52 protein-coding genes and 3 tRNA genes (1 of these 55 cut by a window edge) are annotated in these 57,671 nt (G+C 48.8%); 35 read left to right on the top strand and 20 right to left on the bottom strand.

The annotated features are described in order from the left end of the window. The 3 genes in view from nuoC to HNR75_RS05510 are tightly spaced (at most 49 nt apart) and all read right to left on the bottom strand, a layout consistent with a single transcriptional unit that may run on beyond the window. Window positions 1–1,717 carry the 5' portion of an NADH-quinone oxidoreductase subunit C/D gene (gene nuoC / locus HNR75_RS05520; RefSeq protein WP_188026138.1) on the bottom strand. 53 nt of this gene lie to the left of the window's left edge, so the window shows 1,717 of its 1,770 coding nt (coding positions 1–1,717); its start codon is at window positions 1,715–1,717; the stop codon falls past the left edge of the window. Between the two features lie 49 nt (window positions 1,718–1,766). Beyond that, entirely contained in the window at window positions 1,767–2,438 is a 672-nt protein-coding gene (locus tag HNR75_RS05515; protein WP_188026005.1) for a NuoB/complex I 20 kDa subunit family protein, read from the bottom strand. 14 nt (window positions 2,439–2,452) lie between these two features. Further along, the gene (locus HNR75_RS05510) at window positions 2,453–2,860 is read right to left on the bottom strand and encodes an NADH-quinone oxidoreductase subunit A (protein WP_188026004.1); all 408 of its coding nucleotides are present in this window, start codon (window positions 2,858–2,860) and stop codon (window positions 2,453–2,455) included. 829 nt (window positions 2,861–3,689) lie between these two features. Here HNR75_RS05510 and mglB point away from each other — a divergent pair. The 3 genes from mglB (at window position 3,690) to mglC (ending at window position 7,294) form a co-directional block, all read left to right on the top strand. Then, window positions 3,690–4,679, top strand: a complete 990-nt coding sequence (gene mglB / locus HNR75_RS05505) for a galactose/glucose ABC transporter substrate-binding protein MglB (protein ID WP_188026003.1) — start codon at window positions 3,690–3,692, stop codon at window positions 4,677–4,679. 76 nt (window positions 4,680–4,755) lie between these two features. Further along, window positions 4,756–6,276, top strand: a complete 1,521-nt coding sequence (gene mglA, locus HNR75_RS05500; protein ID WP_188026002.1) for a galactose/methyl galactoside ABC transporter ATP-binding protein MglA — start codon at window positions 4,756–4,758, stop codon at window positions 6,274–6,276. 16 nt (window positions 6,277–6,292) lie between these two features. Then, window positions 6,293–7,294 (top strand): galactose/methyl galactoside ABC transporter permease MglC, encoded by a 1,002-nt coding sequence (mglC, locus tag HNR75_RS05495; protein ID WP_188026001.1) that lies wholly within the window; start codon window positions 6,293–6,295, stop codon window positions 7,292–7,294. 151 nt (window positions 7,295–7,445) lie between these two features. Here mglC and HNR75_RS05490 read toward each other — a convergent pair whose 3' ends face one another. Further along, complete coding sequence (locus HNR75_RS05490) at window positions 7,446–8,459, bottom strand: substrate-binding domain-containing protein (RefSeq protein WP_188026000.1); 1,014 nt, start codon at window positions 8,457–8,459, stop codon at window positions 7,446–7,448. A gap of 236 nt (window positions 8,460–8,695) precedes the next feature. Between HNR75_RS05490 and galE the strand changes: the two genes are divergently transcribed. The 5 genes from galE (at window position 8,696) to rlmD (ending at window position 14,360) form a co-directional block, all read left to right on the top strand. Continuing rightward, window positions 8,696–9,709 carry a UDP-glucose 4-epimerase GalE gene (galE, locus tag HNR75_RS05485; RefSeq protein WP_188025999.1) on the top strand — a complete coding sequence of 338 codons (1,014 nt, stop codon included), beginning with the start codon at window positions 8,696–8,698 and terminating at the stop codon, window positions 9,707–9,709. 3 nt (window positions 9,710–9,712) lie between these two features. Then, a complete protein-coding gene (locus tag HNR75_RS05480; protein ID WP_188025998.1) occupies window positions 9,713–10,750 on the top strand; it encodes a UDP-glucose--hexose-1-phosphate uridylyltransferase in 1,038 nt (345 codons plus the stop codon). A gap of 12 nt (window positions 10,751–10,762) precedes the next feature. Continuing rightward, window positions 10,763–11,917: a galactokinase gene (galK, locus tag HNR75_RS05475; protein WP_188025997.1), complete on the top strand. Its 1,155-nt coding sequence runs from the start codon at window positions 10,763–10,765 to the stop codon at window positions 11,915–11,917. A gap of 12 nt (window positions 11,918–11,929) precedes the next feature. Next, complete coding sequence (locus HNR75_RS05470; RefSeq protein WP_188025996.1) at window positions 11,930–12,910, top strand: galactose-1-epimerase; 981 nt, start codon at window positions 11,930–11,932, stop codon at window positions 12,908–12,910. 106 nt (window positions 12,911–13,016) lie between these two features. Further along, window positions 13,017–14,360 carry a 23S rRNA (uracil(1939)-C(5))-methyltransferase RlmD gene (rlmD, locus tag HNR75_RS05465; protein WP_188025995.1) on the top strand — a complete coding sequence of 448 codons (1,344 nt, stop codon included), beginning with the start codon at window positions 13,017–13,019 and terminating at the stop codon, window positions 14,358–14,360. 168 nt (window positions 14,361–14,528) lie between these two features. Here the strand turns inward: rlmD and HNR75_RS05460 are convergent. From HNR75_RS05460 to pilM, 11 genes are all read right to left on the bottom strand, one after another. Beyond that, window positions 14,529–14,613, bottom strand: a tRNA-Leu gene (locus tag HNR75_RS05460). Between the two features lie 45 nt (window positions 14,614–14,658). After that, window positions 14,659–14,743: transfer RNA gene (locus tag HNR75_RS05455), tRNA-Leu, on the bottom strand. A gap of 40 nt (window positions 14,744–14,783) precedes the next feature. After that, window positions 14,784–14,868 (bottom strand) — tRNA-Leu (locus tag HNR75_RS05450). 99 nt (window positions 14,869–14,967) lie between these two features. Beyond that, window positions 14,968–16,416 carry a glycogen synthase GlgA gene (gene glgA / locus HNR75_RS05445; RefSeq protein ID WP_188025994.1) on the bottom strand — a complete coding sequence of 483 codons (1,449 nt, stop codon included), beginning with the start codon at window positions 16,414–16,416 and terminating at the stop codon, window positions 14,968–14,970. Between the two features lie 3 nt (window positions 16,417–16,419). Continuing rightward, window positions 16,420–17,634, bottom strand: coding sequence for a glucose-1-phosphate adenylyltransferase (gene glgC, locus HNR75_RS05440; RefSeq protein WP_188025993.1), 1,215 nt, complete (start codon window positions 17,632–17,634; stop codon window positions 16,420–16,422). 354 nt (window positions 17,635–17,988) lie between these two features. Then, on the bottom strand, window positions 17,989–19,032 hold the full coding sequence (gene rsmC, locus HNR75_RS05435) for a 16S rRNA (guanine(1207)-N(2))-methyltransferase RsmC (protein WP_188025992.1): 1,044 nt from the start codon (window positions 19,030–19,032) through the stop codon (window positions 17,989–17,991). Between the two features lie 97 nt (window positions 19,033–19,129). Then, a complete protein-coding gene (locus HNR75_RS05430) occupies window positions 19,130–21,250 on the bottom strand; it encodes a type IV pilus secretin PilQ (RefSeq protein ID WP_188025991.1) in 2,121 nt (706 codons plus the stop codon). A gap of 3 nt (window positions 21,251–21,253) precedes the next feature. Next, complete coding sequence (locus HNR75_RS05425; RefSeq protein WP_188025990.1) at window positions 21,254–21,799, bottom strand: pilus assembly protein PilP; 546 nt, start codon at window positions 21,797–21,799, stop codon at window positions 21,254–21,256. Next, window positions 21,796–22,419, bottom strand: coding sequence for a type IV pilus inner membrane component PilO (locus tag HNR75_RS05420; RefSeq protein ID WP_188025989.1), 624 nt, complete (start codon window positions 22,417–22,419; stop codon window positions 21,796–21,798). Before HNR75_RS05420 ends, HNR75_RS05425 begins: the two co-directional genes overlap by 4 nt. Window positions 22,420–22,436: 17 nt before the next feature. Next, window positions 22,437–23,009 carry a PilN domain-containing protein gene (locus tag HNR75_RS05415; protein ID WP_188025988.1) on the bottom strand — a complete coding sequence of 191 codons (573 nt, stop codon included), beginning with the start codon at window positions 23,007–23,009 and terminating at the stop codon, window positions 22,437–22,439. Continuing rightward, on the bottom strand, window positions 22,997–24,067 hold the full coding sequence (gene pilM, locus HNR75_RS05410; RefSeq protein ID WP_188025987.1) for a type IV pilus assembly protein PilM: 1,071 nt from the start codon (window positions 24,065–24,067) through the stop codon (window positions 22,997–22,999). The genes HNR75_RS05415 and pilM overlap by 13 nt, the downstream gene beginning before the upstream one ends. Before the next feature lie 175 nt (window positions 24,068–24,242). On the opposite strand from pilM, the gene HNR75_RS05405 reads away from it, so the two are divergent. Both HNR75_RS05405 and hfq read left to right on the top strand, forming a co-directional pair. Continuing rightward, the gene (locus tag HNR75_RS05405; protein ID WP_188025986.1) at window positions 24,243–26,792 is read left to right on the top strand and encodes a penicillin-binding protein 1A; all 2,550 of its coding nucleotides are present in this window, start codon (window positions 24,243–24,245) and stop codon (window positions 26,790–26,792) included. 181 nt (window positions 26,793–26,973) lie between these two features. Further along, window positions 26,974–27,327 (top strand): RNA chaperone Hfq, encoded by a 354-nt coding sequence (gene hfq / locus HNR75_RS05400; protein WP_188025985.1) that lies wholly within the window; start codon window positions 26,974–26,976, stop codon window positions 27,325–27,327. Window positions 27,328–27,394: 67 nt separating this feature from the next. On the opposite strand, the gene HNR75_RS05395 is transcribed toward hfq, so the two are convergent. After that, window positions 27,395–28,024: an HAD family hydrolase gene (locus tag HNR75_RS05395; RefSeq protein WP_188025984.1), complete on the bottom strand. Its 630-nt coding sequence runs from the start codon at window positions 28,022–28,024 to the stop codon at window positions 27,395–27,397. Window positions 28,025–28,044: 20 nt separating this feature from the next. Beyond that, a complete protein-coding gene (gene dapA, locus HNR75_RS05390; protein ID WP_188025983.1) occupies window positions 28,045–28,917 on the bottom strand; it encodes a 4-hydroxy-tetrahydrodipicolinate synthase in 873 nt (290 codons plus the stop codon). Window positions 28,918–29,440: 523 nt separating this feature from the next. Between dapA and aroK the strand changes: the two genes are divergently transcribed. From aroK to HNR75_RS05345, 9 genes are all read left to right on the top strand, one after another. Beyond that, window positions 29,441–29,959 (top strand): shikimate kinase AroK, encoded by a 519-nt coding sequence (aroK, locus tag HNR75_RS05385; protein WP_188025982.1) that lies wholly within the window; start codon window positions 29,441–29,443, stop codon window positions 29,957–29,959. Window positions 29,960–29,985: 26 nt separating this feature from the next. Beyond that, window positions 29,986–31,062 (top strand): 3-dehydroquinate synthase, encoded by a 1,077-nt coding sequence (aroB, locus tag HNR75_RS05380; protein ID WP_188025981.1) that lies wholly within the window; start codon window positions 29,986–29,988, stop codon window positions 31,060–31,062. A gap of 2 nt (window positions 31,063–31,064) precedes the next feature. Further along, window positions 31,065–32,612, top strand: coding sequence for an SPOR domain-containing protein (locus HNR75_RS05375; protein WP_343043251.1), 1,548 nt, complete (start codon window positions 31,065–31,067; stop codon window positions 32,610–32,612). Between the two features lie 96 nt (window positions 32,613–32,708). Continuing rightward, window positions 32,709–33,548 (top strand): Dam family site-specific DNA-(adenine-N6)-methyltransferase, encoded by an 840-nt coding sequence (locus tag HNR75_RS05370; RefSeq protein WP_188025979.1) that lies wholly within the window; start codon window positions 32,709–32,711, stop codon window positions 33,546–33,548. Between the two features lie 18 nt (window positions 33,549–33,566). Next, window positions 33,567–34,241 carry a ribulose-phosphate 3-epimerase gene (gene rpe, locus HNR75_RS05365; RefSeq protein ID WP_188025978.1) on the top strand — a complete coding sequence of 225 codons (675 nt, stop codon included), beginning with the start codon at window positions 33,567–33,569 and terminating at the stop codon, window positions 34,239–34,241. Then, complete coding sequence (locus HNR75_RS05360; protein WP_188025977.1) at window positions 34,234–34,926, top strand: phosphoglycolate phosphatase; 693 nt, start codon at window positions 34,234–34,236, stop codon at window positions 34,924–34,926. The genes rpe and HNR75_RS05360 overlap by 8 nt, the downstream gene beginning before the upstream one ends. 1 nt (window position 34,927) lies before the next feature. Next, window positions 34,928–35,932, top strand: coding sequence for a tryptophan--tRNA ligase (gene trpS / locus HNR75_RS05355; protein ID WP_188025976.1), 1,005 nt, complete (start codon window positions 34,928–34,930; stop codon window positions 35,930–35,932). A gap of 65 nt (window positions 35,933–35,997) precedes the next feature. Continuing rightward, window positions 35,998–36,222, top strand: coding sequence for a hypothetical protein (locus tag HNR75_RS05350; RefSeq protein WP_188025975.1), 225 nt, complete (start codon window positions 35,998–36,000; stop codon window positions 36,220–36,222). A 97-nt stretch (window positions 36,223–36,319) separates the two neighbouring features. Then, on the top strand, window positions 36,320–36,820 hold the full coding sequence (locus tag HNR75_RS05345; RefSeq protein ID WP_188025974.1) for a hypothetical protein: 501 nt from the start codon (window positions 36,320–36,322) through the stop codon (window positions 36,818–36,820). Between the two features lie 62 nt (window positions 36,821–36,882). Here HNR75_RS05345 and HNR75_RS05340 read toward each other — a convergent pair whose 3' ends face one another. Continuing rightward, a complete protein-coding gene (locus HNR75_RS05340; protein ID WP_188025973.1) occupies window positions 36,883–37,281 on the bottom strand; it encodes a cytochrome b562 in 399 nt (132 codons plus the stop codon). A 180-nt stretch (window positions 37,282–37,461) separates the two neighbouring features. Between HNR75_RS05340 and oxyR the strand changes: the two genes are divergently transcribed. From oxyR to radA, 13 genes are all read left to right on the top strand, one after another. Beyond that, window positions 37,462–38,352: a DNA-binding transcriptional regulator OxyR gene (gene oxyR, locus HNR75_RS05335; RefSeq protein ID WP_188025972.1), complete on the top strand. Its 891-nt coding sequence runs from the start codon at window positions 37,462–37,464 to the stop codon at window positions 38,350–38,352. A gap of 113 nt (window positions 38,353–38,465) precedes the next feature. Then, on the top strand, window positions 38,466–40,895 hold the full coding sequence (rnr, locus tag HNR75_RS05330) for a ribonuclease R (RefSeq protein WP_188025971.1): 2,430 nt from the start codon (window positions 38,466–38,468) through the stop codon (window positions 40,893–40,895). Then, window positions 40,892–41,629, top strand: coding sequence for a 23S rRNA (guanosine(2251)-2'-O)-methyltransferase RlmB (rlmB, locus tag HNR75_RS05325; RefSeq protein WP_188025970.1), 738 nt, complete (start codon window positions 40,892–40,894; stop codon window positions 41,627–41,629). The genes rnr and rlmB overlap by 4 nt, the downstream gene beginning before the upstream one ends. Window positions 41,630–41,950: 321 nt before the next feature. After that, window positions 41,951–42,553, top strand: a complete 603-nt coding sequence (locus HNR75_RS05320; RefSeq protein ID WP_188025969.1) for a YitT family protein — start codon at window positions 41,951–41,953, stop codon at window positions 42,551–42,553. A gap of 140 nt (window positions 42,554–42,693) precedes the next feature. Next, window positions 42,694–44,280 (top strand): peptide chain release factor 3, encoded by a 1,587-nt coding sequence (gene prfC, locus HNR75_RS05315; RefSeq protein WP_188025968.1) that lies wholly within the window; start codon window positions 42,694–42,696, stop codon window positions 44,278–44,280. A 202-nt stretch (window positions 44,281–44,482) separates the two neighbouring features. Beyond that, window positions 44,483–45,292 carry an outer membrane beta-barrel protein gene (locus HNR75_RS05310; RefSeq protein WP_188025967.1) on the top strand — a complete coding sequence of 270 codons (810 nt, stop codon included), beginning with the start codon at window positions 44,483–44,485 and terminating at the stop codon, window positions 45,290–45,292. Between the two features lie 57 nt (window positions 45,293–45,349). Further along, window positions 45,350–46,120, top strand: a complete 771-nt coding sequence (locus HNR75_RS05305; RefSeq protein ID WP_188025966.1) for a TatD family hydrolase — start codon at window positions 45,350–45,352, stop codon at window positions 46,118–46,120. Between the two features lie 171 nt (window positions 46,121–46,291). Beyond that, complete coding sequence (deoC, locus tag HNR75_RS05300; RefSeq protein WP_188025965.1) at window positions 46,292–47,062, top strand: deoxyribose-phosphate aldolase; 771 nt, start codon at window positions 46,292–46,294, stop codon at window positions 47,060–47,062. Between the two features lie 24 nt (window positions 47,063–47,086). Then, complete coding sequence (gene deoA, locus HNR75_RS05295; RefSeq protein WP_188025964.1) at window positions 47,087–48,418, top strand: thymidine phosphorylase; 1,332 nt, start codon at window positions 47,087–47,089, stop codon at window positions 48,416–48,418. Between the two features lie 7 nt (window positions 48,419–48,425). Further along, window positions 48,426–49,652, top strand: a complete 1,227-nt coding sequence (locus HNR75_RS05290; protein WP_188025963.1) for a phosphopentomutase — start codon at window positions 48,426–48,428, stop codon at window positions 49,650–49,652. A 14-nt stretch (window positions 49,653–49,666) separates the two neighbouring features. Next, the gene (deoD, locus tag HNR75_RS05285; protein WP_188025962.1) at window positions 49,667–50,377 is read left to right on the top strand and encodes a purine-nucleoside phosphorylase; all 711 of its coding nucleotides are present in this window, start codon (window positions 49,667–49,669) and stop codon (window positions 50,375–50,377) included. A gap of 86 nt (window positions 50,378–50,463) precedes the next feature. Continuing rightward, window positions 50,464–51,462 carry a phosphoserine phosphatase SerB gene (gene serB, locus HNR75_RS05280; protein ID WP_188025961.1) on the top strand — a complete coding sequence of 333 codons (999 nt, stop codon included), beginning with the start codon at window positions 50,464–50,466 and terminating at the stop codon, window positions 51,460–51,462. A gap of 33 nt (window positions 51,463–51,495) precedes the next feature. Next, window positions 51,496–52,863: a DNA repair protein RadA gene (radA, locus tag HNR75_RS05275; RefSeq protein WP_188025960.1), complete on the top strand. Its 1,368-nt coding sequence runs from the start codon at window positions 51,496–51,498 to the stop codon at window positions 52,861–52,863. Window positions 52,864–52,923: 60 nt separating this feature from the next. On the opposite strand, the gene rsd is transcribed toward radA, so the two are convergent. Next, window positions 52,924–53,412 carry a sigma D regulator gene (gene rsd / locus HNR75_RS05270; protein WP_188025959.1) on the bottom strand — a complete coding sequence of 163 codons (489 nt, stop codon included), beginning with the start codon at window positions 53,410–53,412 and terminating at the stop codon, window positions 52,924–52,926. Between the two features lie 218 nt (window positions 53,413–53,630). Between rsd and hemE the strand changes: the two genes are divergently transcribed. Then, window positions 53,631–54,698, top strand: coding sequence for a uroporphyrinogen decarboxylase (gene hemE / locus HNR75_RS05265; protein ID WP_188025958.1), 1,068 nt, complete (start codon window positions 53,631–53,633; stop codon window positions 54,696–54,698). A gap of 61 nt (window positions 54,699–54,759) precedes the next feature. Here the strand turns inward: hemE and HNR75_RS05260 are convergent, their stop codons facing one another. After that, window positions 54,760–56,337 carry a peptidoglycan DD-metalloendopeptidase family protein gene (locus HNR75_RS05260; RefSeq protein ID WP_188025957.1) on the bottom strand — a complete coding sequence of 526 codons (1,578 nt, stop codon included), beginning with the start codon at window positions 56,335–56,337 and terminating at the stop codon, window positions 54,760–54,762. A gap of 269 nt (window positions 56,338–56,606) precedes the next feature. Here HNR75_RS05260 and HNR75_RS05255 point away from each other — a divergent pair, with 269 nt between their 5' ends. Next, the gene (locus tag HNR75_RS05255; RefSeq protein ID WP_188025956.1) at window positions 56,607–57,185 is read left to right on the top strand and encodes a DUF416 family protein; all 579 of its coding nucleotides are present in this window, start codon (window positions 56,607–56,609) and stop codon (window positions 57,183–57,185) included. Between the two features lie 194 nt (window positions 57,186–57,379). Then, the gene (locus HNR75_RS05250; protein WP_015879633.1) at window positions 57,380–57,655 is read left to right on the top strand and encodes an HU family DNA-binding protein; all 276 of its coding nucleotides are present in this window, start codon (window positions 57,380–57,382) and stop codon (window positions 57,653–57,655) included. Window positions 57,656–57,671 lie beyond the last annotated feature (16 nt).

Raw genomic sequence — 57,671 nt, 5'->3', positions numbered from 1 at the left:
GATCGGAGACCAGGTGACCGTGGATCACGGACGGGATCTGCTGCAGGTGGGCAAAGCTGGGTGTTCTGATACGCGTGCGGTAGCTCATGGTGCTGCCATCGCTGGTCAGGTAATAACTGTTGGCGCCCTTGGTCGCTTCAATCATCTGGAAGGATTCTTGTGCCGGCATGATTGGCCCCCAGGAAACCTGCAGGAAGTGATTGATCAGGGTTTCAATGTGCTGCAGGGTGCGCTCTTTGGGTGGCGGTGTAGTCAGCGGATGATCCGCCTTGAACGGACCTGCCGGCATGTTGTGCATACATTGCTCGATGATGCGCATGCTCTGGCGGATCTCTTCCACCCGCACCATGGCCCGATCGTAGGCGTCGCCGTTCTGACCGACCGGGACATCGAAATCAAACATTTCGTAACCGGAGTAAGGGCGCCATTTACGCAGGTCAAAGTTCAGTCCTGTTGCACGTAAGCCGGCGCCGGTCACCCCCCAGTTCAGCGCCTGCTGGGTGTTATAGGCGGAAATACCGACGGTGCGGCCCATCAGCACACTGTTTTTCAGTGCCGCTTTGACATATTCATTCAGACGTTCCGGCAGCCAGTCGAGCAGATTCTCTTTCACCAGACGTTGCCAGCCCTGCGGCAGATCATGGGCTACACCGCCAATCCGGAACCAGGAAGGATGCATACGCGCACCAGTCACAGCCTCAATGATGTTGTAGATTTTCTGCCGGTCGGTGAAGGCATAGAACACCGGCGTCATGGCGCCGACGTCCTGGATGTAAGTACCGAGGAACAGCAGATGGCTGTTGATGCGGAACAGTTCAGACATCATGATACGGATATATTTCACGCGATCCGGTACTTCAATGCCGGCCAGTTTTTCCACCGACAGCACATACGGCAGGTTATTCATCACCCCGCCCAGATATTCCACCCGATCGGTATAAGGGATATAGCTGTGCCAGGACTGACGTTCGCCCATCTTCTCGGCGCCACGGTGGTGGTAACCGATATCGGGTACACAATCGAGGATCTCTTCACCATCCAGTTGCAGCACAATCCGGAACGCACCGTGAGCAGATGGATGGTTCGGCCCCAGGTTCAGAAACATGTAGTCTTCACTGCTGGTACCGCGTTTCATGCCCCATTCTTCCGGTTTGAACAGCAACTGTTCCTGCGCCTCATCCTGGCGCATTTCATCCAGCATGAAGGGCTCAAACTCGGTCGCGCGGGCAGGGTAATCTTTACGTAACGGATGACCTTTCCAGTTGCGCGGCATCAGAATGCGGGTCAGATGCGGATGTCCATCGAAATGGATCCCAAACATGTCCCAGACTTCTCTTTCATACCAGTTGGCGTTCTGAAACTCGCCGGTGAGGGAAGGCATCCGCAGATCCGATTCGGTGAGCGGTACTTTCAGGATCACATCACTGTTCCGGTCGATCGACAGCAAGTGATAGAACATAGTGAATTCGGAAGCCGGTAATCCCTGACGATGTGTCCGCAGCCGTTCGTCGATGGCATGCAGGTCATACAGCATCACAAATGGTTTGGGCGCATGCCGCAGATAGCGGATCACGTTCAGTAAGACATCCCGCCGGATCCACACAACCGGGATCCCCATCCGGGTACTCTGTACATGCAGAATATCGTGCAGAAAGCGGTGCAATAACTCCTGCACTACCGGCGTATCCTGCAGATCACGGGTATGCCACAGTTGCATCTCAGAATTGACCGGAAATTGTTGTGTCAGCTGGCTCATGATGTCGCCCTTACAACTTGTCAGGAGTTGGCAGATTGGTGACTGCAATACGCTGGTCACGGGACAGCTCTTTCTCGCAAGGCATCTGTGCCCGGTAAACCCCCTGATCGCCAACCACCCATGACAGCGGACGACGCTCTTCTCCAATCGATTTTTGCAGCAGCAGCAAGGCCTGCAGGAAGGCTTCCGGCCGTGGCGGACAGCCCGGAATATACACATCCACCGGCAGGAATTTATCCACGCCCTGGACGACCGAATAGATATCGTACATGCCGCCGGAGTTGGCGCAGGCACCCATACTGATCACCCATTTGGGCTCCAGTAACTGTTCATAAAGACGCTGGATAACCGGCGCCATTTTGATGAAAGGGGTACCGGCGATGACCATAAAATCCGCCTGACGGGGCGATGCCCGGATAACTTCTGCCCCGAACCGTGCCACATCATGGACAGCGGTAAACGCGGTCGTCATTTCCACATAACAACAGGAGATCCCGAAGTTATAAGGCCAGAGCGAATTCTTTCGTCCCCAGTTCACCGTCGAGTTCAGGACGTTTTCCAGTTTGCCGAGCAGAATGCCGCGGCCAACCTCCTGCAACGGATCATTCACAGTCTGTTTCTTTTCCGCCGGATAACGCTCGATCGGGGCGTTCGGATCGATACGGGTCAGGGTGTACTTCATGACAAGCCTCGTGCTTACCTGGATTGATCAGTGTGATGAGAAGAGGAGGGCTGGTCTTTCGGCGCCCAGTCAAGTGCACCAATGCGCCACAGATAGATCAGGCCAACCAGTAGCAGAACGACAAAGGTTGCAGCCTCAAGAAAGCCAAGCCAGCCGCTCTCCCGAACAGAAACAGACCAGGCAAACAGAAACAGCGCTTCCACGTCAAAAATCACGAAGAACATCGCTATCAGATAAAATTTTGCGGAAAAACGCAGGCGGGCGCTGCCGACAGAATCGACACCCGATTCGAAAGGTTTGTTTTTGCTGCGTCCGTAAGCCCGCCCACCCAGAAAAGCGGCCAGCCCAATCATGATGCCGCACAATGCGATAGCAGCCAGAACATAAAATAAAAAAGAACCGTTATGCGCCAAATCAGCCATATGCCACCTCTGTCAGCAATCTTGCTGCAGCTTTAATTATCGGTAGAGATAAGGGACATCCCATCCCGTCAGCGGAAGGTGGAACAGATGAACGGAGTCAGACAACCCGTTCTGTAAATACGGGGTTGCGGGCTCTGCACTTCCAGGATCCGGAGGCAGGGACTGTTTTCACACGAATTCCATTTCAGACTAGTTAATCACGTGCAGAGTCGCCAGAGAGAATGTAAAAATCGTGAAGAAGAACAATTAAGCCTTATTCTGTATACACTTAAATCTTCGCGTATGTTACGAACTGCTCATGGAAAGGTGTATTGGAAATGATTGTTTCTGTGAGTGTGAGCAACAAATTTATAACAAATCACATACCGTCATTCAGAATAAATTTTCACCCATCGTCTTAATGAATACGTTTACACAAATAAAAAACAATAACTTAACGGAATTTTTATTCGCCAGAGGTCTCTATCGAAGCTTATTACCAATTATTGTTTATTGTAACTGATTGTAACTGACCTTGTGCGGCGTATAGATTCACAATTTTTTAACAATAAAGTCTCGAATTTAACGTTTATGTAAGCGATACCATTGTTTTACGGAACGGCAAGGGGCTTCAATGGTGGCAGATAGGCGCCATATACAGGCAAAAGTGTTAGCGGATTCCCGAAACTGAAGAATTATTGATGTAAACGATTTCATATTGCAGGGAAGATCACAAAAGAATAACAGAAAACTGAGTAATGTTATTGACGAACAAGCTCAATGACAAAACAGTTGTTGGGATTTCCATAAAAGTGCTTTGCAGCAAAAAGAATAACTGGAGAAAAACCGAATGAAAAAGTTCTCTAAATTAGCTGTAATTTTAGCTGGTCTGACCATTGGTGCCGCTGCGCAGGCAGAAACTCTGCTGGGCTTCACTGTCTATAAATACGATGACAACTTCATGTCAGCAGTTCGTAAAGCGATCGAGAAAGAAGGCGCTCAGTATAAAGATGTCGAATTGCTGATGAACGACTCTCAGAACGATCAGTCCAAACAGAACGACCAGATCGACGTATTGATTTCCAAAGGCGTAAAAGCGCTGGCTATCAATCTGGTTGACCCTGCTGCAGCACCGGTTGTGATTGAAAAAGCCAAAGAAGCTGAAATTCCGGTTGTGTTCTACAACAAGGAACCAAGCAAAGAAGCGCTGGCCAGCTATGACAAAGCTTATTATGTAGGAACTGACTCGAAAGAATCAGGCATCATTCAGGGCGACATCATTGCTAAGCAATGGAAAGCGCACCCGGAATGGGATCTGAATAAAGATGGCGTGATTGACTATGTATTGCTGAAAGGCGAACCAGGTCATCCGGATGCTGAAGCACGTACTACCTACGTGACCAAAACGCTGGACGAAACCCATAAGATCAAAACCAATCCGCTGAACGTCGATACCGCCATGTGGGATACCGCAATGGCGAAAGACAAGGCAGACGCATGGTTGTCTGGTCCTAATGGCGCCAAGATCGAAGTTGTTATTGCTAACAACGACGCAATGGCCATGGGTGCGGTAGAAGCACTGAAAGCGCATGGCAATACCAAAACGCCAGTGTTTGGTGTAGACGCACTGCCGGAAGCGCTGGCGATGGTAGAAGCCGGGACAATGGCTGGCACCGTACTGAACGATGCCAACAACCAGGCGAAAGCGACTTTCGATCTGGCTAAAAACCTGGCTGAAGGCAAAGCGGCTGCGGAAGGTACTCAGTGGCAGATCGTCGATAAAGTGGTACGTGTACCATACGTAGGCGTCGATAAAGATAACCTGAGCCAGTTCAAGTAATACATAAACCCTTCGAAGTAGACCTGATAAGAGGAGGATGCTCCTCCTCTTATTTCTTTATGGTTGTGGCAATATTATGGCTGATATCACAGTGAATTCATCTCAGGAATATCTGCTGGAAATGGTAGGTATTTGCAAAGAGTTTCCGGGTGTAAAAGCTTTGGATAATGTGAATTTAAAAATCCGTCCACATTCAGTCCATGCATTAATGGGTGAAAATGGTGCGGGTAAATCCACATTATTAAAATGCTTGTTCGGTATCTATGAAAAAGATGCCGGCACAATTATTTTCCAGGGCAAAGAAATTAATTTTCACTCTGCCAAAGAAGCATTGGATAACGGTGTTTCTATGGTGCACCAGGAATTAAACCAGGTAAGACAACGTTCCGTGATGGATAACATGTGGTTGGGGCGCTACCCGACAAAGGGCATGTTTATTGATCACAACAAAATGTATAAAGATACCAAGGAAATATTTGAAGAACTGGGTATCGATATCGACCCTAAAGAAAAGGTTGCCAATCTTTCTGTATCTCAAATGCAGATGATCGAGATTGCCAAGGCGTTCTCGTATAATGCAAAAATTGTAATTATGGATGAACCGACTTCATCTCTGACCGAGAAAGAAGTGAATCATCTGTTTACCATTATCCGCAAATTAAAAGATCGCGGCTGCGGTATTGTTTATATCTCGCATAAAATGGAAGAAATATTCCAGTTATGCGATGAAATCACTATTCTGCGTGACGGTCAGTGGGTAAATACCTGTTCACTTGAAGGGTTAGACATGGACAAGATCATCGGTATGATGGTCGGTCGTGAACTGACACAGCGTTTCCCGCCAAAAGTGAACCGGCCGAAAGAAGTCATTCTGGAAGTCGAAGGTTTGACCGCCCTGAATCAGCCATCAATCAAGGATGTGACCTTCCAGTTGCGCAAAGGCGAGATCCTCGGTATTGCCGGCCTGGTCGGTGCGAAACGTACCGAGATTGTTGAAACGATTTTCGGGATCCGCGAGAAAGCATCCGGCACCATTAAACTGCATGGTAAAGAAGTTAAGAACGTCGATGCGCATGATGCCATCCGCAATGGTTTTGCGCTGGTAACGGAAGAACGTCGTTCCACCGGTATTTACAGTCAGCTGGATATCGCATTCAACTCGCTGATTGCCAATATGGATAATTACAAAGGCAAGTCTGGTTTATTGGATAATAAACGCATGAAGAGTGATACCCAGTGGGTGATTGACTCGATGCGTGTAAAAACACCAAGCCAGAAAACAGCGATTGGAACATTATCCGGTGGTAACCAGCAGAAAGTTATTATTGGCCGCTGGTTGTTAACCCAGCCGGAAATATTAATGCTGGATGAACCAACGCGCGGTATTGATGTTGGTGCAAAATTTGAAATTTATCAATTGATGCTTGAATTAGCCAAAAAAGATAAAGGCATTATTATGATTTCATCAGAAATGCCGGAATTATTAGGTATCACCGATCGTATTCTTGTGATGAGTAACGGTCGTGTGGCAGGCATTGTTGAAACAGAAAAAACTGATCAGCAAGAAATTATGCGTTTGGCAGCTTTGTATTTGTAATCCGGGGATATACATCATGAATGTATCAAAAACTCTAAACTACCTGAAAAATGGTGGTATTTATGTGGTTCTTTTAATTTTACTGGCGATCATTATTATTAAAGAGCCTACATTTTTAAGTCTGAATAACTTCAGTAATATCCTCACTCAATCTGCAGTACGTGTCATTATTGCGTTAGGTGTGGCTGGTCTGATTGTTACCCAAGGTACCGACTTGTCGGCCGGTCGTCAGGTTGGTCTGGCGGCAATCATTGCTGCGACATTACTGCAGGCAATGACAAACGTGAATAAGGTATTCCCGTCCATCGGCGAAATCCCGATCCCGGTTGTTATCCTGATTGTGTGTGCGGTGGGCGCGCTGATCGGTTTAATCAACGGTATCATCATTGCCAAACTGAATGTGACGCCATTTATTACCACTTTGGGCACCATGATCATCGTCTATGGTGTGAACTCACTGTACTACGATCTGGCCGGTGCATCACCGATTGCTGGTTTTGATCCACGTTTCTCCAGTTTTACCCAGGGCTATTTCAAGATCGGGACGTTTAAACTGTCTTATCTGGTGATTTACGCCGCCATTGCGACCGCACTTATCTGGGTACTGTGGAACAAAACCAAATTTGGTAAAAACATTTTCGCGATTGGTGGTAACCCTGAAGCAGCGAAAGTATCGGGTGTTAACGTCACGCTGAACCTGATCCTGATCTATATGCTGTCCGGTGTGTTCTATGCCTTCGGCGGTATGCTGGAAGCGGGTCGTATCGGTAGTGCGACTAACAACCTGGGTTTCATGTATGAACTGGACGCGATAGCTGCGTGCGTCGTGGGTGGTGTCTCCTTCAGTGGTGGTGTGGGTACCGTACTGGGCGTTATTACCGGGGTAATCATCTTCACGGTTATCAACTACGGTATGACTTATATCGGTGTGAACCCTTACTGGCAGTTCATCATCAAGGGCGCGATCATCATCATGGCAGTAGCGCTGGACTCGCTGAAATACGCCAAGAAAAAATAAATAGTTTCAGTTTCACCCCCAAGTACGAATCGGCCTGTCTGTTCTCAGACAGGCCGAATTATTTTTGATGGGTATCTGGCAGGCAAAAAAGAACCGGCAGATAAACGATCTGCCGGTTACAAAGATAAAACGGAAAATAAGAGAGGGAAGGTTACCGGGTTTCCTGAGGAGCAATCGCCGATGACTGCCGTTTGACCAGGACAGGCCGAAACATCTGGGCTCTGTGATCGGAGGTTTCGCCTGTGGCCAGCTGCATTGCCATCTGCGTGGCTTTGGAGGCCATCATGGAAATAGGGTAACGCATGGTTGTTAATTTAGGCCGCGAGAAGCGGGCAAAGATAACATCATCAAAACCCACCACGGAGACGTCTTCCGGTACTCTGAAGCCGTTATCAATCAGTACCGAAATGATCCCTGTGGCCATCGCATCGTTATACGCCACGACGGCAGTAAAAGGGCTGCCACGACCCAGCAGGTTCTGGATAGCCTGTTCACCGCCTTCTTCATTCGGTTCGGAACGTTCCACTGCAATTTCATCCTGATCCAGTCCGGATTCGCGCAGCGCGTCCTGATAGCCCCGAATGCGTTCATGAGCGTCTTCGATATCATATTTGGATGCCACACAGGCAATATGCTTATGCCCTAATTCGATCAGATGCTGAGTGATGGTGTAACTGCCGTAATGATTATCCAGCCAGATGCAGCGGGAAGGGAGTTCGGGGAGTAACCGGTTGATAAATACCATGCCCGGCGATTTTTGGGCATAGGCGGTCAATTCTTCGTTACTGAGCGCTTTACTGTGAATGATCAGTGCTTCACAGCGCTTGCTGATTAAAAGCTCAATGGTCTCGCGTTCCTGTGCGGCATCGTGCGAGCCGTTACCGATCAATAAATGTTTATGATGTGCCCGGCATTCTGTTTCAATGGCTTTCACCATCGCACCAAAAAACGGATCGGCCACATCAAAAACCATACAACCGATGGTATCGTTTACTCTGCTTACTAACGCTCTGGCATTGGGATCCGGGCTGTAATTTAACTCTTCCATGGCCCGCTTAACTGCTTCTCTTGCGGCTTCACCGGTTTTAGGGGAGTTGTTTATCACCCTTGAAACGGTTGCAATTGAAACTCCTGCCAGCTTCGCGACGTCTTTAATGGTTGCCATAATGCGTATTTCTCATCCGGAACGCGTAATTTTCATGCATAACTGCCTGCAATATAACAGGGATAGTTATACGGCCACCAGTACTAATCCATACTAATCACAGGATATAAATCAGGAATAAGTGTAAACGTTTACATTTTGTATGTCAGATCACAGTCTGACCTTTCACTCTCTTCTAGACTAGCGAATAACAAATATACCAACCAAGGGTTAGCCTTATCTTGAGAGGAGATAACATGAAAATTCTGGTTACCGGCGGAACAGGTTACATAGGCAGTCATACCTGTCTGGCTTTAATGTCCGCAGGTTTGGAGCCGGTCATTCTGGATAACTTATGCAACAGCAAGTTATCTGTCCTGGACAGAATTGAAGAGATTTCAGGAAAACGTCCGCTGTTTTATCAGGGCGATATCCGGGATCCTGCATTATTAGATCGTATTTTTCAGGAACAGCAGATTGCTGGCGTGATCCATTTCGCCGCATTAAAAGCTGTCGGCGAATCCACACAAAAGCCTTTTGAATATTTCGAAAACAACATCTCCGGCACGCTGAGTCTGCTGGGGGCGATGCGCCGGGCCGGTTGTTACCGCTTCATTTTCAGTTCTTCTGCCACGGTTTACGGCGATCCGCAAACCGTACCTATTCAGGAAGATTCTCCCCGTTCCACCATGAGCCCGTATGGCCGAACCAAACTCATGATTGAACAGATCCTGGAGGATATGCAGAAGGCCGATCCGCGCTGGAGCATCACGTTACTGCGTTATTTCAATCCGATTGGTGCGCATGAATCAGGCCGGATGGGCGAAGATCCGCAGGGTATTCCGAATAACCTGATGCCTTTCATCACCCAGGTCGCGATTGGCCGCCGGGATTGTCTGAGCATCTTTGGCAATGATTATCCGACGAAGGATGGTACCTGCGTCCGTGATTACATTCATGTCATGGATCTGGCGGAAGGGCACGTCAAGGCCTGGCAGGTCTGCGGCGAACAGGCCGGCTTGCATATTTATAACCTCGGCACGGGGCAGGGCGTCAGTGTGCTGGAAATGGTCAATGCCTTTGCCCGCGCCTGTGGTCTGGAAATTAATTACAAACTTGTCGACCGTCGCCCCGGCGATGTTGCGGAATGCTGGGCTGATCCGGCGAAAGCTGAGCGTGAACTGGGCTGGAAAGCCACCCGAACGCTGGACGATATGACCCGGGACAGCTGGCGCTGGCAGAAAAATAATCCGAACGGATACGAGGAATAAAACATGTTTAACCCGATCGACCATCCTCATCGTCGTTTCAATCCGCTGACAGGACAGTGGGTATTAGTATCACCGCACCGGGCGAAACGCCCGTGGCAAGGACAGGTAGAAAAAGCCGCGCCGGATGATCGTCCGGCCCATGATCCGGATTGCTATCTCTGTGCCGGTAATACCCGGGTGAATGGCGAGAAAAATCCGGATTACAAGGGTACGTTCGTTTTCACTAACGATTTTGCGGCCTTAATGACAGACACACCGGATTCTCCGGCGTCCGCAGATCCTTTATTCCAGAGTCAGTCGGCCCGTGGTACCAGCCGCGTGATCTGTTTTTCACCGGATCACAGCAAAACACTGCCGGAATTGCCGGTGCCGGCTATCCGTCAGGTGATTGATACCTGGTGTGAACAAATTACCGATCTGGCCAAAGACTATCTGTGGGTGCAGGTATTCGAGAACAAAGGCGCGGCGATGGGCTGCTCCAATCCTCATCCGCACGGCCAGATCTGGGCAAATAGCTTCCTGCCGAATGAGCTGGCACGTGAAGAATTGACGCAGAAGCAGTGGCTGGCTGAAAAAGGCGCGCCGCTGTTGCTGCAATATGCGCAGAAGGAACAGCAATCTGGTGAACGGACCGTGGTGGAAACAGAACACTGGATTGCCGTCGTGCCTTACTGGGCTGCCTGGCCTTTCGAAACGCTGCTGCTCCCGAAAACGCACGTTCGTCGCCTGACCGAACTCAGTGATGAACAGAAGCAGGATCTGGCCCTGGCACTGAAAAAACTGACCAGCCGCTATGACAACCTGTTCCAGTGCTCTTTCCCGTACTCGATGGGATGGCATGGCGCACCGCATCAGGAAGGCAACATGGATCACTGGCAGTTACACGCACATTTTTATCCGCCATTGCTGCGCTCCGCCACCGTCCGCAAATTTATGGTGGGGTATGAAATGCTGGCTGAAACCCAGCGGGATCTGACACCAGAGCAGGCTGCAGAACGTTTACGCGCCGTGAGCGACATTCACTACAAAGAACAGGCTTAAGGAAACATATCTATGTCATTAAAAGAAAAAGTACACGCTGTATTTCAGAGCAGTTTTGGTTGTGAACCGGATTTCTACGTCCGGGCACCGGGGCGCGTAAATCTGATCGGTGAACACACGGACTATAACGATGGGTTTGTGCTGCCTTGCGCGATTGACTATGAAACGGTCGTGGCGCTGCAACGTCGGGATGATGACAAAGTGGTGGTCGTGGCTGCCGATTATGCCAATCAGAAAGATGAGTTTTCACTGTCACAACCGATCGAAGCGCATGCTGACCAGCTCTGGAGTAACTATATCCGCGGCGTAGTGAAATATTTGCTGGAAAAAGGGTTCAGCCTGAAAGGCTTGAACATGGTGGTCTCCGGCAATGTGCCGCAGGGCGCCGGCCTGAGTTCATCTGCCTCGCTGGAAGTCGCGATCGGACAGGCATTTAACGATGCCTATCAGTTGGGCCTGACACCGGCAGCCATTGCGCTGAACGGCCAGGAAGCAGAAAACAAATTTGTGGGCTGTAACTGCGGCATCATGGATCAGATGATCTCGGCCAGCGGCGAGAAAGATCATGCCTTGCTGCTGGATTGCCGCTCACTGGAAACCCGTCTGGTCAAAATGCCGGAAGATCTGGCAATCCTGATCGTGCACTCGAATGTGAAACGTGGTCTGGTTGATAGCGAATACAACACCCGTCGCGAACAGTGTGAAACCGCGGCACGTCATTTCGGTGTCAAAGCACTGCGCGATGTCACGCTGGAACAACTACAGGAAGCGGCAGAGCAGGGCAAACTGGAACCGGTGGTCTATCAGCGTGCCCGTCATGTCATCACCGAAAACGAACGTACGCTGGCTGCGGCCGATGCCCTGGAAACCGGTGATCTGGAGAAAATGGGTGTCCTGATGGCGGAATCACATATCTCCATGCGCGATGACTTCGCGATCACGGTGCCGGCGATCGATACACTGGTTGAGATCCTGCAACAGCATATCGGTAACGATGGTGGTGCCCGTATGACCGGTGGTGGTTTCGGTGGCTGTGTGGTTGCCCTGTTGCGTCCGGCTCAGGTTGATGCCGTGATTGCGGCAGTGGAAGCAGAGTATCCTGCCAAAACCGGCCTGAAACCGACCTGCTATGTCTGCAAAGCCAGTGATGGTGCCGGCACGTTTTAGGCGGAGAGAATAATGACACAACTGATAACACTGACGAATGAATCAGGTATGCAACTGAAACTGATGACGACAGGCGCCGCCCTGTTGTCACTGACTGTTCCCGTTGGCGATGAACAACGGGAGGTCCTGTTAGGTTGCAAACCGGAAGATTATCTCCGGCAGCAGGTTTACCTGAATGCCATGGTAGGGCGTTTTGCCAACCGCATTGCCAATTCGGTTATCCACTACCAGGGGGAAACCTATCATCTGGTTGCCAGTCAGGGCGAAAACTGCCTGCATGGCGGCAAGGATGGCTTTGATCGCAGAGAATGGTCCATTGTCAGTTTGCAGCAAGATAAAGTGACCTTGTCACTGCATTCTGCCGATGGTGACCAGGGTTTTCCGGGCGAGTGCGATGTCACGCTGACCTATGCGTTAGAAAACAACGATGTACTGATTGATATTCAGGCTACGGTCTCTAAAGCGTGCCCGGTGAATCTGACTTGTCATGGTTATTTCAATCTGGATGGTAAACGCGGCGATGTCAGGGAGCATGACCTGATGGTTAATGCCAGCCGCTATCTGCCGATCGATGCGATGGGAATTCCGCTGAGTTCCGCGCCGCAACCTGTCGAGGCGGCCCTGGATTTGCGGCAGTCCCGTTGTCTGAAAGAGCAATGGCTGAGCCATCCGCAATTGGTCACGGCGAAAGGTTTTGATCACTGTTATCTGCTCGATTCAGATGCTCAGGAAGCCGCTGCCCGTCTGACGTCTGCAGATGCCAGACTGACCATGGAAGTGTTTACCAATCAGCCCGGAATACAGATTTATACCGGCAACTATCTGGACGGTGCGCCTTCCCGTGATGGGACGCTATATCAAGACTATGAAGGTATCTGTCTGGAGGCCCAGCTGTTACCTGATAGTCCCGGTCGGCCTGAACTGGGCGATCCCTGGCTGTTACCAGGAAACACTTACCACCATCAAACCCGCTACCGGTTTATCGCCGCATAAACCCGTTGTCTGCCAAAGCCGGAACATTTTCCGGCTTTTTCTTCTTCCGACGGGTACATTTCGCTAAAATGACCGACCTGATTTTTGTCATCACGTCGGAGCCACCATGCCACATTCCGGGCAACCCATTACTCTTTCTGTCACTGCGCTTTCTGAAAAGGGCGATGGTATTGCCGACTGGCACGGACGCAAAGTATTCATACCGGATACATTGCCCGAAGAAGAAGTGAGTGTCGCATTACACGGTATTAAACCGAAATATGCCCAGGGCGAATTACTGCAGGTGCTCCAGCCTCATCCGCAGCGTGTTCCACCTCACTGTCAGTATGCGGAATGTGGTGGTTGCCAGTTATCGCATCTGGCCTATGCCGGACAACTGCAACTGAAACAGCAGCAGGTGACAGCAGCCTTGCAGCGCAAGGGTATCTTTGTGCCTGTTGAACCTTGCCTGGGGATGTCAGAGCCGCTGGCATTTCGTAATAAGGCTGTGTATGCCGTGCGCAGCGAAAATGGCGAACCTCAAATCGGGTTTTATCGTAAGAACAGTCACCAGGTCATTGATATCGCAGCCTGTCCGGTTCAGCACCCGCAAACAACAGACATCATTATGGCTATCCGGCAATGGATGAAAGATCTGAACATCGCCGGTTACGATGAAGCGAACCATACCGGTTGCCTGCGTTATGTCATGATCCGTCATGGCTTTAAAACCGACGCCTGTATGGTGGTGCTGGTGACCTTAACCGAGCAACTCCCCGGTGAAGCCGAATTACTCCATTACCTGCAAGCCTGCGGCAAGATTGACAGCGTGATTCACAATGTTAATCCGGAGCGAGTGAACCGGATTTTAGGCGCTCAGCAACGGGTGTGTGATGGCACTGACGCAATCGAAGATGAATTGCATGGGTTGACCTTCAGCATCTCTGCGCATTCGTTCTATCAGGTCAACCCGCAGCAAACCGACCAGTTGTATGCGACCGCATTGCGTTTTGCCGAGCTAACCGGTGACGAAACAGTGTTTGATATTTATTGCGGGATCGGCACTATCTCCCTGTATCTGGCACAGGAAGCAAAGAAGGTGATCGGTATTGAAGTGGTCGCGCAGGCAATCGAGGATGCACGCAATAACGCACGACGGAACCATCTTGATAATACGGAATTCTATACCGGGAAAGCGGAAGAAGTTGTTCCCGCACTCTATACACAGGGCGCCCGGGCAAATGTTGTCGTCGTTGATCCTCCGCGTAAGGGATGTGATCTGGCGGTACTGAATACCATGGCGGCCATGAAACCTGAACGGATTGTTTATGTTTCCTGTGACCCGGATTCACTGGCCAGAGATCTGGTTGTTCTGCAGCAGGCCGGGTACAGCATCAGGAAAGTACAACCGGTTGATATGTTCCCACATTCCATGCATGTTGAAACGGTCGTCCAGCTGACAAGAAATTAATGATTATCCGGAGACAGGGGTGATAGCCGGTTACCCACTAAATCGGTTGTCACGCTTGTCTTCGGATTTTCGTAACAGATGTGGTTTTTAGCGGGCAGCGAATTAACAAATAGCGCATATAACAAAAAAGCACACTGCCTTGTGAGCTGTGTGCTTTTTCGAAGAATTTGGTGCGAAAGGAGGGACTCGAACCCTCACACCCGAAGGCACTAACACCTGAAGCTAGCGCGTCTACCAATTCCGCCACCTTCGCACTGATTGTCTCTGACTGTATTTACATGCTGTCAGCAGCATGATTTGGTGCGAGAGGAGGGACTCGAACCCTCACACCCGAAGGCACTAACACCTGAAGCTAGCGCGTCTACCAATTCCGCCACCCTCGCACTGTGTCTGACTGTATTTACATGCTGTCAGCAGCATGATTGGTGCGAAAGGAGGGACTCGAACCCTCACACCCGAAGGCACTAACACCTGAAGCTAGCGCGTCTACCAATTCCGCCACCTTCGCATCTGGGCCGGCATTCTACCGATTCCTGACCCTGCGTCAACTGTCAAAAAGAAGAAAAACAGAGAAATTGGTTAGATCGCTCTGTTTTTCATCAATTAATTACTGCCAGCCTAACGCTTTACGGTACATATCTTCATATTCATGGACAGAATCTGACCATAAGTACCGGGTTAACATGGCATTCCGCTGAATTCTGCGGAATTCATGCGGATCTTGCACATAAAGCAGTAATGCTCGGCGTAATATGTTCAGCAGATCATGCGGTTCCGGTTCCTCAAAGACAAAACCCGTTGCCTGTGCCGGATTCTGATCATAATCGGTAACCGTATCCTTTAATCCGCCCACTGCTCGAACGATTGGCAAAGTACCGTATGCCAGACTGTACATCTGGTTTAAACCGCATGGTTCAAACTGAGATGGCATCATGAAAAAGTCACTGCCAGCTTCCACCAGATGAGCCAGTTCATTGCTATGCGCATTGAAAAAGACAAATTTTTGCGGAAATTGCTGGGCAATCGCTTCCAGTCTTTGTGCCAGCACCGGATCACCGGAACCCACTACAACCACCTGAACATTATGCACCAGGAACTTGGCTAATATTGGCAGTAAATAGTGAAGCCCTTTTTGCTCAGTCAGGCGACACACCATGCCAAATACAGGCAGATCACAAACCGGCAGATTAGCCCGCTGCTGTAACTGTCGTTTGCATTCGGCTTTACCCTGCAAATCATCAACATGATAGCGAGCCGGGATCAGATGATCGGTGGACGGATCCCAGTCGTTGTAATCACAGCCGTTGATAATGCCGCAAATATCTGCCGACCGATCCTGAAAATGTTTTGCCATGCCATGACCACCAAGATAAGACATGAGTTCTCTGGCATACGTCGGGCTGACTGCGTTGATCTTATCCGCGTATAAAACACCGCATTTCAGGAAATTAACGTAGTAGGGACCCTGATAGATAGCATCATTAGCAGCATTCCGGATTTCAGGTAACGCCCAGAGCTGGCCGCGTTCACAGATCCCCTGAAAAGCCCCGTTATGAATCGTAATAACGCTTTTGGTCTGAGCAAAAAACGAATTCTGACCAAAGCGGGTTTTCAATAACATAGGCACAAGTGCCGTATGCCAGTCATTACAATGGACAATGTCGGGCCGGAAGCCTAATTGTTCCGTTGCCTGCAGGGCCGCCGCCGAGAAAAAGGCGAAACGTTCGCCGTTATCCGCATAGGCATTGTTATTCTCGCCGTACAGACTTGGTCTTTCAAAATAGTGTTTGTTTTCAACCAGATATAACGGGATATCAGCCAGGTGTAACTGACGGATCTCATACGGTACATCAACATACTGCGGTTCGGTTGACAGCGTGCCGCCCGTTACAATCGGACCATGTTCCCGTTGCGCGATAGCACTGTAGCCGGGAATGATGATTCTGACATCATGACCCGCCCGTTTCAGTTCAAGAGGAAGAGCCTTGGCGACATCCGCCAGGCCCCCTGTTTTGACGAAGCTTTCTACTTCAGAAGCTATAAACAATATATTCATTTATCAGAAACCAACCCTAGCCCCTTTCGGGATAACAACGATACCACCCTCTGATACAGTGAAACGCTGGCGGTCATAGGCAAGATTCTCACCAATTACTGTACCGGGAGCGATTTCTACCTGTTTATCAATGATCGCCCGGCGAATCTTGCAGCCTTCGCCAATTTTCACATCACCCAGGAAGATCGATTCACTGATGTCCGAGCCAGATGCGATGTTGCAACGGAATCCGAGAATACTGCGGTTTATCCGGCTACCCTGAATGTAACAACCGGCTGAAATCAGTGATTGGGATACATTGGTTTTGTAAGCGGCGGTATCAATGAATGTCGCTGGTGGCAATGGCGGATAAAAAGTATGTAATGGCCATTTCCGGTTATACAGAGAGAATGGTGGGTTATCGCTGACCAGATCCATATGTGACTGCCAGTATGAATCGATAGTACCAACATCACGCCAGTAAGCACCTTTTTCCCCTTCGATCTGATTCACACTGAAATCATAGACATACACAGGGGCGTGCGGATACAGTCCGGGAATAATGTCACGGCCAAAGTCATGAGTGGAATTATCTTTTTCAGCGTCAGCGGTTAATTCACTTAACAATGTATTGGTTTCAAAGACATAGTTACCCATTGATGCCAATGCAAAATCAGGATCACCCGGAATAGATTTAGGATTTTTCGGTTTTTCTTCAAAACCAATCATCCGGCCGTCTTCATCAACTTCAATCACACCAAAAGCGGAAGCTTCGGCGATAGGAACCCGGATTGCAGCTACAGTCAGAACAGCCTGTTTTTCCTTGTGAAATTCCACCATCTGACGGATATCCATTTTGTAGATATGGTCGCTGCCGAAAATACATACATGTTCCGGACTGCTTTCTTCAATAAAACCAATGTTCTGATAGATCGCATCAGCAGTGCCATCATACCAGCGTTTTCCCATGCGCATCTGCGCCGGAATCGGGTCAATGAAACGCCCGCTGATCCCAGTCAGGTTCCAGCCTTTTTTCAGATGCAGATAGAGAGATTGTGATTTGAACTGCGTTAATACATAAATACGCAGCATGTCTGAGTTGATGAAATTGTTCAGTACGAAGTCTACAAGACGATAGCTGCCTCCGAAAGGAACAGCAGGTTTACTACGCGATACAGTCAGTGGTTGTAACCGGGTGCCTTCGCCACCTGCCAAAATCATCGCCAATACGCCAGACATAAGTTCTCCTATCCTAATTAAATCAAATCCATTAAGGCAAAGCGCTGATGAGTTCAGTGCTAATAAAATATCGTTGTAATTATCGGTGCGACGGTTTCCCGGACTAAAAGAGAGTTGCTTTACCTGTACTCACAACACAGACACTTGAAACTGATATCAGACTAACTTAGCCGCTAATTATAGACGGTACGGACTAAAAAGCCTGTGGCATACGTCAAGAGTTAGGTAGACAACAAAAAGAAAGGTGCAAAAAGTCAGACGGGGAGCACTGCGATATGACAAAGAACAACGGTGGCTGACGCCACCGTTTTAATCTAACAGATCCATGCGTGGTTTGTTAATGTAATCTTGGTGTCAAAAAGCGCGAATGATTTTGAAGCGTGAGTTTTCTTTGATCACGGACACAGAATGAAAAACTTCTGCCAGAATAGGTTCATAGCGCAGAAACTTGTTGGCGACCAGATATAATTGTCCGCCATGTTTCAGACGAGACGGTGCCTGATGCAGAAACCGTTCGGTGGCTTCATAATTTGTCTTCAGGCCGGCATGGAATGGCGGATTGGAAATAATGAAGTCAAATTTTGCATCTACATCAGAAAACATGTCTGAGGCAATAACCTGCGCTGAAAGATTATTCTCTTCCAGTGTCTTGGCTGCAGAAGCAAGGGCCAGCGCATTCACATCCGTCATTACGACTCTGGTATCGGGGGCTCGCAGACAAATGGTTGCGCCGATTACGCCGGCTCCGCAGCCAACATCTAAAATATCGCCACTCAGTGCTGGGAGGCTATCCAGTAAAAGTTGCGTACCTTCATCCAGCTCTCCGGCACTGAATACGCCGGGTAACGCAGAGACTTTCAATGCTGGTTGATCCGGCATTGATGGTAACAGGTACTGAGTGAACAGCGAATCAGGCAGACAAGGTGCAGGAGAGGCGGTCAGTTGTGCATAAAATAAGGAACAATGACGAGCACTATCTATTTTCTGTACATTTTCGGTGTAGGGTTGAAGCAGTTTAGGCGCGGCGCTGATACCACCTCTGTTCTCGCCAATGACAAAAATCTCACCATTTCCCTTTAATGATGGTAATACGCTGCTAAGCCATAAAGCCGCTTCTTGTTTGGCTTTTGGCATAAAAAGGAGAACGGCGTCATATTTATCGGCTGTTTCAGCGGGCGTGAATCCATAGCATAACCGGGAGCCCAGCGAAGGTGCTGTTGCCTGCAATTTATTAAATACGCTGTAATCGGAAACCAGACATGAGGTATTTGTTCCCGATAGTAAAGGCGTCAGCGACACAGACTGAAGCTGGCCACAAATCAGAATGTTCTTGTCCTGGAACAATGATTGGTGTCGGATCAGAAAAGAAGAAAGGTTATTGGGCTCAGCGTATTGCATAGCAGTCATGTTCAGATAAAAAAATAATTATCCTATAAAAAAAGACCTCTGCACATGGCAGAGGTCGGATGTTTCACTGATATCAGCTGAAAGAGGCTTACAGATTACCTGTTACAATCTTGGGTGTAACAAAAATCAGCAACTCTTTCTTGGTATTCGAGTTGGTTGTGTTGCGGAACAACACACCTAAACCTGGAATATCGCCTAATACAGGGACTTTATTCACTGTTTTCTTGATAGAGCGGTTATAGATACCACCCAGTACCAGTGTTTCACCATTTTTTACCAGCACCTGAGTACTGATAGCCTGGGTAGACAGTGCTTTAGCAGTACCGCCACTACCAGTGTTTACATCCTGATAGATATCATCCTGAGTGACATGCAGATCCAGAATCACATTATTATCCGGTGTGATCTGTGGTGTGACCTTCAGACTCAATACTGCTTTTTTGAATTCGACCGTTGTCGCACCACTGGAAGAGCTTTCGTTGTAAGGAATTTCATAACCTTGCTCGATAAGCGCCTCTTTCTGGTTAGCAGTTGTAACTCGTGGACTGGAGATAATTTCTGCCTTATTTTCGTTTTCCAGTGCACTGAGCTCCAGATCAAGCAAAGAACCATCGGCCAGTTTTGCGACCTGGAAGGCAATACTTGCAGCGGTACCACTGGATGGTGCTGCTGCAAGGTTAACGTTCAGACGGTCATCTATCGCAGGTGTCGTCATATTAGGTGGTGTTCCTGCGCTATCCAGACCTTCCAGCGATCCGGAGGTGCCGCCACTTGAGCCAGTCTCTGTCACACCCCAGCGAATCCCCAAGGCATCTTCAACTCCATCGGTAACGGTAACCATGCGGGCTTCGATCACGACCTGTTTAACGGCCACATCCAATACCTTGATCATATCTTTAATATGGTCAATTACTTCGGCGGTATCTTTTACCAGCAGGGTATTGGTACGTTCATCCACACTGACTGCGCCACGAGGGGAGAGCAGACGGGTCTTGTCATCAGCTAACAATTTCGCCATATCCGGTGCCTTGGCATAGTTGATTTGTACATACTCGGTGACAAGCGGTGCCAGATCAGCGACTTTCTGTTTATTTTCCAGTTGCTGTTTTTCCTGGGCGGCAATCTCGGCAGCCGGAGCGACCAACAGAATATTGTTGTCTAACCGTTTATCCAGCCCTTTTACTTTTAACACCGTATCCAGAGCCTGTTCCCAAGGTACCCCGTCCAGGCGCAAGGTAATGTTTCCGCCAACAGAGTCGGTGGTCACCAGATTGAGCTTATTAAAATCAGCAATCAGTTGCAAAACGGTGCGGACAGGTACATCCTGAAAATTCAGGGAAATAGGTTTTCCTTTATATTTTTTCGGCGCATTAGCACTGGCTGTTTTCAGTGGAGGGCTGACTTCAACAATGAATAAGCTGCCGGATTGATCATATTTATAATCAAACCGTCCTTTGATATTGAGATCAAATGTGACATTGCTTTTGTTCTGCTGCACATCGATGCTGGAAACAGGTGTGTTGAAATCATTCACGTTCATTAATGCGATCAGATCGGGTCTGATTCCGGTCGCATTGAAAGAGGCGATGACATGATTGCCCCGGGAAGTGACTTCAACTGCTGCAGCACTATTTTGTAAATTGATCAGTAACTGTCCCTGCCCATTTTTACCGCGGCGGAAATCAACGTGCTCAATATTGTTGATAACACCCGCATTGCTCTTCATCGCACTGCTACCAGCGGTAACATTCTCGGTTTGTGGAGCCAGGAGTTTACTGTCTGAAGCTGATTGTGCTTTGGCTTCATTAGCTAGCGACTGGCCCAGAGTAACAGAAATATGCGTACCATCCTGTTTAATGCGGTATGGCATCAAACGTTCCAGATTCACAGATACATCTAATCCGGCATTTTTCGGTTTAACCTGTATTTCCTGAATACCTAATCGCTCAATAGGGATAGTGTTTTGCTTTAATGCCGAGCTGGTAGCAGGAAAATTGAGATACAGCTGATTAGGCTGATATTTCAGTTTGTCTGTAAACGTTGTTACCGGTTCATTGAAATCAAACTGTAATTCAAGCTGATCCCCACTTAGCGGACTAACCCGGATATTTTCAAGTTCTGTCAGGGCGAATACCGTAGTTGAGTATGCAGCGAAAGAAAGCACAGCCGCTGTATATAATCCTGAGGTAAATAATCTGTTAGTACTCATGACTCATCCCTGTTTTTTGTTGGCGTTAGTAGTGGACGTATTAAGCGTCAGTGTAGTTGTTCTGTTGTTCCAGCAACCGCTACCATCCGGTATCATCTCGACTACTTCGATATCGTTTTTAGTTACTTTTGTTATCTTGCCGTGATTCAACCCGATATATTGGCTGGCTGTGACGCGATATACGTTACCTCCGGGTGCCAGTACCAGCCCCCACAGTCCCCGATCATCAGAAAGAGTGCCTTTCATCATCAGATTATCCAGAGAGTATTGCTCTAATTCCTCTTTCGGTCTGGTGAGGTCAGGCTGAATACATTTCAGTTTGGCTTTGGTAAATATCTGGCCTTGCTCTGGTTTTGGATCAATAAAAGGATCCCGCGCTTCTTGTGCCGTAAAAGCCATTGGCTCATAGGGCGTGATTGTTGGCAGTGGATCTATAGGTTGCGCAGGTCTTGCTTTTACCTGAGCGACATATGTCTGCAGATCGGTATTTTGCTCACAACCTGAAATCATTACCGTACTTAAAAGAAGGATCAGTAGTTTATATTTCATTTTTTCACCGTCCCCTTGGTATTTGTTTGTTTTTGATTAGGGTCTATACGGTAGGTTTTGGCCTGAACAGACATAGTCATGTCATTGGTTGTGTTCTCTTTAGCCTCTTTATTTACGGTAAAGCTACCCAGCAGAACGATACGGGGCAATGCAGCAATATCAGCCGCGAACTGTCCAAGCTGGCTGTATTGGCCGGAAATATCGATCCTCATTGGAAGCTCAGTATAAAACTCTTTTTTAATTTCAGGCTCCCAGTTGATACGCAATAGCTTTAGTCCATTATTAGTGGCTATATAGCTTATATCATCAAGCAGGCCTGCAACTTCAGCTTTATCTGGTAGCTGTTTTAACTGAGTTTTCAGCATTTCTTCCAGCTGTATCATTTGCTGGCGATAGGCATTCAAACTACTGGCCTGAGCAGCTCTGATTTCAAACTGACTCTTTAGTTCAATTTCCTGTTTCCTTGTCTGATCCAGTTTTTTTATGGAATCGGCGATCAGCGCATAGTAACCGGCACCTGCAATCAATATACACAGAAAGGCAATTAATATGCCTTTAGCCAGTGCCGGCCAGGAGGCAACATCATTGATGTCTAAATCATTTAATTCTTGAATATTCATTTACGCCCCCTGTGCTCTTACTGTTTTTTTGGAGCGGGATTAGATTTATTATTATTCAATACGTTAAACCGCATTGAAAACTCACTCAACTTCATCGCGGCAGTATCATTGGCAAAAATAGAGTTGATGGTCGTCTGACCTAACCAGCCACTTTTATCTATCAATCGCATAGTGCTTGCTACGCGGTTATATGCCTCAGCTTTACCGACTACATCAATCTGAAGTTGATCAAAGTTCATAGATTGTAAATAAACGCCATTAGAAACAATAACCGGCAGGTCATTAAATAATCTGACGGAAACATTACGACTTTGTTGTAATGTATCAATCAGTTTCATCCGGTTTACCAGCGACTGTTTCTGCGCCTTTATTTCGTTTATCTGACCAATTTCTGTATCCAGTATAGCTATTTCGTGTTGCAGAAATTGGTTGCGCTGATTCTGCGCACTGATCTGATGATTAAAATACTGGTTAACAATAAATACACCGGCAGTTGCGATAGCACAACTCACACCGATCAGGATAAAAAAGTTTTGTTTCTGACGTTCTTTGGCTGCCTCACGCCACGGCAGGAGGTTTATATTTGACATGGTGTAAAACTCCTTAAGGCTAATCCCAGAGCAGTCATATATTTAGCGCCATGACCAAAATTATCAGGCAACTTGTCCTGACTGTATAACGAAACAGGATCCGGATGTCTGACGTCCATTTCCAGTTGTAACGCTAATTGCTGGCGTAGTCCGGGAATTAAGCTGCCACCACCTGAAAGAACCAGAACATCTACTGTTCGGTGGCCGGAGGAACTACAGAATAATTGTATATTTCGTTTTATGTGTTGGCTCAGCTGGTTGATATAAGAATTAACTACATCAATATCAGTATAAGATGAAAGGGTGCCTTTCAATTTCATGCTTTCAGCTTCTTCCGGCGGCAAATTATAGAAGGTAGCCAGGGAGCGGGTCAGGCTTGCACCGCCAAAATCCTGTAAACGGGAATAGATCAATTCGCCCTGGAATATGATCCCGAAACTGAGAGATAAATCGCCGATATCCACTAATGCGCAGTATTTGTTGGCATCTGTTGTTTGTAATGATTTTTCCAGTGAAACAATAGCCCGCGTCAGCGCATGCATTCCTACGTCAACGACTTTAACGGTAAGATCACAATCATTAAATACGCTGATGGCACTGGCTATCGACTGGGAACGCGCCGCACAAATAAGTACATCATTGCGGGACGGGTCTGTGGTATTCGGTCCTAAAACCTCAAAATCCAGGCTGACCTCATCAAGCGGGAAGGGAATAAGTTGTTCCGCCTCCATCATGACAATATTTTCAAAATCAGTTTGGTTGATGTTACTGGCGACCTGCGTGATTTTGGTTATGACACTTGAACCGTTCACGGCAGTTGCAGCATATTTATATTTGCTGGGTAACATTCTTAACAACTGCTTAAACGTCTGAGAAACTCTGTCAACGTCCTGCAGTTGGAAATCGCGTATAGAACCTTTTGGCGTTGCGATCTCGGCCCAGGCATCAATGGATAAATTTTCTGCATCACCAGAAACTGCAACAGCCTTAATCGTACTGCTACCGAAATCAACCCCTAACATGGGGATATTCGTGCTCTTTTTCAGAAACATGACCATAGAGGCATCCATGCTGATATTGTTAGAATAGACGCATTGCGCCAAATGTAGGTTTAACTATAGCCGTAAGGCTTGATTTTGGCGATACGAATGTGTCCTTCAATTTTCTCGAATTTGAAGCAGATAACACTATATACTGCACGCCCATTGGGTCTTAATGGTGGATACTCAGGTTATGTTTAAATGGTTAAAGCGATTATTATGGCTGCTGATCCTGTTGTTCTCAATTGGTATCGCTGCTGTTGCCGCCTTTTATTTTCATCTGGAACAAGGTCTGCCTGATGTATCAACGTTAAAAGATACGACTTGGGAAACACCGCTCAGAGTGTACAGCGCTGATGGTGAGTTAATGTCGGAGTTCGGTGATGTAAGACGAATTCCTCTGCAGTTGGACCAGATCCCGCAACGGATGCAGCAGGCCTTTCTGGCAATTGAAGATTCTCGTTTTTATGAGCATCCGGGTATCGATCTGATAGGGATCGCCCGGGCTGGTTTCGTCTGGGCTGTTTCGGGTCAGATGCGCCAGGGTGCCAGCACGATAACGCAACAGGTTGCTCGTAACTTTTTCCTGAGTAGGGAAAAAACGCTTTCACGAAAAATTAAAGAAGTTTTTTTAGCTTGGCGTATCGAGAGAGAATTAACTAAAGGCGAAATCCTGGAACTTTATCTGAATAAAATTCCTTTGGGGTATCGTTCTTACGGGGTTGGCGCTGCCGCTCAGGTGTATTACGGTAAAACCGTTGACCAACTGACATTGGGTGAGATCGCCGTGATTGCCGGTTTACCCAAAGCGCCATCCATGCTGAACCCTATTCGTTCACCGCAACGAGCTTTAGCGCGCCGAAATCTTGTTTTATCCAGAATGTTACAGCTTGGTATGATTGATGAGAGCGAATATCAGCAAGCTGTCAAAGAGCCAATCATCACCCGCTATCACGGCACGAATGTCGGGTTAGATGCGCCTTATCTGGCTGAAATGGTCAGAAAGTTCATGCTGAATACTTATGGAGAAGAGTCTTACAGTAAAGGCTACCATGTCTATACCACAATAAGCTCAGCCCAGCAGCAGGCGGCGCATTCTGCGGTGTTTAAAGGGTTGCTTGATTATGACATTCGCCATGGATACAGAGGAGCAGAAAAACACCTTTGGACAAAAGGTTCCGGTTGGGATCATGAGCAGATTAATAACTATCTTGCAGATCTGCCGAGCTATGAACCCTTTGAACCAGCCATTGTGACAGCTGTACACAACAAAGATGTGGCGATTGTTATTAAGGGTGGACTGGATGCATCCATTTCCTGGGATGGTCTGAAATGGGCCCGTCCATTTATCAGTGATGACAGACAAGGTGTGGCTCCCCGCAAGGCGGCGGATGTTTTGCAAGCCGGTGATTTGATCTGGGTATGGCAGGATGAGAATAGTGATCTGCTCCGCTTGGCCCAGATTCCTGATGCCAATGCGGCATTTGTGGCCTTAAATCCTAAAAACGGTGCGATTCAGGCTCTGGTTGGTGGTTTCAGCTTTGAGATCAGTAAATTCAACCGGGTTGAACAAGCTCGCAGACAAATTGGTTCGAATATTAAGCCATTTATATATTCATCTGCACTGGCCAACGGGTTTACTCTGGCTTCTATTATCAATGATGCGCCGATTACTCAGTGGGATGGCGGTACATCAGGCTGGAGCCCGAAAAACTCACCGCCACAATATGATGGTCCAATTTCTTTGCGGGAAGCGCTGGCGCGTTCTAAAAACGTTGTGACTGTCCGGCTGTTACGCAGTGTTGGTATTGATAATGTTTTAAATTATCTGCGTCTGTTCGGTTTTCCGGATAGCAGTCTGCAACGCAATGAATCGATTTCTTTAGGTACTGCAGAATTTACACCGCTGGAACTGGTTACCGGTTATGCAGCTTTCGCAAATGGCGGTTTTAAAGTCACCCCTTATTTTATCGATCGTATTGAAGATGCATCGGGTAAAGTGATTTATGAAGCAGCCCCTCCTATAGCCTGTGCCGGGTGTGGTCAACTGGCGGAAGCGGGTTTAGACAGCGCCAGTTCCTATGCTGATGAATTAGGTGATTGGCTCAGCCAGTGCCCTATCGATCCTGTTACTTCGGGTCAACAAGCCCCTCGTATTATAAGTGGCGCTAATGCGTTTCTGGTAACGGAAGCATTGCATTCCGCTATTTATGGCGGTGCAGATCGGGGACTCGGCAGATGGATGGGGACCGGCTGGCGTGCTGCGAAGGAACTTAAACGCAACGATTTAGCTGGTAAAACCGGTACAACAAATGAAGCCAAAGATGCCTGGTTTAGTGGTTTTACGCCTAATGTGGTTGCTACCGCCTGGGTCGGTTTTGATGACCATCGCAGAGCATTGGGCCGAAGTATCGCTGGTAATGAATATGGTGCCAGCGCTGCCCAACCGATCTGGATTGATTACATGAAGGTCGCACTGAAAGGGGTACCGGACCGGGCTTTCCCTCAACCGGATGATGTAGTCACCGTGCAGGTTAACAATTACTCAGGTTTAGCTATGAACGGCTCTGCGCCGGGTAGCCGGCAGGAGTTTTTTGAGAAAGGCACAGAGCCCACGGCTGTTAGTCAGCAGGAAAGTGTGTTGTTTGATGATGGCGATGTAAATACGCCATCATCACCAACACAAACACCGACTTCGCCATCCGCACCCGTCGGGGATACCGGTACAGACGATATTTTCTAAAAATCAGAATCCGCCCGAATGCCTGTTTTTCTGGCGGGTTATGTATGAAATAGCATTAGAAAATATAAGATTACAGTATGGGTACAGAACTCTACACTATAAAATAGTGCATTTATTGTTTACGGTACTAATCTACGGTATAAGCTAGAAGATATAACGTATTGCTTGAAGAGAGATAACAATGACAAGCGAAAATCAGAACTATACCAGTCTTGAACAGGCGTTTTCGCTTGGGAATGGTCAGGACTCCGCGCTGAACTGGCTGCGTAAAAGTCACACAAATGTTGCTATTTTTCTGGTCAGTGGCATTAAATTGGAAGGTGTGATCAGTGGCTTTGATCAATACAGCGTTCTTCTGACCGATGCGCATAATAACCAGCAGATGATCTATAAAGCCAAGATTTCGACAATTGCCCCGCTAGGAAGCCGGGTGGGTGGAAATACCTTCCAGCGCAGACGTCCGCCACGTTATCAGAACGAGAACCAGGACAATTCCGGCCAGTCCTCTTCAGACGGAAATTCAGATTCAGTGTAATCGGCGGAACCGGGGATGCTGTATTTGGTATTGGCATCCCTGGTAAAGACTGGGCTTTTTGTACAAATCAAGCAAGAGTATCTGCAGCAGCGGATGTAAAAGTGCTCCAGTCAGGTTTCCCTTCCCGAATCAGTACACAATCCATTTGTGCTTCTTGTGCGGCTTGAATGCCAATTTCCGTATCTTCAAATACCAGACAACGGGATGGTTTGACGCTGATTTTGGCTGCGGATAATAAAAAGGTATCCGGATTCGGCTTATGATGAACAACGTCATCCGCGGCTGTGATTGCGCGGAAATAAGGACGCAGCCCGCTGTTGGAAAGAACAATTTCTGCATTAGTGCGGATTGATCCGGTCCCAATAGCCAAAGGCCGGTGAGGGAACAGCGTCATGACAAGTTCCTTCATTGCCGGAAATGCAATAGCATCAGCGATAACCTGTTGATAATAATCCGATTTTGTTTTTGTTACAGCGTCGAGATTCAGGTCAAGATTTTGGGTTTCAGATACGATTTTAGCGATTTTCCTGCTGGGAACACCGCCCAGGTTATAAAACCAGGCCGCATCGTAATGAAAGTTATATAAAGCCGCTGCATGTTTCCAACCAGCCAGATGCAACGGCATTGAATCAACCAGGGTGCCATCCAGATCAAAAACAAACCCATCATATTTCTGCAGTAAATCTTCGATTTGCATGGCAGAGTTCCCTTAATCTGTTAAATGAGGCCGAGTTGTTCCATTACCTGACGGATGCGTTGTTTGGTTGCATCACTCAATGGCATGATTGGAAGACGGCACTCTTCGGTACATAATCCCAGCAAGGAAGCCGCATATTTTGCGCCGGCCGGGCTTGGTTCAGCAAACATGGCCTGGTGCAGAGGAATCAGTTTATCCTGCAGGTCACGGGCTTCTTCCCATTTGCCGGCTGCTGTCAGGTTTTGTACCTCAGCAACCAGTTTCGGCGCCACGTTTGCTGTGACAGAAATACAGCCAGTACCGCCGCTGATATTGTAGGCAACCGCTGTCGCATCTTCGCCGGATAACCAGATGAATGGTTTTTTGATTAACTGACGCTCAGCCCATGGACGGGCGAGATCGCCGGTCGCATCTTTTACACCGATAATCCGAGGTAATTCTGCCAAGCGAGCCATGGTTGCCGGTTGAATATCAACAATGGCACGGGCTGGGATATTATACAAAATGACCGGAATAGCGGTTTGATCATGCAACAGTTTGAAATGCTGATATAAACCTTCCTGGTTTGGTCGGTTATAGTAGCCTGCGACATGTAAGGTCGCATCGGCACCCGCACGTTCAGCCACTTTGGAATATTCGATTGCTTCGATCGGATTGTTTGAACCGGCACCGGCAATGACGGGTACTCGTCCGGCGGCCTGCTGTACTACGATCTCAATAACACGGCAATGTTCATCATGAGTCAGTGTCGGGCTTTCACCGGTGGTACCAACAGGTACAATCCCATGTGTGCCTTGCTCAATATGCCAGTCAACCATATGACGTAATGCTGTTTCATCCAGCTGACCATCCCGGAACGGGGTGATCAAGGCCACAATAGAACCGTGGATCATACAAACTCCTTGCGATCTTTAATCTCAACAATCTCAACAAAAAACCCCGATTCGCTGTAGCGTAACCGGGGTTTTAAAAGTGGGTAGCGACAAGCTGGTTACGCGAAAACGTACGCACCCGGTTTTGAGGTACGTTTATACGGTTTTCGAACGATGAACCATTTGCTCATGACGCTGATCATCAGAATGACAATAATAAAGACATAGTTCTGTATTGGGACATAAAAGTCAAGCAGTCATGCTGGAATAGATGATTTAATAGTGCATAAATATGTTAAATTTGAGATAAATAATGCATTGCTAATTGTCGTTTAGCAGTGTTCTTCTACGAAATGTTAACGGTTTTATATTTATTCAAGTAAAATACACCTTGAACATCATGCTGCCCCCTGTAGTTTGGTTGCTATAAATCGGGGGGTACTGCATAATTCCCCGTCCAGTTTCTAGCGTAAGGTACTGTTCTCTTGGTTCCCGTTAAATGTAACGGGCATTCGTTATTTGGGTAAAAAAATAGACAGACAAAATGGCTGAAAAACGCAATATTTTTCTGATTGGCCCTATGGGGGCAGGTAAAAGCACCATCGGCAAGTATTTGTCGGAAATGTTGCATATGGATCTCTATGACTCGGATCAGGAGATAGAACGTCGCACCGGCGCAGATATAGCGTGGGTTTTTGATGTTGAAGGCGAAGAAGGTTTCCGTAAACGGGAAGAACAGGTAATTAGTGACCTGAGTGAATTGCAGGGTATTGTTCTTGCGACCGGTGGCGGTGCTATCAAGAGTTCTTTGACCAGAAACCGGCTGTCAGCTCGGGGTATAGTTGTTTATCTGGAAACTCCGATTGAAAAACAACTAGCCAGAACGCAACGTGATAAACGCCGTCCGTTGTTGCAAACTGAAGAACCTCCGCGTGAAGTGCTGATGCGTCTGGCTGAAGAACGCGAGCCTCTGTATCGTGAAATTGCAGATTATATCGTCCGTACTGATGAATTGACTGCCAAACAGGTTGCAACACAGATTGTTGAGCAATTAGGGCTCTAAACCAAAAGATATTAATGGAGGCAGTAGTGGAGACGTTGACAGTAAATTTGGCCGAACGTAGTTATCCAATATATGTTGGTGCCGGTCTGCTGACATCTTCGGCATTGTTTGCTCCGCATATTGCCGGGCAACGAGTCATGATAGTGACTAATGAGACTATTGCTCCATTATATCTGGATGTGCTTTGCAATACGTTGGCTGGTTATCAGGTTGATACATTGATTCTGCCAGATGGTGAAGTGCATAAAACACTCGCTTCATTTGAACTGATTATGTCAGCTTTACTGAAAGGAACGCATGGTCGTGATACGACTCTGATTGCCTTGGGTGGTGGCGTGATTGGTGATCTGGTCGGTTTTGCTGCTGCTTGCTATCAACGGGGTGTGCCGTTTATTCAGGTGCCAACGACGCTGTTATCTCAGGTCGATTCATCTGTGGGTGGCAAAACGGCAGTTAACCATCCTCTCGGTAAGAACATGATCGGGGCGTTTTATCAGCCCAAAGCCGTTATCATTGATATTGATTGCCTGCGTACATTACCGTCGCGGGAGCTTGCAGCCGGTATGGCTGAAGTGATCAAGTATGGCGTCATCTGGGATGCTGATTTCTTCAGTTGGCTGGAGCAGCATATGGACGAGATCCACGCTTTGTCGTCTGATGCATTATCTAAAATTATTCTTCGCTGTTGCGCCATCAAAGCTGATGTCGTCGCTCAGGATGAAACAGAAAATGGTGTCAGAGCATTGCTGAATCTTGGTCATACCTTCGGTCATGCTATTGAGGCCGAACAAGGGTATGGTAACTGGCTGCATGGTGAAGCTGTTGCTGCCGGTACTGTCCAGGCTGCTGAAACATCACTGCGTTTAGGCTTGCTGTCTGAAGCAGACGTTTTGCGGATAAAAGCATTGCTGAAAGCGGCAAACCTTCCTGTTACTGCTCCTGCAGATATGACATACGATGATTATATTCATCACATGTTGCGCGATAAAAAAGCGAAGGCCGGAAAATTGCGACTGGTACTGCCTCTGGCTATTGGTCGTGCGGATTTATTTACTGATGTGGAGCAGACCGTGCTTCGTTCAGTTATTGATGCGACACACTGAATGTGACATCAATCGAATATTTATTACTACCGACTCAAACCCAATCGGTGTTTCGTTTAAAACAGCTGATTGGGTTTTCTTCTTCATTTATCTTTTTATCTGGTTCTCAAGGTTCCGGGCGGACTTCTGTCGTTCAGCTGCTGATGAATGAACTGGAAACCAGTTGCGATGTTAGTTATGTCTCATTAACTCCGGAAATGGAACTTTCCGGTGTCAGAGAGCATATTGAATTACAATTGGTTCCGGGCGCTGGAGTTGATCCTGACGAGCCTCTTGATGAGGCCTTGATCAGGCTTATTCCGGATCTGTCTGTTCCCCGGTTACTTGTTATTGATAATGCAGACTGTCAGTCACCTGAGTGGTTGCTTGAGCTATGGCAATGGCTTGCTTATGTTGACGAATTGTATCCACTCCACAAAATTAGTGTCTTACTGATCGCAGGCAGTGAATTTTCCGGGCATCTGGCGCAACATCTGAAAGGCAGAGATCAGAAGGCTCTGGAAATTAAAGTTGAACCGCTGACTCTCAGGGAACAAAAAATACTGTTGGTGAACTGCCTTCAGGACGGAGATGTCTCCGCAGCACAGGGTAAAGTGGCCCTGGCTCGTCTGGCTCATAGCCAGGGAACGCCTGGTGAGGTAGTTGCAATTGCGGAGGCTGTTATGGATAAAAAGTCATTATCTTCATTCGGAATAAATGATTTACCGGTTAATAAAGTCGTAGCTGCGGTAGCTGTTCTGGCAGGTATTGTTTTGTTGCTCAGCTGGATGATTCCCTCTCAGTCAGAAAAAGAACCTGTCAATCAACCGGAGCGTCAGGCTGTAGCGTTGGCTCCGGCAACGTCAGCCGCAGATGGTGTTGTTCCTGTTTCCGGAGCTTTACCGGCCGCAGTTGTTCAGGATGGGATTGTTTCCGGTGCCGTAACAACGGGTATTGATGCGGAACAGCCGGCCGATGATGGTGACAAACGTCGGGTCGTGATCAGTGATCAGGTTGTAAATCAGATGACAGCCAATCAACCGATCACGGGCGTTGTGGCTGAGGAAAATCCGGCGCAAGCCCCTCAGGCATCTTCTGCCGTGACATCACTGGATCAGCTGCAACCCGTTGTGAACGATATTAAAACCAAAAGTTCATCAGCAGTACAAAACGAACCGGCAAACACTCAAATAGCCCCGGCAAAAAAAACAGTTCAGCCTAAGCCGAAAACAACCGCCGAACGGAAAAAAGTAAAAACGACGGCCACTGTAGCTAAAAAGACAACGCAGCCTAAACGTAAAACAACGGTTGCGCCAGCGGGCAGTTATGCTTTGCAACTGGCTGCGAGTGGCAACCCTGCTGCACTCAGACAGCTGGCAGCCAGCAACGGTGTACAGGCAAAAACACAAATCTATAAAAATCAATCCAATGGTATGTATGTTCTGGTTTATGGACAATACAGTTCGGCGACGGCAGCTAAAGCCGCTGTGACCGGATTACCGGCAGCATTACAAAGTTCGAAACCATGGCCTAAGTCTTATGCTCAGATCAATAAAGAGCAAAGTAAATAATCAGAGCAGAAGCTGAATGACGCGAAAATATAACTCTATATTCTGCTTTAGTTTTATACGGACACAGCATGTTCCTGCATGGAGCTTTGCTGTGTCATGAAAAAACAGCGGGCTTTTTTAAAATGGGCTGGTGGAAAATACGGCCTGATCGAGTCGATCGCACAATATTTGCCGCAAGGTAAGGTATTGGTTGAGCCTTTTGTCGGTGCGGGATCTGTATTTCTGAATACGGATTATGAGGCTTACCTGCTTGCTGATATCAATCCGGATTTGATCGCACTGTATAATTTGCTGAAGTCTGAACCTGATGCTTTTATTCGTGTAGCCAAAAGCTTATTTAATGAAAAAAATAATCAGCGTGAGCGTTACTTTCAGCTGCGAGATGAATTTAACAGTACAACCGAGACACAGTGGCGGGCAGCCTTGTTTCTGTATCTGAACCGGCATGGTTATAACGGTTTGTGCCGCTATAACCGGAAAGGCGGGTTTAATGTGCCTTTTGGCCGTTATAAGAAGCCCTATTTCCCTGAGTCAGAGTTATGGTTTTTTGCCGAAAAAGCGCAAAAAGCAACGTTTGTCTGTCAGCCTTTTATGGAAACGTTTGCCATGCTGGAGCAGGATCATGTGGTTTATTGTGATCCGCCATATGTGCCATTATCAGCAAGCGCCAGCTTTACCAGCTATGCGGCCAAGGGGTTCAGTGAAAATGAACAGCGTCACCTGGCGGAACTGGCCTGGCAGGCAGCTTCAGAAAAACGGATTCCGGTATTGATCAGTAATCATGCCACTGATCTGACATACGACTTGTATAAACATGCTTCGTTGCATGAGTTACAGGTAAAACGAACCATTAGCCGGGCAGGACATTCCCGGCAGCGGGTTGCTGAATTAATTGCCCGTTATGAACCACACCGACTGGCCAGAAAGGCTGGATAACCTTAAAGACCAATGAATATGAAACCATATCTGATTGCTCCTTCAATTCTTTCTGCAGACTTTGCCCGTTTAGGTGAAGATGTTGCCAATGTGCTGGCAGCGGGTGCTGATGTTGTTCATTTTGACGTGATGGATAACCATTATGTTCCGAATCTGACAATAGGTCCGATGGTATGTAAGGCATTACGGAATTATGGTGTTACAGCACCAATTGACGTTCATTTGATGGTCAAGCCTGTGGATCGCATTATTCCGGATTTTGCCAAAGCAGGGGCATCCATCATTACTTTTCATCCGGAAGCTTCTGACCACATCGATCGTACTTTGCAACTGATCAAGGATCATGGGTGCCAGGCTGGTCTGGTACTGAATCCGGCGACGTCATTACATTATCTGGATCATGTCATGGATAAACTGGATATTATTCTGCTGATGTCAGTTAACCCAGGGTTCGGTGGTCAGAGCTTTATCCCGGCTACACTGGATAAATTACGTCAGGTGCGTCAGCGTATCCAGGAAAGTGGACGGGATATCCGTCTGGAAGTCGATGGCGGTGTGAAAGCGGATAATATCCGTCAGATTGCTGAAGCCGGTGCGGATATGTTTGTTGCGGGTTCTGCGATTTTTGATCAGCCTGATTATGCTGCAGTTATTGCTCAGCTGCGCCAGGAATTGGACTCTGCAAATGTCTGATTTAAAAGATATAAAAGTTATTCTGTTTGATCTTGATGGCACGTTGATTGACAGCGTGCCACAACTGTATCTGGCAGTTCAGGCCGCATTAAAAGACAATCAATTACCGGCTGTTACTATTGAACAGGTCAGGGAGTGGATTGGTAATGGTGCTGATATTCTGCTGAAACGGGCAATGTCGCGCCAGTATCACTTCAATGAAGTGGATGAAGTATTGTTCCGGCAGGTAAAGGCTGATTTTGATCAACATTACCAGACGGGTATTGATAAGGATTACTCCCTTTACCCTGCGGTTCCGGAAACGCTATCTGTACTCGGTCAGGCGGGTTACACGATGGCGGTGGTAACCAATAAGCCCGATGAGTTTGTGCAACCGTTGTTGCAGTCAGCCGGAATAGCTCACTTCTTTGCCTATACCTTAGGGGGCGGATGTTTACCGGTTAAAAAACCGGATCCGATGCCGCTGCATTATTTATGTGAAAAATTTCGTGTAACACCTGCCGAGACGCTGATGGTTGGTGATTCTAAAAATGATATTCAGGCTGCTCGCGCGGCAGGTATGCCTGTTGTTGGTTTAAGTTATGGGTATAACCATGGTGAACCAATAGAAGCCAGTCAGCCAGACTGGGTGTTACATCGCTTTGATGAATTAGCGTCGTTGCTTAGCGCTGAAGTAAGGAATTGAAATGGCAAAACCAATCGTATTGAGCGGAGCTCAGCCTTCAGGACAGTTGACCATTGGTAACTACATGGGTGCACTGCGTCAATGGGTTCAGATGCAGGATGATTATGATTGTCTGTATTGTATAGTGGATTTACATGCCATTACTGTACGTCAGGATCCACAGGTTTTACGTAAAGCTTGTCTGGATACCGCAGCTTTATACCTGGCGGTTGGGATTGACCCGGCAAAAAGCACTGTATTTATGCAGTCGCATGTGCCGCAGCATGCCGAATTAGGCTGGATATTAAATTGCTATACTCAAATGGGTGAATTATCCCGTATGACGCAGTTTAAAGATAAATCACAACGTTATGAAAATAATGTCAGCGTAGGTTTATTTGATTATCCGGTATTAATGGCGGCTGATATTTTGTTATATCAGGCGAATCAGGTTCCGGTTGGTCAGGATCAAAAACAGCATCTTGAATTAACCCGTGATATCGCATACCGTTTTAATTCCATTTACGGCAATGTATTTACTACGCCTGAACCATTTATTCCGCCTCAGGGTGCGAAAGTAATGAGCCTGCAGGATCCGACGAAGAAAATGTCGAAATCGGATGATAATCAGAACAATGTGATTGGTTTATTGGAAGATCCTAAATCTATTACCAAGAAACTGAAAAAAGCAGTCACTGATTCCGAAGATCCGCCAGTTGTCCGGTTTGATATTGAAAATAAGGCTGGGGTCAGTAACTTGCTGAGCCTGATGCATGGTGCGACCGGCCGGTCTATTGCCGAACTGGAAGCACACTTTGAAGGAAAGATGTACGGTCATTTGAAAACCGAGGCTGCAGAGGCTGTTGTTGCACTGCTGGAACCTATTCAGCAGCGTTATCAGGAGTTCCGTTCTGATGAGCCGGCTTTGCTGGCGATTCTGCAGCAGGGTGCTGAAAAAGCGCAGGTGCGGGCGGATGAAACAATGCGTCGAGTATTTGATGCAATTGGTTTTGTAAGTAAACGTTAATTATTCCGGCCGGATTATTAAAATATATAGTCCGGCTTCATTATATAACTACTTTAAGACAATATATGGTATCTAAAAAACAAGAAGATATAACCGAACCGCAGGATCTGGAATCAAAAGATATGTGGTTACGAAGATTTCGTATGGCGAAAACACAGCAGACGTTAACATTGATGGTTGAAAGAGCGATAGATCAATATCATCAAAAACCTTCTGTGCTTGGAGCAATATATTTAGCTGAATGCCAGAGAGAACGAGAGTTAGAAACTGGTATGTTGTTGAATCGCTAATAGTAATTGTCCAAATAAAACTAGCCAAATAATGTACCTTGTTAGACAATACCTTCGTTTCTGGCAGCAACAGATAATGGTTAATTAGGGTATATTTATGAACAAAACGCTTGGTTGTATTGGTGTCTCCATGGTTCTGCTGTTAGCAGGTTGTTCAGGTTCCAGTGGGGTATCCGAGCAATATCGCTATACACCGCCGACGGCTGTACCTGTACAAACCAGTACTGAAGTTAATGTCCCATATGATTTATTGTGGGGACGCGCTCAACGCTGGCTGGCTGAGAAAGGCTTTGAAGGTCAGGGTGAAGTCACGGGCGGAGTATTGTCAGCTTCTCAGGAAAGTTATGTTGACGGCTTAAAATATCTGGATTGTGGTAAGGGCGGTTCCCGCGTCAGTATCGAACAACCAGCCGTTAAGATTAATCTCATGATCACGCAGAATGCCGATAAATCTGTTGCGTCTATTAATCTGAAAGGCACAACTACCGTTTCTTATCTTGAAGGTAATGGCGAAAAAGTCGCAGCGCCTTCTGTTACCCCGGTTTGTGTTTCTAACGGACAACTGGAAACGGATTTCCTGAGTTATATTAATCGATAATATCCGTCTCTGTCAGATATAAAAGCCGTTGTAAAACAACGGCTTTTTTGGTTTTATCAAGATTATACTCCAAGCTTTGAGTGATATTCTTTCATGAGTTCTTTCAGTTTGGCTGCTTCAGCTTTTGCTTCTGGCACTTTACCTTCATCAGCCAGTTTGCTGACAACATCTACCTGATTAATCAGTTTCTGTATCCCTTCTGCGTAAATTTTACGCTCAGTGCTGTCTGCAGGCTGTTTTTTCATTTTATCTGGTATACCTGACTGCGCCTCAACCGCTGCGGCACGGAATGTGGCCAAATCTTTTTTCAGACTGGCCGCATCGTCGGCATTCATGACCAGACGATAACTTTTGCTCATATCTTTCATGGCATCTTCGACATCAACCGCGGCAAATGCCGGCGCAATCAATACCGCGGAGGTCAGCAATACAGATGACAGTAACGTTAGACTTTTTTTCATCTCGGATTCCTTGGAAACAGTATCGGCTATCGGACACAGACTAATACCGGAAGATTAAATGAACGTTAAAAAGTTGTTCAGCAAGTATAGACCGTCTAAGGTGATAATATGGATAGCTTATTGATAGCTATAGCCACTACTTGTTATTCTTTTGATAGTTAAAATCTATCGGAATGCACAATGAATCTACGCGATCTGGAATATCTGGTTGCTTTGGCTGAACACCAGCATTTTCGGTTGGCGGCTGAAGCCTGTTATGTCAGTCAGCCGACGTTAAGCGGACAAATCCGTAAATTGGAAGATGAATTAGGTGTCGTTCTGCTGGAGCGAACCAGCCGCAAGGTGTTGTTTACCGCGTCAGGATTGCAATTGGTCGCTCAGGCCAGACGTGTCCTGGAAGAGGCCCGTCTGCTGAAGGAAATGGCGCAGCAACACACGGAAGAGATGGCCGGACCATTACATATTGGCCTGATTCCTACCGTGGGTCCTTATTTGTTACCGCATATTATTCCGGCGATTCGTCATGAGTTTCCGGAACTGGAAATCTATCTGCACGAAGCTCAGACTCACCAGATTGTGGCTCAGCTGGAAAATGGTGAACTGGACTGCGCTTTGCTGGCCCTGGTCAAAGAAACGGCATCATTCATTGAAATACCGGTATTTGATGAGGGGATGTATCTTGCTATCGCTGCCGATCATGTATGGGCGCAGCGTGAGCAGGTTGCGATGACTGAACTGTCCGGGCAACAGCTGCTGATGCTCGAGGACGGTCATTGTTTACGTGAGCAAGCGCTGGGCTTTTGTTTTGCTGCCGGAGCACGGGAAGACACTCATTTCCGGGCAACCAGTCTGGAAACATTACGCAACATGGTCGCGGCTGGTGCCGGCATTACACTGATCCCTGAACTGGCGGTTCCGCAGGAAAGAATACGTGATGGGGTGTGTTATCTGCCTTGTCATGATCCTGAGCCCAAAAGAACCATCGGCCTGATTTATCGCCCGGGTTCGCCGCTTAAAGCCCGTTACCAGCGTCTGGCCGAGTTGTGTCAGCAGCAACTGCAGAATTTTTAAACCGTAGCGTCAGGATGATGCCGCTACTACTCAGTATGGCGTCGTTCTGACAAAAAGTGATTGATTTCGCTATACTCATTGAGACTTTATTTATTGCCAATGGCAGGCCTTCTATGTCCCCTAAAGATCCTTTCGCCGCACGCGAAGCTGAAAAATACGAAAAACCTATCGCGAGTCGTGAACTCATTCTGGCATTGATTGAAAAAAATGGCCGTCCGATGTCCCGCGATGAAATCGAAAAGACACTGATGCTGACAGATGAGGAGCTGCTGGAAGGGCTGCGCCGTCGCTTGCGCGCGATGGAGCGGGATGGACAGTTGGTGTTTACCCGTGGGCGGACTTATGCGCTGCCGGATAAACTGAATCTGATCAAAGGCTATGTCATCGGCCATAAAGATGGATATGGTTTCCTGCGCCCGGATAGTGGCGGTTCTGACCTGTTCCTGAATCAATGGGATATGGCCAGCCTGATGCATGGTGATTATGTACTGGTCCAGCCTACCAAAACGGATGCCAAAGGCCGGCAGGAAGCGCGTCTGGTACGTTTGCTGCAGTCGCGGGATATGGATCTGGTTGGTCGTTACTTTGTCGAAAACGGTGTTGGTTTTGTGGTGCCGGATGATAACCGTATTATCCAGGATATCCTGGTACCGCCTGATGCAACGCTGGGTGCGCGCCAGAGCCAGATCGTGGTGGTGCGGGTGACACAACGCCCGACTGGCCGCCTGAATGCAATGGGACAGATCCTGGAAGTACTGGGTGACAATATGGATCCCGGTATGGAGATCGATATTGCGATCCGCAAATTCGGGATACCGCATGAATGGCCACAGGAAGTCCTTAACCAGATCAAGTCGCTGACAGAAGAGGTACCTGAGGAAGCAAAGGTCGGACGAGTCGATCTACGCGAATTACCGCTGGTGACCATTGATGGCGAAGATGCCCGCGATTTTGATGATGCCGTATTCTGTGAACGTAAACGCAGTGGTGGCTGGCGCTTGTGGGTCGCTATTGCGGATGTTTCTTATTATGTGCGTCCCGGTGCCGCATTGGACCATGAGGCGTATAACCGCGGTAACTCGGTGTATTTCCCTGAGTTTGTGGTACCGATGTTGCCGGAAGTGCTCTCTAACGGTTTGTGCTCGCTGAACCCGCAGGTAGATCGTCTTTGTATGGTCTGCGAAATGACCATCTCCGAAGCCGGGCGTTTATCCGGCTATAAATTCTATGAAGCCGTCATGAATTCCCATGCCCGTCTGACCTATACCAAGGTGGCGGCAATCCTGGATGGCGATCTGAAATTACGGGAACAATACGCCGAGCTAGTGCCGCACATTGAAGAGCTGCACAAACTGTATCATGCGCTGAGAACGGCACGTCACCAGCGTGGTGCGGTGGAATTCGAGAGTGATGAAACCCGTTTTATTTTCAACGCACAGCGCAAAATCGAACGTATTGTGCCGCTGATCCGTAATGATGCGCACAAACTGATTGAAGAGTGCATGATTCAGGCAAACGTGGCGGCCGCTAAGTTTATTGAGAAACAGGAAGCGGAAACGCTGTTCCGTGTGCATGATCGTCCGGGCGAGCTGAAGCTGGAGACTTTCCGCCAGTTCCTGGCCGAATTGGGTCTGGAGCTGAAAGGCGGGGAAGAACCGGAGCCAATGGATTATGCTGTCCTGGCCGCACAGGTTCAGGATCGTCCGGATGTGGAGCTGATCAATACCATGCTGCTGCGTTCCATGCAGCAGGCGCAATACAGTGCAGACAATATCGGGCACTTTGGTCTGGCGCTGAAATCCTATGCGCATTTCACATCGCCTATCCGTCGTTATCCGGATCTGTTACTGCACCGTGCCATCAAATATGAGCTGGCGCGTCAGGAAGGAAATCCGAAAAATAAATGGACGCCAGGCGGTGGTTATCATTACAACTATGATGAAATCTCCCCGATGGGTCTGCAGTGTTCGATGACCGAACGACGAGCAGACGATGCGACCCGGGATGTGGCGGACTGGTTGAAATGTGAATACATGCAGGATCATGTTGGATCTGAATTCGATGGCGTGATCTCTAATGTGACGTCATTCGGCTGTTTTATTCGTCTGGCCGATTTGAACATCGACGGGCTGGTGCATGTTTCCACACTGACCAATGACTACTACCAGTTTGATCCTTCCCGGCAGACTCTGATCGGTGAAAATTTCCGTCGCGTTTATCGTCTGGGTGATAAGGTGAAAGTCAGGGTAGTGGGTGTCAATCTGGATGATCGCAAGATCGATCTGATGCTGGTGGAAGAACCACTGGTGTTTACCGGTAAGGATGCGAAGAAAAAACAGAAACTGCTCAGTGATATTCAGGATAAGCGCGAACGCAGTAAACAGCGTAAAGCTTCTGCTGATCAGGAAAAGGCATCAGCGCCGGCAGGTAAAGAGCGTAAGCAAAAAGGCAAACATCGTACTGGTGCCAGTGATAAAATTGAGCGTTCGCGATCTGCCAAGAAAAGCGATCGTAAAAAACGTCAGGGAAAAGCGAAGAAATGAGTAGCGAATTAATTTACGGGATCCATGCGGTAAAAGCGTTGCTGGAGGTTGCTCCGGAACGTTTTCTGGAAGCATGGGTACTGAAAGGACGAGATGATGATCGTCTGCAACCGCTGTTGGCCATTCTGCAGCAGTATGGCGTCAGCATTCAGTATGTGCAGCGCAAGACACTGGATGACAAAGCCGAAGGGGCCATTCATCAGGGGATCATCGCTCGTGTGCGTGAAGGCCGTAAACTGGATGAGTCTGATCTGGACAAGATTCTGGAGAAAGAGCAGACACCCTTTTTTCTGGTATTGGATGGAGTGACCGATCCGCATAATCTGGGCGCCTGTCTGCGTACTGCCGATGCGGCGGGCGTGCATGCGCTGATTGTGCCGCGGGACAAATCGGTCAGTCTGACCGGTACGGCGCGTAAAGTGGCCTGTGGTGCTGCGGAGAGTGTTCCGTTTATTCAGGTGACAAACCTCGCCCGTACTCTGCGTGAGCTGAAAGAGCGCGGTGTCTGGGTGGTCGGCACTGCCGGCGAAGCCACGCACGATGTGTTTGCGGCGAAACTGACCGGTCCGCTGGCACTGGTGATGGGCGCAGAAGGCGACGGCATGCGGCGTCTGACCCGTGAGCACTGTGATGAGCTGATCAGTATTCCGATGGCGGGCACCGTTTCCAGTCTGAACGTATCAGTCGCGACCGGGATCTGTCTGTTTGAAGCCGTAAGACAACGACGTTCCTGACAGATAAAAAAGAGGCTGGTGATTAGCCAGCCTCGAAAATGTCACCCTTCAGAGGAGGAAAAAGGGTGGGTCTACAGAGTATTGCTCAACATAACGATGTAGATAATCATATTGCAAATGATAACTATTATCAATTGCTTTTCTCTGATTCTCTCCACTTTTTCTCTTCTTGTATAACCTGCCTGCAATTTGCACCGTTATGGTGAGTTTGTTGTCCTCGAAAGTTTACATCTCTGCGCTCTGGCTCTGAGCGGCAAAAGGTGGGTAAAAACTGTGATCTTGGTAGCATGGCGGCGGTTATGTTTACCTGATGGAAATGAGATGCCTGTTCAACACAATTGGATCGAAGATGTATTGGCCATGCTGACGGCAACCGGTCTGATTTCTCTGGGAATTGTCTTTTTTAACCAGCCCGGTCTGGTTGTCGGCGGAACCGCCGGATTGGCGCTGTTGCTGCACAAGGTGTTACCGCTGAGTTTTGGACAGCTGTTTTTCCTGCTGAACGTGCCTTTTTACTGGCTGGCCTGGAAGCGTCTGGGTGGCCTGTTTGTGGCCAAGACGCTGGTGGCCGTCTCTGCTGTCTCTTTCCTTGGTGATCACCTGCATCAATGGCTGCAGCTAAACCAGATCCGTCCGCTGTATGCGGCAATGATGGGCAGCGTACTGATCGGTATTGGCTTGCTGATCCTGTTCCGTCACCGTGCCAGCCTGGGCGGTTTTAACATTCTGTGCCTCTGGTTGCAGGAGCGTTACGGGTTGAACGCGGGTAAAGTCCAGATGGGGCTGGATTGCACCATCGTGCTTTCCTCTGCGCTGGTGACCTCCTGGTCGGTGTTATCCCTGTCGGTATTTGCCGCCATCATCGTCAATGTGGTGCTGGCGACCAACCACAAACCCGGACGTTACAACCCGGCGGCGGCCTGAAGCGGTTTTCTGTAATTCCACCTTTGCAGGCGCAGGTCGCCTGCTTTTTTCTGTTGTTCATCAATCATGGGAAAAATCAGCGACACGGTTTATAATCCGCCCCCAGTTTTGATGTATAACCAGCCAGTCAGAGACAGAAAATGCCAGATTTTCTTCAGGAAGTGGGTAAACGCCGTACTTTCGCGATCATTTCACACCCGGATGCGGGTAAAACAACCATTACTGAAAAAGTTCTGTTATTCGGACGTGCGATTCAGACTGCCGGTACGGTAAAAGGCCGTGGCGGCTCTGGTCAGCATGCGAAATCTGACTGGATGGAGATGGAAAAACAGCGTGGTATTTCTATCACCACCTCCGTGATGCAGTTCCCTTATCGCGACAGTCTGGTCAACCTGCTGGATACCCCGGGTCACGAAGACTTCTCGGAAGATACCTATCGTACACTGACGGCGGTCGACTGCTGCCTGATGGTGATCGATGCGGCAAAAGGGGTTGAGGATCGTACCCGTAAACTGATGGAAGTAACCCGTCTGCGTGATACGCCGATCCTGACTTTCATGAACAAACTTGACCGTGATATCCGCGATCCGATGGAGCTGCTGGATGAAGTCGAGAACGAACTGAAAATCAAATGTGCGCCGATCACCTGGCCAATTGGCTGTGGCAAGCTTTTCAAAGGGGTTTACCATCTGGCAAAAGATGAGACCTATCTGTATCAGTCTGGTCAGGGACACACCATTCAGGAAGTGCGCATCGTTAAAGGGCTGAACAACCCGGAATTGGATGCGGCGGTCGGTGATGATCTGGCGGCGCAACTGCGTGACGAGCTGGAGTTGGTACAGGGCGCATCCCACGAATTTGATCTGGAAGAATTCCTGAAAGGGGAAATGACGCCGGTCTTCTTCGGTACTGCGCTGGGTAACTTCGGTGTGGATCATATGCTGGATGGCCTGACCGAATGGGCACCGGCGCCAATGGCACGCAAAACCGATACCCGTATGGTGGAAGCCAGCGAAGAGAAATTCGCCGGTTTCGTCTTTAAAATTCAGGCGAACATGGATCCGAAACACCGTGACCGTATCGCCTTCATGCGTGTGGTGTCCGGTAAGTACGAAAAAGGCATGAAGATGCGTCATGTGCGTCTTGGCAAGGATGTGAATATCTCCGATGCGGTGACCTTCATGGCCGGCGATCGTGAGCAGGCGGAAGAGGCCTATCCGGGCGATATTATCGGTCTGCATAACCACGGTACCATTCAGATCGGGGATACCTTCACCCAGGGTGAAGATCTGCATTTCAGCGGTATTCCTAACTTTGCGCCGGAACTGTTCCGCCGTATCCGCCTGAAGGATCCGCTCAAGCAGAAACAGTTGCTGAAAGGGCTGGTTCAGTTGTCGGAAGAAGGAGCCGTGCAGGTGTTCCGTCCGATCGAAAACAACGATCTGATCGTGGGCGCGGTCGGTGTGCTGCAGTTTGACGTGGTGGTATCGCGTCTGAAATCAGAATACAACGTGGAAGCGATCTACGAGACCATCAACGTCTCGACTGCGCGCTGGGTTACCTGTGACGATGCGAAGAAATTCGATGAATTCCAGCGTAAGTGTGCACTCAACCTGGCACTGGATGGCGGTGATAACCTGGCGTATGTTGCACCGACCATGGTGAACCTCAATCTGACGATGGAACGTTACCCGGATGTGAAGTTCCATAAGACTCGTGAGCATTGATCCCTTTCTTTTAAATATTCCTGCCTGATTTCGCAGTTTTGCCCCCTGATTCCGGGGGGCATCGTCCGAATGCTGCTATCTTTATAGTTATTCAAATGATTCTGATGTTTGTTTGTGGATTCAAATGAATGATAACTCTGAGCTGTTTTTATAAGAACTCACTTGATATTACCCCTCTTTACTTATTGTGTAAGGATGTATCATGAAGACAATGCTCGCACCATCCCTCTCGCTGTTAGCTGTATTGTGTGCCTCCCAGGTTTTTGCTGCGAATTCGTTGCGTACTGAAACAGGGCAGGAACTGGGACTCAGTGTCTCTTACTATCAATTTGAAGTATCTGACGTCAATCTTGATGATGAATACCGGCTTACCGGTACGGAACTGGATGGCGTCAAGATTGGTGTCGATTACACCAGCACCATGGCGTTGCAAAACGACTGGTTTTTCAAAATAAATGGCCGTCTGGCTTATGGTCAGGTTGATGCTTCGGCAGAAGCAAACGGTTACTCATTAGATCTGGATGATAATTCCGATTTATATTACGAAATCAGACCGTTGCTCGGTAAAGAGTTTTTTATCACCGAGGGTATCCTGGCGCCTTATATTGGCTTCGGTTACCGCCATTTACGAAACGAGCTGAGTGGTAATGACGAAACGGGGGCGTTTGATTACGACCGTACCAGTCAGTACTACTATTTACCCGTTGGTTTGATATACCGGGCTGCGCTGGATAGTCAGTCTCAGTTAGAAACAACACTGGAGTACGATTATCTGATCCGGGGTGAACAGGATACGGATATTTCTGCCGGAGATAGCTCATTCAGTTCGGAAAATACCCAGAACAATGGCTATGGCATCAAATTTTCCAGCTTATACCGCATTAACGATTTAGCGGTTGGTCCGTATATTGATTACTGGAATATTGATAAATCGGATCTCTCGGATGTTGGTTATTACGAACCGGGTAATGAGACCTTTGAGGTGGGTGTTAAAGCCTCAATGCGCTTCTAAAACGTGATTAATTAGCATATAAAGGCCGTATCAACGGCCTTTTTTATTGCTGGGATTATGCTGACAGACACCCATATTCATCTTGATCTGCAGGAGTATGCTGATGATCTGCCGCAGGTCGTGGCGCGCAGTGAAGCGGCTGGTGTTAACCGCTGGATTGTCCCGGCCATTGGATCGTCCTATTGGCTTGCATTACCTGTACTGCATCAACAATATCCCAGTCTCTATTATGCGTTCGGTTTGCATCCGTGGTTTTTAGCGCAGGAAAATGATTCTGCCATTGCAGAGCTGGAACGTCTTTTACAGCAGCGTCCAGTCGGGCTGGTGGCAATCGGGGAGTGTGGCCTAGATGGTGCGGTGGATGTGCCGATGTCGTTGCAAATAGACATGCTGGAAAAACAACTGGCACTGGCCAGTCAGTATCAGTTGCCGGTGATTTTGCATTGCCGTAAAGCCTTCAATGAACTGCTGCGGATCGTCAAACAATTTGATTTGCCGCGTGGTGGTGTCTGGCATGCCTTTTCCGGATCCCGTCAGCAGGCAGAACAATTTATTGAAATGGGATTTATGCTCGGCATTGGTGGTGTGATTACCTATGAACGGGCGGATAAAACCCGCAAGGCGGTTGCCAAACTGCCGGCAGAGAGTCTGCTGCTGGAAACAGATGGTCCGACGATGCCGTTATCCGGTCGCCAGGGGGAGCGTAATGAGCCTGCTTATCTGCCGGAAGTGTTGCAGGAATTATCACTGTTGCGGAACACCTCGCAGGAGGAGTTAATCCGGCAAATCGAGTTTAATTCTGAAAAAATGTTCCGTTTTTCTGGCTAATCTCAGTTTTTATCTCTGCTTTTTCACGATATTCTTACCGTTCTGCGCAATGCACTGCTATTGCGCTATCACCTCCAGGTACGATGCCTGGCGGCAAAGCCGCTATCATTTAATACACAACCTTGACTCTTTGACCGGGCATTGTCCGGTGTGATTGATTTGGAGATACGGATGCCTGATTTACAACAAACCGCGCAACGGGCACTGCAACTGATGGATCTGACCACCCTGAATGATAACGACACCGATGCGGTTGTGATTGCGTTGTGCCGGCAGGCAAAAACGCGGGCCGGAAATACGGCTGCTGTCTGTGTGTATCCCCGTTTTGTTCCTGTTGCCCGTAAAACATTGCGCGACATCGGCGCCCCGGAAATAAAGGTGGCGACGGTCACCAATTTCCCGCATGGTAACGATGATATTGAGATTGCCGTAGCTGAAACCCGGGCGGCGGTAGCGTATGGTGCTGATGAGGTGGATGTTGTTTTTCCGTATCGTGCGCTGATGGCAGGCAACACGACGGTTGGTTTTGAGCTGGTGAAAGCCTGCAAAGCCGTTTGTGGTGAACAGGCATTGCTGAAAGTCATCATCGAAAGTGGCGAGCTGAAAATACCGGCGTTGATCCGTACGGCGTCCGAGATTGCCATTGCTGCCGGTGCTGATTTCATCAAGACATCCACCGGCAAAGTACCGGTTAATGCAACGCCGGAAGCGGCGAAAATCATGCTACAGGTGATTAAAGAGAAGAACCCATCCGTCGGTTTTAAAGCTGCGGGAGGGGTGAAAAATACGGTTCAGGCGGCTGAATATTTATCCCTGGCGGCCTCGGTACTGGGTGAGGAGTGGATTTCTGCCAAAACATTCCGCTTTGGTGCATCCAGTCTGCTGGCTGATTTGCTGAAAACGTTGGGATATCAGTCGCAAACGGCTGCATCAGGATATTAATTAGTTTACCAGCAAGGGGGCACCATGTTCCTTCCGCAAGAAATTATTCGTAAAAAACGCGATGGTTTTGTACTGACTGACAGTGAAATTCAGTTCTTTGTTCAGGGCATCACGCAGAACACGATCACTGAAGGTCAAATCGCCGCACTGGCGATGGCGGTTTTCTTTCAGGGCATGACGATGCCGGAACGGATCGCGCTGACCTGTGCCATGCGAGACTCCGGCTCGGTGCTGGACTGGCATGAGCTGGAGTTGCCGGGACCAGTGCTGGATAAACATTCCACCGGTGGTGTGGGGGATGTGGTCTCGCTGATGCTGGGTCCGATGGTTGCGGCCTGTGGTGGATATGTGCCAATGATTTCCGGGCGGGGTCTGGGGCATACCGGCGGTACGCTGGATAAATTCGATGCGATCCCCGGTTATCAGACTAGTCCGCTGAACGCCATTTTCAAGAAAGTGGTGAAAGAAGTCGGCGTTGCGATCATTGGCCAGACCTCCGATCTGGCACCGGCGGACAAACGCTTTTATGCCACTCGTGATGTGACTGCGACAGTCGAATCCATTCCGCTGATTACCGCGTCCATTTTATCGAAGAAACTGGCGGCCGGGCTGGAAGCGCTGGTCATGGATGTCAAGGTGGGCTCCGGTGCCTTTATGCCGACCTATGAGCAGTCGGAAGAACTGGCGAAAAGCATAGTCGCTGTCGCTAATGGTGCTGGTTGCCGAACCACGGCATTGCTCACCGACATGAATCAGGTGTTGGCGAGCAGTGCCGGTAATGCTGTGGAAGTTCGGGAAGCGGTACGCTATCTCACCGGTGCATATCGTCATCCGCAGTTACATGAAGTGACGATGGCACTGTGTACCGAAATGCTGCTCTCCGGCGGGCTGGCTGCCAATGAGCAGGAGGCCAGAACCAAACTGCAGCAGGTACTGGATAACGGCAAAGCGGCTGAAACCTTTGCCCGGATGGTTGCCGCACTGGGTGGCCCAGCTGATTTTGTCGAGAACTGCGATGCGCATCTGGAACAGGCTGAAATTATCCGTCCTGTTTATGCGGCATCGACCGGGATCGTGAACCGGATTGATACCCGGGCGCTGGGGATGGCCGTGGTAGCGTTGGGCGGCGGCCGGTTGCGTGCGTCAGCGCCTATTGATTATGCGGTCGGTCTGACTGACGTTATCTCGTTAGGCGAACAGGCGGATCAGGCGCGCCCGCTGGCGTTCATTCATGCCCGGACGGAAGCGCAATTTGAACAAACTGCGGCGGTGATCCGTAATGCTGTTCAGGTGGGTGAGGCAAAAGCAGAAGTGCCGCCATCGGTTTATCGCCGTATTACCCTGGCGGATGTTTGAGGTAGAAATGAAACGAACCATTATTTTAATGCTGGATTCACTGGGTATCGGGGCGAGTGCCGATGCCGCCCGTTTTGGTGATGAAGGTGCCAATACCCTGGGACATATTGCTCAGGCATGTGCTGACGGACTGGCCAATAATGGCCGCCAGGGGCCACTGCAATTACCCAATCTAACCCAGCTGGGACTGGCGCATGCCTGTGCTGACGCCAGTGGTGTGTTCCCTGCAGGCCTGGATGCCTCGGTCACACCTGTTGCCGCGTACGGTTATGCGAAAGAACTGTCGTCCGGTAAGGATACCCCGTCCGGACACTGGGAAATGGCCGGCGCGCCGGTGCTGTTTGACTGGGGGTATTTCACGGATAAGCAGAACAGTTTTCCGCCGGAATTGCTGGATGCGCTGGTAGCGCAGGGGAATTTGCCGGGTTATCTCGGTAACTGTCACGCTTCCGGTACTGAGATCCTGGATCGTCTCGGCGAAGAGCATATGCAAACCGGTAAGCCGATTTTCTACACTTCGGCAGATTCCGTATTCCAGATTGCCTGTCATGAAGAGACCTACGGCCTGGATAAACTGTATGATCTGTGCAAACTGGCGCGTCAGTTGCTGGCGCCTTATAACATCGGCCGAGTGATTGCCCGTCCGTTTATCGGTGCCAAAGCCGGCGAGTTCAGCCGTACCGGTAACCGCCACGATTATGCGGTTGAACCGCCGATCCCGACTTTACTGGATCGGATGAAAGCCGCGGGCGGTGAAGTGATCTCGATTGGCAAAATCTCCGATATCTATGCCGGATGCGGTATCACCCAACAGCACAAGGCAACTGGTCTGGAAGAGTTATGGGATAAGACACTGCTACAGGTAAAAACGGCACCGGATCAGTCGATTATCTTCACGAACTTTGTCGACTTCGATTCATCGTACGGCCATCGTCGTGACGTGGCCGGTTATGCCGCGGCGCTGGAATATTTTGATTCCCGCCTGCCGGAATTGTTTGCACTGCTGCAGCCTGGTGATCGCGTCGTACTGACCGCCGATCATGGCTGTGATCCAATCTGGACCGGGACCGATCATACCCGCGAACATGTGCCGGTTATTTTCTACGGTGATACCGTGCCGCCGCAGGATCTGGGCATGCGGGACACGTTCGCCGATATCGGACAAACCATTGCGGCCTATCATGGCCTGCCGGTGCTTGAATATGGCAGCAATTGTCTGCCGGAACATCATTAACAGAAGGAATAAAGATGGCCACTCCACACATTAATGCCAAAGAAGGTGCCTTTGCGGAAACGGTACTGATGCCGGGTGACCCGCTGCGTGCGAAATACATCGCTGAAACTTATCTGGAAAATGCGGAACTGGTGACCGATGTGCGCAACATGTTCGGTTATACCGGGTTTTACAAAGGCCGCCGTGTTTCAGTCATGGGGCATGGCATGGGTATTCCGTCCTGTTCTATCTATACCAAAGAGCTGATCACCGAATATGGGGTGAAAAACATCATCCGTATCGGCTCCTGCGGTGCCGTGCGGGCGGATGTCAAAGTGCGGGATGTGATCATCGGGATGGGGGCGTGTACCGATTCCAAAGTGAATCGTATGCGTTTCAAAGATCATGATTTTGCTGCGATTGCCGATTTCGGTCTGCTGCGCAATGCCGTCGCGGCGGCCGAAACCTTAGGGATCCCGGTTAAGGTCGGTAATCTGTTCTCTGCCGATCTGTTTTACAGCCCGGACCCGCAGATGTTTGATGTGATGGATAAATTCGGCGTGCTGGGCGTGGAAATGGAAGCGGCCGGTATCTATGGCGTTGCGGCGGAATATGGTGCCAAAGCGCTGGCCATCTGCACGGTATCTGATCATATCAAGACCGGTGAGCAGACTTCAGCAGAAGAGCGTCAGAATACGTTCGATGAGATGATGAAGATTGCGCTGGAATCTGTCCTGCTGAACTGAGCGATGATGAGATAACGCTTGCCTGAAGGAAAAGCGATCGGCTACGCTGTCGGCCGCTTTTTCTGACTGACAGGGAGTTCATCACCATGCCAATTTCCGCGTTGCCTGAGCAAATTGCTGACTGGCTCGTTCATTTCCCCGCATCCGGGGTGCTTCAATTTACTGATCGTGGAACTGAGGCGGTCGATAAGCCTGAATGTGATGGTTATGTCGTGCTGATGGGACAATCACTGGCGCCAGAGCACGTCGCCGCGACCCTGAAACAGATCCGTGACATGGGCATGGCAACCTGCTGCTTTGTGCCTTTTGCAGTCGGTGATGTCTGGACGGTGGTGCTGGGTACCTCTGCACACTCATCGGATCTGATGCAGTGGCTGAAAGTTCAGGATTGGTCCATTGACGGTGCGCATGTTGCCGAGCTGCCACGTTTGCAGGCTGGTGGTCTGATCCTGATGGATATGGATTCTACCGCTATCCAGATCGAATGCATCGATGAGATTGCCCGTCTGGCCGGTGTCGGTGAGCAGGTCGCCGCAGTAACTGCCGCTGCGATGCACGGCAAACTGGAATTCTCGGAAAGTCTGCGTAATCGTGTCGCCCTACTGAAAGATGCGCCAATTTCCATTCTGGATCAGGTTGCCGCAAATATTCCGCTGATGCCGGGACTGACGGATCTGGTCAGCACCGCGAAAGCGGCTGGCTGGAAAGTGGCCATTGCTTCCGGAGGTTTCACCCATTTTGCCGGTGTCCTGCAGCGTGATCTGGGGCTGGATCATATCGAATCCAACGTACTGGATATCGATGGTGATCGTCTGACCGGTAAGGTGAACGGCCGCATCGTCGATGCCAAAGTCAAAGCCGAAACGCTGGCGGAACTGAAAGAACGTTATCAGGTATCCGACAAACAGACGGTGGCCATTGGTGATGGCGCCAATGACCTGCCTATGCTGAAAGCCGCAGCACTGGGTGTGGCGCTTCATGCCAAGCCTGTGGTGCGTGAGCAGGCGCAGGTTGCAATCCGTCATATGAATCTGGAAGCCGTTATCTGCCTGCTGCAGGCCGGCGATGTGATTGCGCAAGCCTGATTTAATCGCCCATTTCTTGAAAGAGGAGCTGTGATGGCCAAAAGTAAGGTGGCGTATGTCTGTAATGAATGTGGCGCCGAATTTTCCCGCTGGCAAGGGCAATGCTCTGAATGTAAAGCATGGAATACCATCACAGAAATCCGGCTGGGCCCCTCTGCCATCACCCGCAAGAGCGGCGAACGGAGCGGCTATGCGGGTGAACTCAGCAGTAAGGTCCAGACCCTTTCGGAAGTCTCATTAGCGGAATTACCGCGTATCAGTTCTGGCTATAAAGAGCTGGATCGGGTGCTGGGGGGCGGGATTGTGCCCGGTTCCGCGATGCTGATCGGTGGCCATCCGGGCGCCGGCAAAAGTACGCTGCTGTTACAGACGATGTGTTCCCTGGCAGAACGGATGCCCGTGCTGTATGTCACCGGGGAAGAGTCGTTACAGCAGGTGGCGATGCGGGCACACCGGCTGGGATTGCCCAATGACAAACTGCGCATGCTTTCTGAAACGAGTGTGGAACAGATTTGTCATCTGGCACTGCAGGAAAAACCGGCTGTGATGGTCATTGATTCTATCCAGGTCATGCACGTAGCCGATGTCAGTTCATCACCGGGTTCTGTGTCCCAGGTCAGGGAGAGTGCCGCTCAGCTCACCCGTTTCGCCAAACAGCATCAGGTGGCGATCTTCATGGTCGGCCATGTTACCAAGGACGGAACATTAGCCGGTCCGAAAGTGCTGGAGCACTGTGTCGATTGTTCGGTATTACTGGAAGGGGATGCCGACTCCCGTTTTCGTACCCTGCGTTGTCAGAAGAACCGCTTTGGCGCGATCAATGAACTGGGCGTGTTTGCCATGACCTCGCAGGGGATGAAAGAGGTCAGCAACCCGTCGGCGATATTCCTCAACCGGGGCGAAGCTGAGAGTGCCGGTTCGGTGGTGATGGTGATCTGGGAAGGCACACGACCGCTACTGGTAGAACTGCAGGCGCTGGTGGACTATTCACAGCTGGCGAATCCGCGCCGCCTGGCCGTTGGCGCCGAACATAACCGGCTGGCGATGCTGCTGGCGGTGATGCACCGGCATGGCGGTATCCAGATGGCGGATCAGGATGTCTTTATCAACGTCGTGGGTGGGGTAAAAGTCGAGGAAACCAGTGCGGATCTGGCACTGATTGCGGCGATGGTGTCGAGTTTCCGTGACAAACCGATCCCGAAGGATCTGATCATCTTTGGTGAAGTTGGCTTGTCGGGCGAGATCAGACCAGTGCCATCAGGTCAGGAACGTTTGCAGGAAGCCGCGAAGCATGGTTTCCGGCAGGCGATTATTCCAAAACCCAATATGCCCAAACACGAGATTGCCGGGATGAAAATAATGCCGGTAACCAGTTTGCAGGAAGCGATAGAATTACTCTGATAGCCAGCAGACTACAGTAGTTTACAGGGCGTTGTTTGCGGCGCCCTGTACAGATTGTTGTTACCGGGTTTCAGCGGCTGCGGCTTGTTCTTCCTCGCTCAGCACATTCAGAACCAGCACCAGCTTGTCTTCAAACTTGAACCGTTCTTCCAGGGTCAACCCAAGCTGACTCAGATCGGCTTCCAGTTCCGGCATCTCATCATCACAGCCATCACCATAACGTTCATTGAAATCCAGAATTGATTCGGTAGTATCTTGGATGCGGTCAATCAGACGGTTGGTTAATGTCAGATGCCGTCCTTCGGCCTTTTCATATGCCGCAATCAAAATTTCATAAATTTCAAAGTGTCCGGCGGAAACATAGTCCACCAGACGATCACAGAAATCAGACAGCTCTTCTTTGGTCGGCAAGGTTTTTCGATACGGAGGCATCAGTCCGGCCAGTTGCATATATTCGACTAGCAAGTTACGACGGACATCCAGCCAGGCATCAATGACCGGGTGTTTTCCTGCGACCTGTTGGCGGATTTTATCGAGAGTAACCAGCATGTTGCCTCCTTGGTTAGCTATTCAGAAAGCGCATTTCCCTTCTGATCTCATTGTGCGGCCTTTGGTTAAAATGACCCACCACTGAATACCACAACTGTTAAGCATGTCTCTTTTCAGATCGCATCTCGTTTATGCTTTAGCCAGTTTGCTGATTGTTAGCAGCATGTTAACCCCCAGAATGTTAGAATTAACAAATATTGGCTAACCAGAACAGATAGATGACTAAGATAGAAAATGATCGTTACCTGCGGGCGTTGTTGCGTCAGCCTGTAGATCGCACGCCTGTGTGGTTAATGCGTCAGGCAGGACGTTATCTGCCGGAATACCGACAGTTACGTGCGGAGGCGGGTGATTTCATGACGTTATGCCAGACACCGGAACTGGCCTGTGAAGTGACTCTGCAACCATTGCGGCGCTTTGATCTGGATGCCGCTATTTTGTTCTCAGATATTCTGACTATTCCGGATGCCATGGGACTGGGGTTGAGTTTTGGAGCAGGGGAAGGCCCCAGATTTGCCAAAACCATTCAGCATCAGCGGGATGTTGATGCGCTACCGTTGCCGGACCCGGAAGGCGAGCTGCGCTATGTGATGGATGCGGTCCGGACAATAAAGAAAGCGCTGGCACAGCGTGTTCCCTTGATTGGTTTCTCCGGCAGTCCCTGGACGCTGGCAACCTATATGGTGGAAGGCGGCAGCAGCAAGCAATTCAGCCGTATCAAACAAATGATGTATCGTGAGCCTGCGCTGTTGCATGGATTACTGGATAAACTCGCAACCAGCGTGACCCAGTATCTGAATGGACAAATTGCAGCAGGTGCTGATGCGGTGATGATTTTTGATACCTGGGGTGGGGTGTTATCACATCAGGATTATCAGGACTTTTCATTGCAGTATATGACACGGATTATTCAGGGGATCCATCGTCAGTATGAAGGACGCGTTATTCCGGTCACCCTGTTTACCAAAGGTGGCGGACAATGGCTGGAGGCGATCGCGGCATCCGGTTGTGATGCGGTGGGTCTTGACTGGACGACGGATATTGCTGTAGCCAGACAGCGGGTCGGCGATAAAGTGGCATTGCAGGGCAACATGGATCCGGCCGTTTTGCAGGGTGACGATGCGCTGGTCACGGCCAAGGTTCAGCAGATATTGCAGCAGTATGGCCATGGTTCAGGCCATGTGTTTAATCTGGGGCATGGCATTACGCCTGATATCGAACCTGCGCGGGTAAAAACGTTTGTCGATGCGGTGCATCATTTTTCTGCTGCTTATCATCAGGCCTGAAACAACAAGACCGGCACTCAGGCCGGTCTTGTTGAATCGTCTTAATCATCAGCTATGTTGATTAGCTGTCATTCAGCAAACGCTTATATTCGTTGATTTTAGCCACCAGCGATTTCTTCGCCTTGGTTTGCATAGGCTCATTCATCGGTAAATCAACACGCATTGCATTCACTGCACGATTGTTCACATGGAATTCATAATGCAGGTGCGGGCCGGTTGAACGGCCGGTATTGCCTGATAAACCGATTACCTGCCCCATTTTCACCTTTTGACCCGGTTTGACCATGGATTTACTCAGGTGCATGTAAACAGAGCTGTAGCGACCACTATGGCGCAGAACGATATAGATCCCCATATCCTTATGACGAGTTGCTTTTACTACGACTGCATCACCTGTTGCCTGCACCGGTGTACCCACACGGACTGAGAAATCGGTACCGTTATGTGCCATCACCCGTCCCGTTACCGGATTAACCCGGTGCGGGTTGAAATTGGAACTGACTCTGGTTGAAGACGGAATAGGGTAACGCATGAACTTACCGCTCTTTGTCATGCTCAGACTGCTGCCGTCATCATCATAGAACTGATTATCTTTTGTGTTACGGAACGCAGAATAGTTTTTACCTTTTGTCGTAATCATGACTGCCAGCACGCGCGCATCACTGCCGGCTTTGCCTGCAATAGCATTACGATCGAACAGTACTTTGAACGTATCGCCTTTTTTCAGGTCACGACGAAAATCGATCTGTCCCTGAAACAGACGGGCCACCTGATGCACGTGGGCGGCGCTGAGTCCGGCATTCCGGGCGCTGGCAGCAAATGTACCTGCAATTTTACCACTCAGTACACGGGTAGGACGAATTGCCGGGCGGGCCGCTTCTTTTTTCTCTGCAGCCTGCGCTTTCGCTTTTTCAGCAGCTTTTTTCTTGCTGTTTTCTTCGGCTGCCAATCTGGCCGCTTCTTTTTTGCTGACTTTACTGTTGTCTGCTGTTACAGCCGGAGAGTCAGTTTTAGTATTTGTATTCGTTGCATCAGGTGCGGCGATGCTTTCCTGTTTAGAGTCGTCTGCGTCGGTATCACTACTTTGTTCGATACGGGACTGGTAAGTATCATTTTTACGCTCAAAAATGACGTGTTTTTCCAGATCCAGCGGGATATCCAGTTTCTGGATAACGTTTGCGTCATCCAGATAAAAGGTGATTTTCTGACCGGGCTTCAGACGTACCAGCGAATTCTGAATGTCGACTTCCAGCAGTTTCTGCAATGTGACAGCAGAAAGGTTAAGCGTGTTGAAGATATAAGACAGGTTATCATCATCTTTGACCGTGTAGTCCATCAGCTGGAGTTCACCGGTTGATACAGCTTCATCTGGAATGCCGTCATCGTCATCCAGCAATGCATCATGCGGAACACTGACGAATTCGGTATCAGCAGCCTGCTTGCTCAGTTCCGCATCCATAGTGAGATCTTCGTTTGAAACCGGAATCGGCTCATCGGAAAGAAGTTCACCCGGAGGCGGTAACAGCGTGATACTGGCCACAGAGAAACATGCCAGCATAATGATGGCGTAAAGGTGCTGGCGGGGAATGGGTAACTCACGATTCACCAAACCTGTAAACGGTGTGAAAATCCGTTTCATTGTTCTGTCTTCGCTCTGTTGAATATTGGACGTCATACCATCCGTGAATGCAGGTCGGGAAATATCACCGCCTTAGATGGCATAAAACCCGATTTGTACCATGGACGGTAGTACAATGACAATAAAACAGGTCACGAAATGCGGAGATAGGACGTGTTTGGTTATTTTTTGTTCGACTTTGTATTCCTGGATAGTCATCTGGATGCCAGTTAATTTTTCATTAGTGGCATACTGGCTTACAATTCGCTTCTCACTCGAAGGAGACAACCGTGTTTGGTGACAAGTTCTATAAGAAATTGCGTAAGCTGATGCCATGGCAACAGACAGTCTTTGCGCTGGCGTTAAGTGAAAGAATGTATCCTAACTATTGCTTGTATGCCGAAAGTACAGGACGGGGTGATACCCGGCTAATTCGCAGTTCGCTGGATACCATGTGGCAATATCTGACTGAGAAAAGCATGCAGGTAGATTTGTCGGCAATACTGGAGCAGATTGAAGCTGCCATGCCGGAACCGCAACAAGAGGAGTGTTATGGCGCCTGGCCGGCACTGGATACCTGTGTGGCGCTGGCGACTGCTTATAACTCGGTGGTTTTTCGTCTGGGTGATGAAGCTTACGATGTCAGCCAGACATCCATGGGAACCGTGGTTGGATTTATTGAGATGCAACAGGGACGGGAGCTTTCTGCTGAAGAGTTGTACGCCGAACCGCTGGTAGAAGACGAGATGGCTTTTCAGGTTGCATTGCTCGACGAAGTATCCCAACCCCGCGATGCGGCGGTTATCCTGAAAATCAAAGAAATGGCCGAACAGGGTGGTATATCGAATCTGGGGATTTCTCTGGAATAACGACCGGACAGATAAAGTGCTGTCTGATGGTATAAAGCTTAACCGGCTGGCAGCATGTTTTGTGACAGCCATGAAGTTCCCGCTAAAAATGTGCTGTTTTCCTGGGAAATACGACAGAAAGTTTTTGCCAGTCAGCAGAATTTTGACTAGATTGAGGCAGCTTTTTTGATCGGCTTAAATAATAAGGATTGCGTATGAACAAAACTGAGCTTGTTGATGCGATTGCAGCCAAGGCTGACATGAGCAAAGCCCAGGCTAAAGTGGCACTGGAACAGATTCTGGAAACTATTACTCAAAGCCTGAAAGAAGGCGATCCGGTACAACTGGTTGGCTTCGGTACTTTCAAGGTAAATCACCGGGCAAGTCGTACTGGTCGTAACCCTCAGACCGGTCAGGAAATCACGATTGCAGCTTCTAACGTGCCAACTTTTGTTGCTGGCAAAGCATTAAAAGATGCTGTAAACGGTTAATCTTTTCTGTATTAAT

This window comes from Tolumonas osonensis (assembly GCF_014202415.1).
Lineage (GTDB): Bacteria > Pseudomonadota > Gammaproteobacteria > Enterobacterales > Aeromonadaceae > Tolumonas > Tolumonas osonensis.
Note: the sequence above shows the minus strand (reverse complement) of the source record. Positions and strands in the feature narration are given on the sequence as shown.

Bases quoted from the DNA above. Each gene is read 5' to 3' on its own strand.
- HNR75_RS05515 (WP_188026005.1), bottom strand. From the start codon at position 2,438: ATGAAGTACACCCTGACCCGTATCGATCCGAACGCCCCGATCGAGCGT.
- HNR75_RS05510 (WP_188026004.1), bottom strand. From the start codon at position 2,860: ATGGCTGATTTGGCGCATAACGGTTCTTTTTTATTTTATGTTCTGGCT.
- mglB (WP_188026003.1), top strand. From the start codon at position 3,690: ATGAAAAAGTTCTCTAAATTAGCTGTAATTTTAGCTGGTCTGACCATT.
- mglA (WP_188026002.1), top strand. From the start codon at position 4,756: ATGGCTGATATCACAGTGAATTCATCTCAGGAATATCTGCTGGAAATG.
- mglC (WP_188026001.1), top strand. From the start codon at position 6,293: ATGAATGTATCAAAAACTCTAAACTACCTGAAAAATGGTGGTATTTAT.
- HNR75_RS05490 (WP_188026000.1), bottom strand. From the start codon at position 8,459: ATGGCAACCATTAAAGACGTCGCGAAGCTGGCAGGAGTTTCAATTGCA.
- galE (WP_188025999.1), top strand. From the start codon at position 8,696: ATGAAAATTCTGGTTACCGGCGGAACAGGTTACATAGGCAGTCATACC.
- HNR75_RS05480 (WP_188025998.1), top strand. From the start codon at position 9,713: ATGTTTAACCCGATCGACCATCCTCATCGTCGTTTCAATCCGCTGACA.
- galK (WP_188025997.1), top strand. From the start codon at position 10,763: ATGTCATTAAAAGAAAAAGTACACGCTGTATTTCAGAGCAGTTTTGGT.
- HNR75_RS05470 (WP_188025996.1), top strand. From the start codon at position 11,930: ATGACACAACTGATAACACTGACGAATGAATCAGGTATGCAACTGAAA.
- rlmD (WP_188025995.1), top strand. From the start codon at position 13,017: ATGCCACATTCCGGGCAACCCATTACTCTTTCTGTCACTGCGCTTTCT.
- glgA (WP_188025994.1), bottom strand. From the start codon at position 16,416: ATGAATATATTGTTTATAGCTTCTGAAGTAGAAAGCTTCGTCAAAACA.
- glgC (WP_188025993.1), bottom strand. From the start codon at position 17,634: ATGTCTGGCGTATTGGCGATGATTTTGGCAGGTGGCGAAGGCACCCGG.
- rsmC (WP_188025992.1), bottom strand. From the start codon at position 19,032: ATGCAATACGCTGAGCCCAATAACCTTTCTTCTTTTCTGATCCGACAC.
- HNR75_RS05430 (WP_188025991.1), bottom strand. From the start codon at position 21,250: ATGAGTACTAACAGATTATTTACCTCAGGATTATATACAGCGGCTGTG.
- HNR75_RS05425 (WP_188025990.1), bottom strand. From the start codon at position 21,799: ATGAAATATAAACTACTGATCCTTCTTTTAAGTACGGTAATGATTTCA.
- HNR75_RS05420 (WP_188025989.1), bottom strand. From the start codon at position 22,419: ATGAATATTCAAGAATTAAATGATTTAGACATCAATGATGTTGCCTCC.
- HNR75_RS05415 (WP_188025988.1), bottom strand. From the start codon at position 23,009: ATGTCAAATATAAACCTCCTGCCGTGGCGTGAGGCAGCCAAAGAACGT.
- pilM (WP_188025987.1), bottom strand. From the start codon at position 24,067: ATGGTCATGTTTCTGAAAAAGAGCACGAATATCCCCATGTTAGGGGTT.
- HNR75_RS05405 (WP_188025986.1), top strand. From the start codon at position 24,243: ATGTTTAAATGGTTAAAGCGATTATTATGGCTGCTGATCCTGTTGTTC.
- hfq (WP_188025985.1), top strand. From the start codon at position 26,974: ATGACAAGCGAAAATCAGAACTATACCAGTCTTGAACAGGCGTTTTCG.
- HNR75_RS05395 (WP_188025984.1), bottom strand. From the start codon at position 28,024: ATGCAAATCGAAGATTTACTGCAGAAATATGATGGGTTTGTTTTTGAT.
- dapA (WP_188025983.1), bottom strand. From the start codon at position 28,917: ATGATCCACGGTTCTATTGTGGCCTTGATCACCCCGTTCCGGGATGGT.
- aroK (WP_188025982.1), top strand. From the start codon at position 29,441: ATGGCTGAAAAACGCAATATTTTTCTGATTGGCCCTATGGGGGCAGGT.
- HNR75_RS05370 (WP_188025979.1), top strand. From the start codon at position 32,709: ATGAAAAAACAGCGGGCTTTTTTAAAATGGGCTGGTGGAAAATACGGC.
- rpe (WP_188025978.1), top strand. From the start codon at position 33,567: ATGAAACCATATCTGATTGCTCCTTCAATTCTTTCTGCAGACTTTGCC.
- HNR75_RS05360 (WP_188025977.1), top strand. From the start codon at position 34,234: ATGTCTGATTTAAAAGATATAAAAGTTATTCTGTTTGATCTTGATGGC.
- trpS (WP_188025976.1), top strand. From the start codon at position 34,928: ATGGCAAAACCAATCGTATTGAGCGGAGCTCAGCCTTCAGGACAGTTG.
- HNR75_RS05350 (WP_188025975.1), top strand. From the start codon at position 35,998: ATGGTATCTAAAAAACAAGAAGATATAACCGAACCGCAGGATCTGGAA.
- HNR75_RS05345 (WP_188025974.1), top strand. From the start codon at position 36,320: ATGAACAAAACGCTTGGTTGTATTGGTGTCTCCATGGTTCTGCTGTTA.
- HNR75_RS05340 (WP_188025973.1), bottom strand. From the start codon at position 37,281: ATGAAAAAAAGTCTAACGTTACTGTCATCTGTATTGCTGACCTCCGCG.
- oxyR (WP_188025972.1), top strand. From the start codon at position 37,462: ATGAATCTACGCGATCTGGAATATCTGGTTGCTTTGGCTGAACACCAG.
- rnr (WP_188025971.1), top strand. From the start codon at position 38,466: ATGTCCCCTAAAGATCCTTTCGCCGCACGCGAAGCTGAAAAATACGAA.
- rlmB (WP_188025970.1), top strand. From the start codon at position 40,892: ATGAGTAGCGAATTAATTTACGGGATCCATGCGGTAAAAGCGTTGCTG.
- HNR75_RS05320 (WP_188025969.1), top strand. From the start codon at position 41,951: ATGCCTGTTCAACACAATTGGATCGAAGATGTATTGGCCATGCTGACG.
- prfC (WP_188025968.1), top strand. From the start codon at position 42,694: ATGCCAGATTTTCTTCAGGAAGTGGGTAAACGCCGTACTTTCGCGATC.
- HNR75_RS05310 (WP_188025967.1), top strand. From the start codon at position 44,483: ATGAAGACAATGCTCGCACCATCCCTCTCGCTGTTAGCTGTATTGTGT.
- HNR75_RS05305 (WP_188025966.1), top strand. From the start codon at position 45,350: ATGCTGACAGACACCCATATTCATCTTGATCTGCAGGAGTATGCTGAT.
- deoC (WP_188025965.1), top strand. From the start codon at position 46,292: ATGCCTGATTTACAACAAACCGCGCAACGGGCACTGCAACTGATGGAT.
- deoA (WP_188025964.1), top strand. From the start codon at position 47,087: ATGTTCCTTCCGCAAGAAATTATTCGTAAAAAACGCGATGGTTTTGTA.
- HNR75_RS05290 (WP_188025963.1), top strand. From the start codon at position 48,426: ATGAAACGAACCATTATTTTAATGCTGGATTCACTGGGTATCGGGGCG.
- deoD (WP_188025962.1), top strand. From the start codon at position 49,667: ATGGCCACTCCACACATTAATGCCAAAGAAGGTGCCTTTGCGGAAACG.
- serB (WP_188025961.1), top strand. From the start codon at position 50,464: ATGCCAATTTCCGCGTTGCCTGAGCAAATTGCTGACTGGCTCGTTCAT.
- radA (WP_188025960.1), top strand. From the start codon at position 51,496: ATGGCCAAAAGTAAGGTGGCGTATGTCTGTAATGAATGTGGCGCCGAA.
- rsd (WP_188025959.1), bottom strand. From the start codon at position 53,412: ATGCTGGTTACTCTCGATAAAATCCGCCAACAGGTCGCAGGAAAACAC.
- hemE (WP_188025958.1), top strand. From the start codon at position 53,631: ATGACTAAGATAGAAAATGATCGTTACCTGCGGGCGTTGTTGCGTCAG.
- HNR75_RS05260 (WP_188025957.1), bottom strand. From the start codon at position 56,337: ATGAAACGGATTTTCACACCGTTTACAGGTTTGGTGAATCGTGAGTTA.
- HNR75_RS05250 (WP_015879633.1), top strand. From the start codon at position 57,380: ATGAACAAAACTGAGCTTGTTGATGCGATTGCAGCCAAGGCTGACATG.